This window comes from Streptomyces sp. NRRL WC-3742, assembly GCF_000720635.1.
Lineage (GTDB): Bacteria > Actinomycetota > Actinomycetes > Streptomycetales > Streptomycetaceae > Kitasatospora.
Genome location: NZ_JOCF01000001.1, coordinates 111088 through 167723, shown reverse-complemented (window position 1 = coordinate 167723; position 56636 = coordinate 111088). Strand labels below are relative to the sequence as shown.

The following is a 56636-nucleotide window of genomic DNA, read 5'->3' as shown; positions in this document are numbered from 1 at the left end:
TCGACGGCCCACTCGGCGGTGGTGATCGGCGTCCTGCCCCTGGCCACGGCGGTGGTGGCGGCGCTGCGCACGGGCCGCAGGCCCTCCCGGGCCTTCTGGGCGGCGGCGCTGGCCGGGGCGGGGGCGGTGCTGCTCTTCACGCTGCTCCAGAGCCACGGCCGCCCGAGCCTCGCGGACCTCTACCTGTTCGTCGGGCTGCTGGTCTGCGCCGCCGGGTACGCGGAGGGCGGGCGGCTGTCGCGGGACCTGCCGGGGGCGCAGGTGATCGCCTGGGCGGCGGTGGCCGCGCTGCCGGTGACGGTGCCGGTCGCGGCGCTGGGGCTGGCCGCGGAGCCGGTGCACCTCGGGGTGAAGGCGCTGGCCGGGCTGGCGTACGTGGCGGCGGTCTCGCAGTTCGGCGGCTTCGTGCTCTGGTACCGGGGGATGGCCGCGATCGGGGTGCCGAGGGCGAGCCAACTCCAGCTCGCACAGCCGCTGTTGACGCTGGTCTGGTCGGTGCTGCTGCTGGGCGAGACGCTGCCCGCGGCGGCGCCGGTGACGGCGGTGGTGGTGCTGGTGTGCATCGCCGTCACCCAGCGCTCCAAGGCTTGAGTCCGGGTGCGGCAGGGTCATGACGGCCCCGCGCTCGTTAGGATGAACACGCGCCCGGTCGGTCCGGGGCGGCATCCGGAGGGAGTGGGCCGTCATGGCAGACGAGAGGCACGCCCCGGCGGCAGGGGACGCGCCCGCACGTCGGCGCGGCCAGGGCGAGCTGGAGGCGCAGGTCCTGGCGGTGCTCCAGCAGGCGCCGGGCCCGGCCACCGCGGGGTGGGTCCAGGAGCGGCTGGAGGGCGATCTCGCCTACACCACGGTGATGACCATCCTCTCCCGCCTCCACGCCAAGAACGCCGTCTCCCGCAGCCGCTCCGGCCGCTCCTACCTCTGGCAGGCGTCCTCCGACGCCGCCGGGCTGGCCGCGCTGCGGATGCGCCGGATGCTCGACGGCGAGGCGGACCGGGACGCCGTCCTGGCCAGCTTCGTCACCGCGCTGCTCCCGCACGACGAGGACCTGCTGCGCGCGCTGCTCGACGCCGCGTCCGCCGAGCCGGCGGCGTCCGACAGCGAGAGCTGACACCCGTGGGCTTCTTCGTCTTCCTCCCGCTCGTTCTGCCGCTGACGGCCGTGCCGATCGCGCGGCTGACCGAGCAGCACCTGCACCCGCGCGGCGCGGCCCGGCTGCTGACGGTGATCAGCGCGGTGATGGCGGTGTGCAGCGTGCTCTGCCTCGGGCTGATCGGCGTGGTGGGCACCGCCCAGATCCCCGGCAACCCGCTGCCGGACAGCTGGTCCGACCCGGAGGTGCGGGCCGCGCTGCCGTACCACGAGACGGTCGGCACGGCCGCGATGTGGATGCTGGTCCTGGTGGGCTTCACCAGCGCCCGTACGGTCGTGCGGCACCTGCGGGTGCGCTCCCGGGCCCGGCGGGCGCTGGCCGGGCTGCCGGACGGGCCGGCGGAGGCCGGGGACCTCGCGGTGCTGCCCGACAGCAACCCCTACGCGTACGCCCTGCCGGGCTCGCCGGGGCGGGTGGTGGTCTCCACCGGGATGCTGGACGGGCTCGCCGAGGACGAGCGGGAGGCGCTGCTCGCGCACGAGCGGGCGCACCTGCGCCACCGCCACCACCGGTACCTGCTGACCACCCAACTCGCCGCCTGCGTCAACCCGTTCCTGCGGCCGCTGCAGTACGCGGTGGCGTACAGCGCGGAGCGGTGGGCGGACGAGGAGTCCGCCCAGACGGTGGGGGACCGCCGGCTCACCGCGCGGGCCGTGGCCCGGGCGGCCCTGGTCTCGCACGCGGCCCCGGCGCCCGGCTTCGCGGCCTTCGCCGCGCCGACCCCGGCCCCCGGGCCGGTGCCGCGCCGGGTCGCCGCCCTGCTCGGCCCGGTGCCGACCTCCCGCAACTGGCCGCCGGCCAAGACCCCGGCGGGCCTGGCGGCGATGGTCGCGGCGGCCGGTACGGCGGCGTCGGCGCTGTGCGCGCTCAACGCCGCCGTGGCGCTGCTGTTGGTTCTGAAGGCCGTCACCCCGCTCTAGTGCCGTGTCTTTCGCACTGGTGCCGCGTCAGAGGGTGGCCGCCAGGGCGTCGAGGGTGGCCTCGGCGGCGGCCAGGGACTCGATGGCGAGCGGCCGCAGGTGGTTCAGCGCCGGGATGTCCTCGGCCCGGGTGAGCTCGGCGGTGACCACGTGCAGGTTCTCCGCCGTGACGCCGGAGCGCTCGAAGTACGCCCGCAGGTACGGGACCTGGAAGTCCCAGTGCTCGCGCGGGGAGCCGGGCCCGTACCCGCCGCCGCGTACCGCGACCAGCACCACCCGGGTGTCCCGCAGCAGGGCCTCGTTCGTGGCCGCGTCCTGGTAGACCCCGGGGAAGGTGATCCGGTCGATCCACGCCTTCAGGCCCGTCGGGACGGTGAGGTTGTACATCGGGGCGCCGATCAACAGGACGTCGGCGGCCAGCAGTTGGGCGATCATCGGGCTGCTGAGGGCCCACTCCCGCTCCTCCTCCGGGGTCCGCGCCAGCGAGGCGATCTCCTCCAGCGGGAGCACCCCCTTGCGCTCGGTGCGACGGCCGAGCGCGTCGAAGGCGGCGCCCACCGCGGGCACCGGCTCGGCGGCCAGGTCGAGGTACCGGTGGCGCAGGGCGGCGCCGTGCCGGGCGCGCCAGGCGGAGGCGAATCGGGCGGTCAGGGCGCGGCTGACCGAGCCGTCCGGGCTGATGCTGGAGTCCAGGTGGAGCAGGGTGGTCGTCATGGGTCACCTCGGGGTAGGGCGGAACGTCATGGAGGTGACGGATGGGCCCGAGGAGAGGTGACCGATGAACGCGGACGGATTTCCGGCAGGCGCCGGGGAGGCGACGGCGGCGCGGTTCGAGGCCGAGCGCGGAGGCTGCGGGCGATCGCCCAGCGCATGCTCGGCTCCACCGGCGAGGCCGAGGACGCCGTGCAGGAGGCGTGGCTGCGGCTGGTGCGGACGGACCGGGCGGACCGGGTGGAGATCGAGAACCTGCCCGGGTGGCTGACCACGGTCGTCTCCCGGATCTGCCTGGACGTGCTGCGCGCCCGCGCCGCCCGCCGGGAGGAGCCCACCGACGAGCCCCTGCCCACCGGGGAGGGGGACGACCCCGAGCGGGAGGCGCTGCTGGTCGAGTCGGTCGGCCGGGCGCTGCTGGTGGTGCTGGATCGGCTAGGCCCGGCCGAGCGGGTCGCCTTCGTGCTGCACGACGGCTTCGCGGTGCCCTTCGAGCAGATCGCGCCGATCGTCGACCGCACCCCGGTGGCCGCCAAGAAGCTGGCCAGCCGCGCCCGGCAGCGGGTGCGGGGGACCGCCGCCCTGCCGCCCGAGCCGTTGGCCGGGCATCGGCGGGTGGTGGAGGCGTTCCTCGCGGCCGCCCGGGGCGGGGATCTCACCGAGCTGCTGGCCGTCCTGGCGCCGGACGTGGTGCGCCGGGCCGACCCGGCCGTCCTGGCGCCCGGCCGGGCCCTGGTGGTGCGCGGCGCGCGGACCGTCGCGCAGGAGACGACGGTTTTCGGCCGCCGGGCCCGGTACGGCGCGTTGGCGCTGGTGGACGGCCTGCCCGGGCTGCTGATCGCCCCGGACGGGCGGCTGCGCCTGGTGCTGCGGATGGCGGTCGCGGACGGCCGGGTGGCCGGCTACGAGGTGGTCGCCGACCCGGTGCGGCTGGCGGCGCTGGAGCTGGCCGTACTGCCCTCGTGAGCGTCCACCGCCTCCCGCAGGACGCGGAACTCCTCGGCCAGCGCGTCCAGCGTGTAGTGGGCGTTGAGCCCGCTCGGATTGGGCAGCACCCACACCTCGGTGTCGCCGATGCCCTCCGGCTGGCGCCCGATCGCGGCCTTCCGCCGGCCGAAGGCCGTCCGGTAGGCGCCGATGCCGAGCACGGCCAGGACGCGCGGGCGCAGCCGCAGCACCCGCGCGGTGAGCGCGGCGCCGCCCTCGCGCAGTTCCTCGGCGGTGAGCTCGTCCGCCTTGGCGGTGGTGCGCGGGGCGACGTTGGTGATGCCCAGGCCCAGGGCGGGCAGCTCGCCCTGCTCCTCCGGGCGGAGGAGGCGCGGGGTGAAGCCGGAGCGGTGCAGGGCGGGCCAGAAGCGGTTGCCGGGGCGGGCGAAGTGGTGGCCGGTGGCGCCGGACCACAGGCCCGGGTTGATGCCGCAGAAGAGGACCTTCAGGTTCGGGCCGGTGACGTCCGCGATGGTGGTGTCCTGGGCGGCCCGCAACTGCTCGGGAGTCGGTTTCACCCGGCCAAGTCTGCCGTCGCGGCCTGCCGTCGCGTGCGGCGGGTGCCGCGCAGCCGGCTCAGCCGCCGCAGGCCGAACACGACCACGGCCGCGTACGCCCAGCCGACGAAGACGTCCACGACGAAGTGCTCGGCGCCGTACACCAGGGTGAAGGTCATCGCGAGGGGGTAGGCGACCAGCAGTGCCCGCAGCCGGCGGCTCGCGGTCGGCCAGAAGAAGAACAGCAGCATCGCCGGGTAGGCGGAGTGCAGCGAGGGCATCGCGGCGACGTCGTTGGCGAACTGGCTGCCGTTCTCCAGCAGGGAGTCGGCCTGCGGCAGCCCGCTGACGGAGATGACCTCCCACACCACCCGGGTGAGGTGGGGCAGGTGGCCCTCCTGGGCGACCAGCCACGGCGGGTCGGCCGGGTAGAGCAGGTAGGTGGCGAAGCCGGCGAACGTCAACGTCAGGTAGCAGGCCAGGAGTTGGCGGAAGCGTTGGTGGGCGCGGCGCCACAGCACGGCGAGCAGGACGAAGACCACGAAGAAGTGCGAGAGGTAGACGGCGACGGCCGCGTAGTCGTACCAGTGCGGTGACCCCGGGGTCCAGAGCGCCTGCTGCAGCCGTACCGTCCACGTCTGACCGAAGCCGAGCCACTCGTCGGCGCGCAGCTGCGGCAGCCAGTGCGGGGCCCACGGGGTGTGGGCGCCGTAGCCGCGCAGCAGCGAGTACGCCCAGACGACGGCCATCACCGGCACCCAGTCGCGCAGCACCAGCAGGAAGCCCCGGGCGCCGTGGCCGCTGTGCACGGCGCCGGTGAGCAGCGCGCCGATCAGCCAGAGGAACAGCACGTCGTTGGCGGAGGGCAGACCCTGGCGGCCGATGAACCAGAGCAGCGCGGCCAGGTAGACCGGCCAGGCCAGCAGCCGCAGTCTCGCCGCCCCGGTGCGGGGCCGCCGGGACGGGGTCGCGGGGTGCGGTCGCCCGGCCCGCACCGGGGACGGCGGGGCCGGGCTGAGCAGCTTGGTCATGCTCAGGGAAACTAGCAACGCAAACTTGGAGCACTCTGGGTGAAACATGACCGGTTCGTAAGAAACCCCCGGACGGCCCCGGGGCGAACGTCCCGAATCGGTCGCAATCGGCTACCGGCTCCGAGGGCCGGGCCAACTGTCAGGAGACGACGGCCAGTTCGTGCGGAGTGTTGTTGAGGCGGCGGCCGCCGGTGGCGGTGACGGTGACGATGTCCTCGATCCGCACGCCGAAGCGGCCGGGCAGGTAGATCCCGGGTTCGATCGAGAAGCACATGCCGGGGACGAGCGGGCGCTCCTCGCCCTCGACCAGGTACGGCGGCTCGTGGGTGGTCAGGCCGATGCCGTGGCCGGTGCGGTGGATGAAGTACTCGCCGTAGCCGGCCTCGGTGATCACCCGGCGGGCGATCCGGTCGATCTCCTGGCAGCCGACCCCGGGGCGGACGGCCTCGAAGGCGGTCTGCTGGGCGAGCCTTACGACGTCGTGCACCCGCTGCACCTCGGCGGGGACGTCCGGGCTGACGTGGACCGTACGGGTGGTGTCGGAGCCGTAGCCGTCCTTCAGGCCGCCGAAGTCGAGCACCACCGTGTCGCCCGGCCGGATGACCCGCTCGTCGGCCTCGTGGTGCGGGTCCGCGCCGTTGGGGCCGGAGCCGACCACGGTGAAGTCGACCTGGCTGTGCCCGTACTGGATGAGCAGCGCGCCGAGGTCGGCGGCCACGTCCGTCTCCCGGCGGCCGGCGAACTCGACCTCCAGGATGCCCCGGTACGCCGCGTCGGCGGCGCCCCCGGCGGCGGCCAGGCGCTCCAGCTCCTCGACATCCTTGACGGCGCGCAGCATCGGCAGGGTCTCGGTGAGGGAGGTGAAGCCGACGCCGGGCAGCGCGGCCTGGAGGCCGAGCAGGTGCATCGCCCAGGCGTTGTCGGAGACGCCGTAGCGCCCTGCCGGGTCGAGCAGCGGGGTGACGGCGGCGTACTGGTCCTCGCCGTCCGTCCAGTCGAGCAGGCGCAGGGCCGGGGTGCCGGCCGCCTTCTCGGCGTCCGGGCGCTCCAGCTTGGGGACGACCAGGGCGGGCTCGCGCCCGGCGGTCAGGACGAGGGCGGTGAGGCGCTCGGTGATGGCGGTCGGGGTGTAGCCGCAGAGGTAGGCGAGGTCCGGGCCGGGGGCGATGACGAGGCCGGCCAGTCCGGCGGCGCTCGCCTCGGCGGTGGCCCGGGCCAGCCGGGCGGTGTAGTCCTCGGTGGTGAAGGGGCGGGGCACTGGTCTTCCTCCTCGGTCGTGGCGCGCGTGGGTCCTCCCCGGCACTCCATCACAGGCGGGGGGTGTCGCCGCGCTGATTCCGTGTCCTGGTGGCTCGGTGCTGTGCGGCGGCCGGATCGGTGGCTCAGTGCTCCGCGGCGGCAGGACCGGGCGTGCTGCTGACGGTGGCGGGCCAGGTGGCGCGGCGCAGGTTGCGGCTGAAGGTCGCGGGCAGCAGGGCGACGGCGAACAGGGCGGTGACCGCGACCAGGGTGGCGGCGGGGGAGAAGCGGTCGAGCAGCAGGCCACTGGCGAAGGAGCCGGCCGGCATGCCGGCGGTCAGCAGGGCCACGGTCGCGGCGATCACCCGGCCGCGCAGCTCGTCCGGCACCTGGCGGAAGACCAGCAGGTCGAGCATCACCCGCAGCGCCGGGGTGGCCGCGCCGACCACGAACAGCGCGGCGAAGACGGTGAACGCCCCGCCCGGCAGCAGCGGCGCCAGGGACGCCAGCGCCGACACCCACGCCGCCACCGTCAGCAGCACGCCCGGCCCGGCCGCCCGGTGCAGCCGGGCGACGAGGGTCGTCCCGGCGAGCGCCCCGACCGCCTCGCCGGCCAGCGTCAGGCCGATCCCGGCACTGCCGGCGCCCTGCTCGCGCAGCATCACGATGACGGGCAGCAGCAGCGCCGCCCCGCACAGGTTGATCAGGAACAGGACGCCCAGGGCCGCCCGCAGCAGCGGGGAGGCCGCGATGACGCGGAACCCGGCCAGGGCGCCGTCGCCGCCCTTCGCCTCCTGGGCGGGCGGGCTCGGGAAGCGCACCACCACGGCGGAGGTGAAGGAGAGCGTGGTGGCGAGCGCCGCGCCGAGGAAGGGCACCGCGTGCCCGAGCCCGAACAGGAACCCGGCCAGCGGCGGCCCGGCCAGCGCGGCCCCGCTCATCCGGGCCTCGTCCTGGGCCAGCGCCTGGCGCATCTGCTCCGGCGGGACCACCGAGCGCAGCGCCAGCAGCCGGATCGGCCCGCCGTAGGCGACGGTCGCGCCGACGGCGGCGGCGACCAGCAGCAGGTGGACGAGCGTCAGCCGGTCGAGCCACACGGCCACGGGGACGCTGGCGAGGGCCGTCAGCCGGGCGGCGTCGGTGACGATCAGCACCTTGCGGCGGTCCCGCCGGTCGGCGACCAGGCCGCCGTGGACGCCCAGCAGCAGGGCGACGGCCATCTGTACGGCGCCGAAGGCCCCGGCGGCGCTGGGGGAGTCGGTGAGCGCGAGGACCAGCAGCGGGAAGGCGGTCTCGCCGACCATCATGCCCAGGGTGCCGGACGCCTGGCCGATCCAGAGGGCCTGGAACCGCAGGTTGCGCCGCAGCGGTACGGGCTGTTCCCGCTGCTGAGCTGTTTCCCGCCGCTGAGCTGTTTCCCGCTCCGCCGTCACGTGCTCGTTCATGGTCCACCCCGTTGGTCGCGTTGACGCCCGCTGACAACATTCACGCTTCGATGAATGATGACGCCAATATGATCGATCGCGCAAGGGTGAGTGCTTACCGGGGCGTGATTGCGATCGGCGTGTCCGATCTGCGAGGGTTGGCCCGTGGCCGAGGACGGACGTGAAGTGGGCGAGACGGGCGAGACGGGCGAGACGGGCGAGACGGGTGAACAGCCGGGCGGCTGGGTCGAGCAGCGGGACGTGGCCGACGTCGCCGTGCTCAAGGCGCTGGCCGACCCCCTGCGCCTGGGCATCCTCGACGCCCTGCGCCGCGCCGACGGCGGCCCGCTGACCGCCAAGGAGCTGGCCGCCGCGCTCGGCGAGCCGCAGACCAAGCTCTACCGGCACATCAAGCAGCTGGAGAAGGCCGAACTGATCCTGGTGGCCGGCACCCGCCTGGTCTCCGGCATCGTCGAGAGCCGCTACAGCCTCGCCCAGCGCTCGATCCGCCTCGCCTCCGAGGTGTTCAGCGAGGACTCCCCGGCCCGGGACGAGGCGTACGGCGCGATGCTCGCCGCGATGGACCGCGTCCGCGACGAGTTCCGCGCCCGGGTCGCCGCCGGGCGGCTCGACTTCAGCCGCCCCCGCGACGGCTCGGACAGCTCACCCGCCATGTTCGCCGACGTCCCGCTGCGGCTCACCCCCGAGCGGCTGCGCCGACTGCGGGACCAACTCGGCGACATCTTCGACGAGTTGACGCGCGAGGGTTCGAGCGAGGCCGAGGACGCGGTCGAGGTCACCGTGTTCGCCCTGCTCTACGGTCTCCAGCCGGGCACGGAATCGTAAATCCCGGCGCGACTGTCGGTGCCGTGGGCGACGATGTCCGGCATGTCCTACGAACTCCAGGCGCTGATAGGAACGTTGGAGCTGCTCACGGTGGCGGCGGCGGAAGTCCCGGCCGCCCGGGTGGTGCCGTTGGCCCAGGGCCTGGCCCTGATCCCGCTGACCCCCGCCGTCCTCGCCGCCCTCCACGGCCCCGGCGCCGGCCGGCTCGCGGACGGCTTCGAGCTGCGCCTCGCCGCCTGGTCCAAGGCGGGCCCCATCGCCTGCGTCGAGGCCGAACACCTCGGCGGCACCGGCACCCAGCGCGCCGCCGTCTGGTCCGACGGCCGCCTCGTCCCCGGCGACTCCACCGTCTCCCGGGCCCTGCGCCTGCTCGGCGCCCGCGTCGAGCCGGGCCACGAGGACGAGTTCACCTTCGTCGGCGTCGGCTGACACCGTTCGGAGTACGTGCGGTGGCTGCGCCCGGGCGGCTGCCCCACGGTTGTGAATCAGGCGAATCCGCCTGAAACACAGTGAGAGAAAGCAGTACCCATGCGTGCCACCCGGATGGCCGTCGTGCTGACCGCAGCCCTCGTGCTGACCCCGGTCGCCACGGCGTCCGCCACCACCGCCGCCGGCGAAGCCGCGGCCGCCGCCCGTACCACCGTCTCCGCCCCGGCCGTCCCGCCGCTCCCCTCGCTCCCCTCGCTCCCGTCGCTCCCCTCTCTCCCGTCCCTCCCCGCGACGCCCTCCCTCCCGGCGACGCCCTCCCTCCCGGCCGTCCCCTCAGCGCCGTCCCTCCCCGCGGTCCCGGCCCTCCCGGCCCTCGGCGACATCGTCAAGACGATCACGGGCCTGGTCTCGTCGGTCACCTCCGCGGTCCCCGACCTCGGCGTCGTCCAACAACTCCTCGCCACCCTGCAGTCCACCCTGCAGGGACTCCTCGGCCAACTCCCCGCCCTCCCCCAACTCCCCACCACCGGCTGACCGCCCCCCCGCAACGCCAGCGGCCCCGTTCCCCGGATCACCGGGGAACGGGGCCGCTGCCGTACCGAGTCGGGCCGAACGCCGTCAGCGGTAGTTCACGTACTGGATGGCGAAGTCCAGGTCCTTGTCCTTGAGCAGGGCCTGCACGGCCTGGAGGTCGTCGCGGCTCTTGGAGCTGACGCGCAGTTCGTCACCCTGGACCTGCGCCTTGACGCCCTTCGGGCCCTCATCGCGGATGATCTTCGCGACCTTCTTGGCATCCTCCGTGGTGATGCCCTCCTTGATGTTCGCGAAGATCTTGTACTCCTTGCCGGAGAGCTGCGGCTCGGCGGCGTCCAGAGCCTTCAGCGACAGGCCGCGCTTGACGAACTTGGTCTGCAGCACGTCGAGGATGGCCCGCACGCGCTCCTCGCCGTTGGCCTTCATCTCGATCTTCTCGCCCGACCGGCTGATCTCGCCGCCCACGCCCTTGAAGTCGAACCGGGTGGCGATCTCACGGGAGGTCTGATTGATCGCGTTGTCGACCTCCTGCCACTCGACCTTCGAGACGATGTCGAAACTGGAGTCGGCCATGGGTGTTGGTCTCCTTGATGCTCTGGCTTCACTGACACGGCCCGCCCCACCGGACGTCCGCCGCCACAGCCTATCCAGCGCCACCCCGCCCCCGCCTGCGACAACCGCACCCCGCCACCCGATCCCCACCCCACCAATCGAGTGGCGAACCACCCCCCGGCATCGGGTATGGTTTACCACGTCGAACGGGGCGAACACCCCTGAAGACACCAACCCTGGCTGGTTGCCCGAGCGGCCAAAGGGAGCAGACTGTAAATCTGTCGCGCAAGCTACGCAGGTTCGAACCCTGCACCAGCCACCGGATGGAGAAACGGCCCCCGATCTGCGGAAACGCGGATCGGGGGCCGTTTCGTGTGCCCGGGGGGCGGTGGGGTGGGGTTATTGCGTATGGGTTGCAATTGCGGGAGTGGGGCAGCAGAGTGGGGGGTGTGGGGGTGGGAGTCCTTCGATCGAGCTGGTCGTCTTCCCAACCGGCGTCCGCCGGGACAGCGGCTCGGCCCACCCCCCACCAAGGATCACCCGTCAAGGGCGTGTCAAAGGGGCCCGTGGGGGCGTCAGGATCGCGTAGGGGCGCGGGAGGGGCGTGGGGGCGGGGGCGCAGGATCTGAGCAATCAGTTCACTGCGGAGGTCCCGTCCGATGTCCAGCGCCGCCAGTAGCCCGTCCGTGACCGCCCGCCCGGAGGAGCCGCCGGATGCGGGGGTGATGGGGGAGGAGCGGCACCGGCTGTCGGTGTTCGGGGGGTTGGCGGCGCTGTCGTTGGACGCGATGGCGTCGGTGGCGTACGGGCCGGAGTCGATCGTGCTGGTGCTGGCCGCGGCCGGCGCGTACGGGCTGGGGTTCACCCTGCCGGTGACGGTGGCGATCGCCGTGCTGCTCGCGGTGCTGGTGGCCTCCTACCGGCAGGTGATCGCGGCGTTCCCGGACGGCGGCGGCTCGTACGCGGTGGCCAAGGCGCACCTGGGGCGGCGGACGGCGTTGACGGCGGCGGCCTCGCTGGTGATCGACTACGTCCTGAACGTCGCGGTCTCGGTGACGGCCGGCGTGGCCGCGCTCACCTCCGCGTACCCGGGCCTGTACGGGGACCGGGTCTGGCTCTGCCTCGGCGTGCTCGCCCTGGTGACGGCGGTGAACCTGCGCGGCATCGCCGAGTCGGCCCGCTGGTTCATGGCGCCCACCGCCGTGTTCGTCCTGTCGATCCTGGCAATCATCGTCGTCGGCCTGTTCCGCGACGCCCCCGCCAGCACCGAGGCCGCCGCCGGCCACGCCTCGGTGCTCGCCGAGAACGCGACCACGGTCGGCGCGCTGCTGCTGCTCAAGGCGTTCGCGGCCGGCTGCTCCGCCCTGACCGGCGTCGAGGCGGTGGCCAACGCCGTCCCCTCCTTCCGCACCCCGCGGGTGAAGCGCGCCCAGCACACCGAGGTCGCGCTCGGCGCCCTGCTCGGCGTGATGCTGATCGGACTGGCCGTGCTGATCGGCCGCTTCCACCTCCAGCCGGTGGAGGGCGTGACCGTCCTCGCCCAGCTCGCCGACGCCTCGCTCGGCCACGGGGCCGGCTTCTACGTCGTCCAGTTCGCCACCGTCGTCCTGCTCGGCCTGGCCGCGAACACCTCTTTCGGGGGCCTGCCCGTCCTGCTGGACCTGCTCGCCCGGGACAACCACCTGCCGCACGTGTTCGCGCTGCGCGCCGACCGCCAGGTGTACCGCTACGGCGTGCTGTTCCTGGCCGCCGTCTCGGCGGCGCTGCTGGTCGGCTCCGGCGGGGACGTCAACGACCTGGTGCCGCTGTTCTCGATCGGCGTCTTCGTCGGCTTCACCATCTGCCAGGTCGGCATGGTCCGGCACTGGTACCTGCTGCGCCCGCCCGGCTGGCGGGGAAAGGCGGTGCTCAACGGCTTCGGGGCCCTGCTCACCGGCGTCGCGACCGTCGTGGTGACCGGCACCAAGTTCACCGAGGGCGCCTGGGGCATCGTCGTGGCCCTGCCGCTGCTGGTGGTGCTGTTCGAGGCCGTGCACCGCAGCTACGCCCGCATCGGCGAGCGGCTGGAGCTGGGCCGGGTGCCCGGTGCGGTGACCCGCCAGCGCAGCCTGGTCGTCGTCCCGGTGACGGCGATCACCAGGCTCACCCGGGACGGCCTGTCGGCCGCGCTCTCGCTCGGCGACGAGGTGATGGCGGTGACGGTCGTGTACGAGCCCGCGCAGGCCGAAGCGCTGCGCAGGGACTGGGAGTTGTGGCAGCCCGGCGTGCCGCTGGTGGAGATCCCGGACGGCCACCGCAGGCTGGGCCAGCCGATCGCGGACTTCGTCAACGAGCTCGGCCAGGAGCACGCGTACGACCGGCTGACCGTCCTGATCCCCGAGGTGGAGCCCGCGCACTGGTGGCAGCGGGCCCTGCAGAACCGACGCGGCGCCGTGATCGACCGCGCCCTGCGCCGCAAGACGGACGCGGTGGTCTGCCGCCTGCGGATGAGGATGTAGGGGATGTAGGGGATCTGGAAGAGGCGCCCCGCGAACGGGCCCGGGACGGCGACCTGCCGTCCCGGGCCCGTTCGCGTGCGCGGGCAGGCGGGCAGGCGGGCAGGCGGGCAGGCAGGCCAGCGGGCCGGCAGGCGGGCGGAACCGGCGGCCCCGATGATCTCGGCCGGATCACGACGGTCTCGGCCCGGTGAACCGGGCGTCAAAGTCGCGTCAACGCGACGCTGTCACCCGTATGGAGGGCGTCAGGGCCCCATAACGCGCCCAAGATGGCTGGTTTGCTGCATCTGCCGGTCGTCCGCCGGCGCCGTGTGAGGCCCGAAACCGGTACGCGGCAGTCTCCCGAACCACGCTGGTGGAGCCCATGTCCGATCTCATCTACGTCGGTGTCACGGTCGCCGTGTTCGCCGTCATCGCCCTGATCGCGCGGGGGGTGGAGAAGCTGTGAGTGCGGAGAACATCGCTGGTCTGATCGTGGCCGTCGCGCTCGTCGGCTATCTCGTCGTCGCGCTGATCTTCCCGGAGAAGTTCTGACATGGGAAACACTCTCGCGGGCTGGCTTCAGGCCCTCGCCCTGGTCGGGGCGCTGGCTCTGTGCTACCGCCCCCTTGGCGACTACATCGCCAGGGTCCTCACCACGCCCAAGCACCTCAGAGTCGAGCGTGGCATCTACAAGGTGATCGGCGTCGACGGTGACGCCGATCAGCGTTGGTCGGTGTACCTGCGCTCGGTGCTCGCCTTCTCGGCGGTGTCCGTCCTCTTCCTGTACGGCCTGATCCGCCTGCAGACCTTCCTGCTGCTGAACCTGGGCGTTCAGCAGATGGACGGCCACCAGGCGTGGAACACCGCGATCTCGTTCGTCACCAACACCAACTGGCAGTCCTACAGCGGCGAGTCCGCGATGGGCCACCTGGTGCAGATGGCGGGCCTGGCGGTGCAGAACTTCGTCTCCGCCGCCGTCGGCATCGCCGTCGTGGCCGCGCTGATCCGGGGCTTCACCCGTAACAGGACCGACCGGGTCGGCAACTTCTGGGTGGACCTGGTCCGCATCAACCTGCGACTGCTGCTGCCGCTCGCGATCGTGTTCGCGCTGGTCCTGGCCGCCAACGGCGTCATCCAGAACTTCCACGGCTTCCACGAGGTCACCGGCCTCGCCGGGGACGTGCAGAAGATCCCGGGCGGCCCGGTGGCCTCCCAGGAGGTCATCAAGGAGCTCGGCACCAACGGCGGCGGCTTCTTCAACGCCAACTCGGCGCACCCGTTCGAGAACCCGAACGGGTTCACCAACTGGCTGGAGATCTTCCTCCTCCTGGTGATCCCGTTCGCGCTGCCGCGCACCTTCGGCCGGATGGTGGGGGACAACCGCCAGGGCTACGCGATCGTCGCGGTGATGGGCCTGTTCTGGGTGGCCTCGGTCGCTCTGCTGACCTTCGCCGAGTCGCAGCACCACGGCACCGCCCTGCAGGCCGCGGGCGGCGCGATGGAGGGCAAGGAGCAGCGCTTCGGCATCGCGGCGAGCTCGCTGTTCGCCGCCTCGACGACGCTGACGTCGACCGGTGCGGTGAACTCCTTCCACGACTCGTTCACGCCGTTCGGCGGCGGGATCACGATCTTCAACATGATGCTGGGCGAGATCGCGCCCGGCGGTACGGGTTCCGGCCTGTACGGCATGCTGGTCCTGGCCATCGTCGCGGTGTTCGTCGCGGGCCTGATGGTCGGGCGCACCCCCGAGTACCTGGGCAAGAAGCTCGGCGGCCGCGAGATGAAGTTCGCCTCGCTGTACATCCTCACCACCCCGACCATCGTGCTGGTCGGCACCGGTGTGGCGATGGCCCTGCCGGGTGAGCGCGCCGGGATGCTCAACTCGGGTGCCCACGGCTTCTCCGAGGTGCTGTACGCCTTCACCTCGGCCGCCAACAACAACGGCTCGGCCTTCGGCGGTATCACCGTCAACACCGACTGGTACGACACGGCGCTCGGCCTGGCGATGGTCTTCGGCCGGTTCCTGCCGATCGTCTTCGTCCTCGCGCTGGCCGGCTCGCTCGCGCAGCAGCAGCCGGTTCCGGCCACACCGGGCACCCTGCCCACCCACAAGCCGCTGTTCGTGGGCCTGCTGTCGGGCGTGATCCTGATCGTCGTCGGCCTCACCTACTTCCCGGCCCTGGCCCTCGGGCCGCTCGCGGAAGGTCTCTCCTGATGTCCACCCCCACCCTGAACCCCGTACCGGCGGACCAGGCCGATCACGCCGCGCCGCACAGAGTGCAGAGCGGCCTCCTCGACCCGAAGCTGATCGTCGCCTCCCTGCCGGACGCGGTGAAGAAGCTCGACCCCCGGGTGATGGTCAAGAACCCGGTCATGTTCGTGGTCGAGGTCGGCTCGGTGGTCACCACCGTCTCCGCGATCGTCAACCCGTCCGTCTTCGCCTGGGCGATCACCGTCTGGCTCTGGCTGACCACCGTCTTCGCCAACCTGGCGGAGGCCGTCGCCGAGGGCCGCGGCAAGGCCCAGGCCGACACCCTGCGCAAGACCAAGACCGACAGCGTCGCCCGCCGGCTCACCAACTGGCCCGCCTCGCAGGCCGAGGAGGAGGTGCCCGGCACCGCGCTCCAGCTCGGTGACCACGTGGTGGTCGAGGCCGGGCAGGTCATCCCCGGCGACGGCGACGTCGTCGAGGGTGTCGCCAGCGTCGACGAGTCGGCGATCACCGGCGAGTCCGCGCCCGTCATCCGCGAGTCCGGCGGTGACCGCTCCGCGGTGACCGGCGGGACGAAGGTGCTGTCCGACCGGATCGTGGTGAAGATCGCCTCGGAGCCCGGCAAGTCGTTCATCGACCGGATGATCGCCCTGGTCGAGGGCGCCGCCCGGCAGAAGACGCCCAACGAGATCGCGCTCAACATCCTGCTGGCCTCGCTGACCATCGTCTTCCTGGTCGCGGTCGTCACGCTCCAGCCGATGGCCACCTTCGCGGGCGCCCCGCAGTCGATGATCGTCCTGGTCGCCCTGATCGTGGCGCTCATCCCGACCACCATCGGCGCGCTGCTCTCCGCGATCGGCATCGCCGGCATGGACCGCCTCGTCCAGCGCAACGTGCTGGCGATGTCCGGCCGCGCCGTCGAGGCCGCCGGTGACGTCAACACCCTGCTGCTCGACAAGACCGGCACCATCACCCTGGGCAACCGCCAGGCCGCCGAGTTCCTGCCCGCCCCCGGGGTGGAGCAGGGCGAGCTGGCCGGCGCCGCCCAGCTGTCCTCCCTCGCGGACGAGACCCCCGAGGGCCGCTCGATCGTCGTGCTCGCCAAGACCGAGTACGGTCTGCGGGCCCGCGCCCAGGGCGAGCTGACGCACGCCACCTGGGTGCCGTTCACCGCCCAGACCCGCATGTCGGGTGTGGACCTGGACGAGTCCGACGGCGTGCACCAGGTCCGCAAGGGAGCCGCCGGTGCGGTCTCCAACTGGGTGAAGGAGAACGGCGGCTCGGTCGGCGACGAGGTCGCCACCCTGGTCGACGGCATCTCCGCGGCCGGTGGCACCCCGCTGGTCGTGGCCATCCGGGTCGGCAGCGAGCCCGCCCGCGTCCTCGGGGTCATCCACCTCAAGGACGTGGTCAAGGAGGGCATGCGGGAGCGTTTCGACGAACTGCGCCGCATGGGCATCAAGACCATCATGATCACGGGCGACAACCCGCTGACCGCCAAGGCGATCGCGGAGGAGGCCGGCGTGGACGACTTCCTCGCCGAGGCCACGCCCGAGGACAAGATGGCCCTGATCAAGAAGGAGCAGGAGGGCGGCAAGCTGGTCGCGATGACCGGCGACGGCACCAACGACGCCCCCGCGCTGGCCCAGGCCGACGTCGGCGTCGCGATGAACACCGGGACCATGGCGGCCAAGGAGGCCGGCAACATGGTCGACCTCGACTCCAACCCGACCAAGCTCATCGAGATCGTGGAGATCGGCAAGCAGCTGCTGATCACCCGAGGCGCGCTGACCACCTTCTCGATCGCCAACGACGTGGCCAAGTACTTCGCGATCATCCCCGCGATGTTCGCCGGGGTCTACCCGGGCCTGAGCCACCTCAACATCATGGGCCTGCACAGCCCCCAGTCCGCGATCACCTCGGCGATCATCTTCAACGCCCTGGTCATCATCGGCCTCATCCCGCTCGCTCTGCGCGGCGTGAAGTACCGCCCGTCGGACGCCAGTTCGCTGCTGCGCCGCAACATCGCGGTCTACGGCTTCGGCGGCCTGGTGGTGCCGTTCGTCGGCATCAAGCTGATCGACCTGATCGTCCAGTTCATCCCCGGCCTCAGCTGACGCAGGGAAGGAGAGAAACCATGTCCAAGCCCCTGCCGACGACCGTCCGCACCCACTTCACCGCGCTGCGCGTCCTCCTGGTGCTCACCGTGATCCTCGGAATCGCGTACCCGCTTCTCGTCACCGGGATCAGCCAGGTCGCGTTCAGCGACAAGGCCAACGGGTCGATCGTGAAGTCCGACGGCAAGGAGGTCGGTTCCAGCCTCCTCGGCCAGAACTACAACCTGCCGAAGAAGGACCCCAACGACAAGAACGAGGAGGCGCAGCCGGACCCGGCGTTCTTCCAGCCCCGGCCCTCCGCCAACAGCTACGCCGGGGACAACTCCGGTGCCAGCAACCTCGGTCCGAACAGCGACGACCTGCTGAAGGCCGTCGAGGAGCGCCGCAAGTCCGTGGCCGAGTTCGACGGCGTCGACCCGGCGAGCGTGCCGGTCGACGCGCTGACCGCCTCCGGCTCCAGCCTCGACCCGCACATCTCGGTGGCCTACGCCAAGGAGCAGGTCAAGCGGGTCGCCCACGAGCGCAAGCTGCCGGAGGAGGCCGTCTCCAAGCTGGTCGAGAAGTACACCGAGGGGCGGTCCCTCGGCTTCCTCGGCGGCGAGGGCGTCAACGTCGTCCTGCTGAACAAGGCGATCAGCGAGCAGAAGTGACACCGGATCTGATGAAGTGTTAGCTGGCCGACCCGGGCCCGGAGCTTGCTCCCGGCCCGGGTCGGCCAGCCGCATGTCCGGCCGGTTCCACCGCACACCCCGACCGTCCCGCGATGACGAAAGAGCAGCGCCCATGGCCCGCGACCTCACCCCCGGCACCGGCACCCGCGGCGGCCGGCTGAGGGTGTACCTCGGTTCCGCCCCGGGGGTCGGCAAGACCTACCGGATGCTGGACGAGGCCCGGCGCAGACAGGAGCGCGGGGTCGACGTCGTGGTCGGGTACATCGAGTGCCACGGCCGCCGCCACACCGAGGCCATGCTGGAGGGCCTGGAGGTGGTTCCCCGCGTCCACCGCTCCTACCGGGACGCCGAGTTCGAGGAGATGGACCTCGACGGGCTGCTCGCCCGCCGCCCCTCCGTCGTGCTCGTGGACGAGCTGGCGCACACCAACATCCCCGGCGGCCGCCACGCCAAGCGCTGGCAGGACGTCGAGGAGATCCTCGCCGCCGGGATCGACGTCATCACCACCGTCAACATCCAGCACCTGGAATCACTGAACGACGTCGTCCAGAAGATCACCGGCATCCCCCAGCGCGAGACCGTCCCGGACGAGGTGGTCCGCCGGGCCGACCAGATCGAACTCGTCGACATGGCCCCGCAGGCGCTGCGCCGCCGGATGGCCCACGGCAACGTCTACAAGGCGGAGAAGGTGGACGCCGCGCTCTCCAACTACTTCCGCGTCGGCAACCTCACGGCCCTGCGCGAACTCGCCCTGCTCTGGGTCGCCGGCCGGGTGGACGAGGGCCTGCGCGACTACCGCGCCGCCCACCGCATCGACCGGGTCTGGGAGACCCGCGAGCGGGTCGTGGTCGCCCTGACCGGCGGCCCCGAGGGCGAGACCCTGATCCGCCGCGCCGCCCGGATCGCCGACCGGACGGCCGGCGGGGACCTCCTGGCCGTCCACGTCTCCCGCAGCGACGGCCTCGCCGGCGCCTCCTCCGGCGCGCTCGCCCAGCAGCGGCTGCTGGTCGAGACCCTCGGCGGCAGCTACCACGTGGTGGTCGGCGACGACATCCCCACCGCGCTGCTCGCCTTCGCCCGCGCCCACGACGCCACCCAGCTGGTGCTCGGCACCAGCCGCCGCGGCCGGATCAACCGCTTCCTCACCGGCCCCGGAATCGGCGAGACCACCGTGGACGCCTCCGAGGACATCGACGTCCACATGGTCACCCACGAGTTCACCGGCCGCGGCCGGCTGCCCTCCCTGGGCCGACGCCACTCCAAGCGCCGCACCGTCCTCGGCTACGCCGCCGGACTGACGCTGCCCTGGCTGCTCACCGCCGTGCTCTCCCAGGCGCACGACACCATCAACCTCACCACCGACGCCCTGATCTTCCAGCTCGGCGTGGTCATCGTCGCCCTGCTCGGCGGCGCCGTCTCCGCCCTGCTGGCCGCCTTCATCGCCTCGGTGCTGCTGAACTACTACTTCATCCCGCCCGTCCACAGCCTGACCATCGGCGAGACCAACAACATCGTCGCCCTGGTGGTCTTCGCGGCCATCGCGCTGGCCGTCTCCACCGTGGTCGACCACGCCGGCCGCCTCACCAGCCGCGCCGCCCGCGCCACCGCCGAGGCCGAGACCCTCTCCACCCTGGCCGGCAGCGTGCTGCGCGGCGCGGACGCCCTGCCCGCCCTGCTGGAGAAGTCCCGGACGGCCTTCGGCATGCAGACCGTCGCCCTGCTCTCCCGCGTGGGCGAGGTGCTCGCCCACTCCGAGGCCGAGCATCCGGACGAGGGCGACGGGCAGAACGAGACCACCGAGGTCCCGGTCGGCGCGGACGCCCTGCTCGTGCTCACCGGCCGCCGGCTGCCCGCCGCCGACCAGCGGGTGCTGACCGCCTTCGCCGCCCACGTCGGCGCCGCCCTGGAACGCGACCGGCTGGCCGTGGTCGCCGCCGAGGTGGAGCCCATCAAGGCCGCCGACCGGATGCGTACCGCCCTGCTCGCCGCCGTCAGCCACGACCTGCGCACCCCGCTCGCCGCGGCCCTCGCCTCGGTCGGCTCGCTGCGCAGCCCCGACGTCGAGTTCTCGCCCGAGGACCAGGCCGAGCTCCTCGCCACCGCCGACGAATCGCTGGTCAAACTCACCCGTCTGGTGGACAACCTGCTCGACATGAGCCGCCTCCAGGCCGGCGCCCTCACCCTGCACCTCACCGAGACCCACCTGGACGAGATCCTGCCCCGGGCCCTCGACAGCCTGCCCGACCCGTACGCCCCCATCCAGCCGCTCGACCTCGACACCGCCCCGCCGGTGCTCGCGGACCCGCCGCTGCTGGAACGCGTCCTCGCCAACGTGATCACCAACGCGCTGCGCTACAACGCCCCCGGCGCACCCGTCCTGGTCACCGCCAGCCACCACGCCGACCTGGTCGAGATCCGGGTGATCGACCGCGGCCCCGGCATCGCCCCCGAGGACCGCGACAGCGTCTTCCTGCCGTTCCAGCGCCTCGGCGACACCGACAACACCACCGGCGTCGGCCTGGGCCTCGCCCTCTCCCGGGGCCTCGCCGAGGCCATGGGCGGCAGCCTGGAGGTCGAGGACACCCCCGGCGGCGGCACCACCATGCTGCTCACCCTGCCCGCCGCCCGGCCCACCGTGCCGCCCGCCGTCCCAGGGGAGGGACCCGAAGCGTGAGTGAACGAAGTGAACGAACCGCCGAGAGGTGCGTGTCCCGCGAAGCGCCCGGCGAGCGAAGCGAGGCGGGCGCATGAGCGAGATCCTGATCGTCGACGACGAACCCGCCCTCCTACGGACCCTGCGGATCAACCTCAGCGCCCGCCGGTACGCCGTCCGCACCGCCGCCACCGGCGGTGAAGCCCTGGACCGCGCCGCGCACACCCTCCCGGACGCCGTCCTGCTCGACCTCGGCCTACCGGACCTCGACGGCATGGACGTACTGCGCGGCCTGCGCACCCGCAGCGCCATGCCGATCATCGTGCTCTCCGGCCGGGCCGACTCCGCCGACAAGGTGAGCGCCCTCGACGCCGGCGCCGACGACTACCTCACCAAGCCGTTCCAGATGGACGAACTCCTCGCCCGGCTCAGGGCGGTGCTGCGCCGCCCCCTCGGCGGCCCCCCGCCCGGCCGGCCCGTCATCGGCGCGCACACCGTCGACCTCGCCGCCACCACCGTCACCGGCCCCGAAGGCCCGGTGCGGCTCACCCCGACGGAGTGGCGCATCCTCGCCCTGCTGCTCGCCAATCCCGGCCGCCTGGTGCCCGGACGGCAGATCCTGCGGGAGGTGTGGGGCCCGGCCCAGGAGGCCCGCGGCAACTACCTGCGGGTCTACCTGGCCGGGCTGCGCCGCAAGCTGGAGCCGGACCCGGCCCGGCCGCGCCACCTGATCACCGAGCCCGGGATCGGGTACCGGTACGAGCCGTAGGGCGGCCTTCGGCCGTACGGGCCGTCAGAGGCCCGTCAAGAGCGGCTCTCCGCGCGACAGGAGAGCGTCAGGGCCGGTCAGCGGTGGTGCTGCACGGGCGTAGCGTCAGTGCTGAAGCGAGCGGGTCCTGCTCCAAGTGGGGGAAGCCTGGGTCCGCTCCGAGCCGCCGAGAGGCGGCCAGTAGGTGGGGGAGGGGCGCGCGACATCACGTCGCGCGCCCCTTTTAACTCTCGGACCAGGACGGCCCCATCGCCCGAACTCGGCCTAGCCGTCCACGCCGCCCGACTGCCGGGGCAGCGCCAGCGCCACCGTGTCCGCGAACTCCCGTACGGCGCTGGTCCGGCTGACCACCCGGCCGCTGTGCACCACCAGCCGGCTGTGCCCGCCGGAGAGCGCCCCGGCCAGGCTGTCCCCGCGCACCGCCAGCAGCTCCGCCGGGAACCCGGCGTCCACCCGCACCGGCGCCAGCCCGAGCACCGCCCGCGCCTGGTTCGCCACCGCGTCGTACGCGGCCTCCACGTCCAACTCCCGGCCCGCCGCCAGCAGATGGGCGGCCTCCAGCGGATCCGCCCGGCCGACGGGGTTGGACGGGTCGCGCAGCGCCCCGCTCCCGGCCGCCAGCGGCACCCGCGCCTCGGCCAACTCCCGCAGCAGGCCCGGGCGCAGGCCCGTCGCCGCGCCCTCCAGCCCGGTGCAGCAGGCGTTCTGCGGCAGGCAGACGACCCGGACCCCGGCGCTGGCCAGCACGGTGGACGCGCCCCGGGCCAGCGCCCCGCAGGGCCCCAGCGTCACCCTCGGCCGCAGCGGCGCCAACGCGCCGACCAGCCGGGCCAGTTGGGGTGCGTCCGCACCGGTGGTGTGCAGGTCCACCGGGCAGTCCGCCTCCCGGGCGGCCTCCAGCAGCAGCTGCACGTACCCGGCCGGGTCCGGGTCCAGCTCCGGGCAGCCGCCCGCCGCCGTGGCGCCCAGCTTGAGCGCCTCGCGCAGCTGCGCCCGCCCGTCCGCGCCGGCCCGGCCGGTGAGCAGCCGGGGCATCGCCACCGCCTGGAGGTCGGCCAGCCCGCGCAGCGCCTGCTGGGCGGTGAGCACCGCCTCCAGTCGGCGCAGCCCGTGGACGTCGCCGATGCGGACGTGGGTGCGCTGCGCGGTGGCGCCGTAGCCGAGCGAGGTGAGCGCGGCCTCGGTGACGCGGCGGGTGAGGTCGTCCGGGGTCTCCGGCGGAGGGGTGGCGAGCGCGGCGGAGAAGGCGGCGTCGTAGTGGGCGTGCGGCTCCGCGGGGGCGGGCAGCAGGAGGTAGCCCTTGAGGTCGATCCGGGCGCCGGTGGTGACGGTGGGGGCGCCGGGCAGGGCGGGCAGCGGGCCGAGGCTGCCGACCGTGCCGACGGCCTGGATGCGGTCGCCGCTGATCCGGACGTCCACCACCCGCCCGTCCATCAGCCGGGCGCCGGTGAGCAGCAGGACCGGGCCGTGCCCGAGCGGGTTGGCCGCAGGGCCGGGCCCGGAGTGCGACCCGTCCGCGGCTGCGCTGTCCATCGCGGGCTCCCTCGTCGCGCCGTACGGCCGCCCCGGTTCGGTGCGGTCGGCCTCCCGGTCAATGAGGGTCGAGCCTATGGCGGACGGGGGCGGGGCGCCGGGAGGCGGGCAATAGTCGTATCGGTCCGGGCCGTGGGTTCGCGGGGTGCTCGAACGCCAGACCTCGGATCGTCTGCCCGTTGCAAGCCGTTGGCCTGCGGTCTCGCCCCCGGATACGGATTTCACCTCTGGGCGCGGAACGTGTAATCTCTTCCTCGTTCGCCCCTATAGCTCAGTCGGTAGAGCGTCTCCATGGTAAGGAGAAGGTCTGCGGTTCGATTCCGCATGGGGGCTCTGGTGAGAAACGGTCAGCTCCGGCTGTGCCGAGGATCACTGTGGCGGTGTAGCTCAGTTGGTAGAGCAAGCGGCTCATAATCGCTGTGTCACCGGTTCAAGTCCGGTCACCGCTACCCCGCGTAGTCGGTCGGGAGATCGCACTCCCGGTCGGCTACTCTTGTCGTGTTCTTATTCGTTGTCCAAGGAAGGCACTCCCGTGGCTGCCACCGATGTCCGCCCGAAGATCACGCTGGCCTGCGTGGAGTGCAAGGAGCGGAACTACATCACCAAGAAGAACCGGCGTAACGACCCGGACCGTCTTGAGATGAAGAAGCACTGCCCCCGCTGCAACTCGCACACCGCGCACCGCGAGACCCGCTGACCCCTTCGCGGGGAATCATCGGGCCTGTGTGAAATCAGGTCTTCGACTCCGGGCCGTATCCCTCACGAGGGGTGCGGCCCGGAGTCATTTCCACATCCGTCCCCGTACCGTCCATCAGTGTTCCGAGGAGCTGTCATGGCGCTCGACCCCTCCTTCATCGGGCGTGGTTACCCGCCCACCGAGCCGTACGAGGTCGGCCGGGAGAAGATCCGCGAGTTCGCGATCGCGATCGGGGACGCCAACCCCGCGTACACCGACGCGGAGGCGGCCAAGGCGCTCGGCCACCCGGACGTGATCGCCCCCCCGACCTTCCCGTTCGTGATCGCCTTCACGGCGACCGGCCAGGTCGTGAACGACCCGGAGCTGGGCCTGGACTACAGCCGGGTGGTGCACGGCGACCAGAAGTTCGCCTACACCCGCCCGGTGCGGGCCGGTGACCGGCTCTCCGTCGAGGTCTTCATCGACAACATCAAGTCGCTGGCGGGCAACGACGTGCTCACCGTGCGCGGTGAGGTGACGGACGCCACGGGCGAGCACGTGGTGACGTCGGTCATGACGCTGGTGGCCCGGGCCGCCGACGAGACGGGGAAGTGAGCGCGATGACGATCGGCTACGACGAGGTCGAGGTCGGCACCGAGCTGCCGGCGCAGTCCTTCCCGGTGACGCGCGCCACGCTGGTGCAGTACGCGGGCGCCTCGGGGGACTTCAACCCGATCCACTGGAACGAGAAGTTCGCGCTGGAGGTCGGCCTGCCCGACGTCATCGCGCACGGCATGTTCACCATGGCCCAGGCGATCCGGGTGGTCACCGACTGGACGGGCGACCCGGCCGCGGTGCTCGAGTACGGCGTGCGCTTCACCCGGCCGGTGCCGGTGCCCAACGACGGGGTCGGCGCGGTGATCGAGGTCTCGGCCAAGGTCGCCAAGAAGCTGGACGACCACAAGGTGCAGGTCGACCTGGTCGCCACCACGGGCGGCCAGAAGGTGCTCGGGATGTCGCGGGCGGTCGTCCGCCTGTCCTGAGGCACGGACTCCAGGTCGCGACGGGGCCCGTACGGCGGCCCCGTCGCGGTCGTTGCGGCCGTCGCGACCTGGGGTCTTGCGAAGATAGTGATTGGCCACTAACTTGAAGGCCATGGCGAAGTCGAGCATGCGGATGAGTGCGGAGGAGCGGCGCGAGAGCGTCGTCCGGGCCGCGATGATCGAGTTCGCCCGCAGTGGTTACAGGGGAACGTCGACGGAGTCGATCGCCCGCCGCGTCGGGGTCTCGCAGCCGTACCTGTTCCGGCTGTTCCCCGGCAAGCAGGCGATGTTCACGGCGGCCGCCGAGCGCTGCATCGAGGAGACCTGGCAGGTCTTCGACGAGGTTTCGGCCGGGCTGACGGGCGAGGACGCGGCCCGGGCCATGTCCGACGCGTACATGGGCCTGGTCGAGGACCGCGATCGACTGATGATGCAGATGCAGCTGTACGTCTCGGTGTTCGCCGCCAGGACCGCGGGCGAGGACGAGATCGGGGCGACGGCCCGGGAGCTCTGGGAGGAGCTGTTCAACCGGGTCAAGGAGCGGATCGGCGGGGACGCGAAGAACGCCACGGAGTTCTTCGCGCACGGAATGCTGATCAACACCCTGGTGGCACTGGGCTATCCCCAGGACCACTGGGTCTGGGCCGGCTTCGAGGAAGCCGGGGGCGGTACGCCCGAAGGCGTCGAGTAGGCGGGCCGCGCGGGGGTGATCGCGCGGCCTTTTTTTCGGCCCTTCAAAGTTATTGATCGCTAACTACCTGAGAGGTTCCGGGGGTTTCACCATGACCGAGAGCAAGGAACAGGAGGCGCGGGAGGAGTCGCCCGCCCTCGGCAGGACCGGTGTCTGGACCCTGGTCATCACCAGCGTCGCCGGCTTCATGGCCAGCCTGGACAACCTGGTCGTCACCACCGCCCTGCCCTCCATCCGCGAGGAGCTCGGCGGCGGCCTCTCCGACCTGGAGTGGACGGTCAGCGCCTACACCCTGTCCTTCGCCGTGCTGCTGATGTTCGGCGCGGCCCTCGGCGACCGGTTCGGGCGGCGCAAGATCTTCCTGGCCGGCCTCACGCTCTTCACCGTCGGCTCCGCCGCCGCCGCGCTCTCGCCCGGCATCGGCGCGCTGATCGCCGCCCGCGCCGTCCAGGGCGCCGGCGCCGCGGTGTCGATGCCGCTCACCCTCACCCTGCTGACCGCGGTCGTCCCCGCCGCCAAGCGCGGCATGGCCTTCGGCATCTGGTCCGGCGTCAACGGCCTCGCCGTCGCCACCGGCCCGCTGGTCGGCGGCTCCCTGACCGAGCACTTCTCCTGGCAGTGGATCTTCTGGGTCAACGTCCCCGTCGGCCTCGTCCTGATCCCGCTCGCCGCCCTGCACCTGCGCGAGAGCCGCGGCGCCAGCCCGTCCCTGGACGTGGTCGGCACCCTGCTCGTCAGCGGCGGCATGTTCGGCGTCGTCCTCGGCCTGATCCGCGGCAACCCGGACGGCTGGACCAGCCCGCTGGTCCTGTCCTCGCTGACCGCCGGCGCGGTGCTGCTGGTCGGCTTCGTCCTGTACGAGCAGTACGGCGCCAAGCACCCGATGCTGCCGATGCGGCTCTTCCGCAGCCGGTCGTTCTCGATGGTCAACGCCTCCGGCCTGCTGATGTTCCTCGGCATGTTCGGCTCGATCTTCCTGATCAGCCAGCACCTCCAGACCGTCGGCGGCTACTCCCCGCAGGAGGCCGGCATCCGGATGCTCCCGTGGACGGGCATGCCCCTGCTGGTCTCCCCGTTCGCCGGCGCGCTGGCCGACAGGATCGGCGGCCGGCGGATCGTCTTCGCGGGCCTGGTGGTCCAGAGCCTCGGCCTGGGCCTGTACGCGCTGATCAACGACAACCTCGAGCACTTCGAGTACGGCCCGGTGGTCCCCGCCGTCGTGCTCTGCGGTGTCGGGATGTCGCTGTACTTCGCGCCGATGGCCACCCTGGTGATGGACAGCGTCCGCCCGGAGGAGCAGGGCATCGCCTCCGGCGCCAACAACGCGCTGCGCGAGGTCGGCGGGGCGCTCGGCGTGGCCGTCCTCTCCGCGGTGTTCTCCGCGCAGGGCGGGTTCGGCACCGAGAAGTCCTACGTCGACGGGATGATCCCGGCGCTGTACGTCGGCGCCGGCGTGGTGCTGCTGGGCGCGGTCTGCGCCTTCCTCCTGCCGCAGCGGCCGGCGCCCGCGCCGGCCGGGCCCAAGGCGGCGGGCGAGCCCGTGGACGCCGCGGCGGAGCCCGTGCGGATCTGAACGGATCTGAACGGATCCGGATGAATCCGGACGGATCCGGACGGCGGGCCCGGAAGGGCCGGGCGGGGGCGTGGTCCTGGGACCGCGCCCGCGCCCCCGTACGCTGGTGGGCGTGCTGGTAGAAAACGACGCCCCCCTCGCCCCGCTCACCACGCTGCGGCTCGGCGGCCCGGCCCGCCGCCTCGTCACCGCCCACACCGACGACGAGGTGATCGCCGCCGTCCGCGAGGCCGACACGGCGGGCGAGCCGCTGCTCGTCCTCGGCGGCGGCTCCAACCTGGTGATCGGCGACGCGGGCTTCCCCGGCACCGTCCTGCGGATCGCCACCACCGGCTTCGCCCTGGACGGCACCGTCCTGGAGCTGGCGGCCGGCGAGGTGTGGGCCGACGCCGTGACCGCCACCGTGCTGGAGCACGGCCTGGCCGGCATCGAGTTCCTGGCCGGCATCCCCGGCTCGGCCGGCGCCACCCCGGTGCAGAACGTCGGCGCCTACGGCCAGGAGGTGTCGCAGTCGATCACCGAGGTGGTCGCCTACGACCGCCGCTGCGGCGAGGTGGTCACCCTCACCAACGCCGAGTGCGGGTTCTCCTACCGCCACAGCCGCTTCAAGGCCGACCCGGAGCGCTACGTCGTCCTGCGGGTGCGCTTCGCGCTCCAGGACGCGGAGGGGCTCTCCACCCCCGTCGCCTACGCCGAGACGGCCCGGCACCTGGGAGTCGAGCAGGGCGAGCGCGTGGACGTCCGCACCGCCTGGAACGCCGTGCTGCTGCTGCGCGCGGGCAAGGGCATGGTGCTGGACCCGCAGGACCACGACACCTGGTCGGCCGGCTCCTTCTTCACCAACCCGGTGCTCACCGCCGCGCAGTACGAGTCCTTCCGGACCCGCCCGGGCACCGAGAACGCCCCCGCCTACCCGGCCCCGGAGGGCCGCACCAAGACCTCGGCGGCCTGGCTGATCGACCGGGCGGGCTTCGGCAAGGGCTACGGCAGCGGCCCGGCGACCCTCTCCACCAAGCACACCCTGGCGCTCACCAACCGCGGCGCGGCCACCGCCGAGGACCTGCTGGCGCTGGCCCGGGAGATCCGGGACGGCGTCCGCGAGGTCTTCGGGGTGGAGCTGGTCAACGAGCCCGTGATGGTGGGCGTCAAGCTCTAGGAGCTCTGGCCGTCTAGAGCCGACCAGAGCTCTAGACGGCCACCGGCTGGCCCACCAGCCAGGCGTCGACGTCCGCCAGGATCTCCCGGCGGACCGACTCCGGCGCGCAGGAGCCGCGCACCGACTGCCGTGCCAGCTCGGCGAGTTCGGCGTCGGAGAAGCCCAGCACCTCGCGCGCCAGCTCGTACTGCGAGGCCAGCCGGCTGCCGAAGAGCAGCGGGTCGTCCGCGCCGAGTGCCAGCGGCACCCCGGCGTCGAACAGCCGGCGCAGCGGGACGTCCTCGGGCCGCTCGTAGACGCCGAGCGAGACGTTGGAGGACGGGCAGACCTCGCAGGTGATCTGCCGGGCGGCGAGGCGCTCCATCAGCCGAGGGTCCTCGGCGGCCCGCACGCCGTGGCCGATCCGGCCGGCGCCCAGGTCGTCCAGGCAGTCCCGGACGGACTCGGGCCCGGCCAGCTCGCCGCCGTGCGGGGCCGCCAGCAGCCCGCCCTTGCGGGCGATCTCGAAGGCGCGGTCGAAGTCGCGGGCCAGGCCCCGGCGCTCGTCGTTGGAGAGGCCGAAGCCGACCACGCCCCGGTCGGTGTACCGGACAGCCAGGCGAGCCAGTGTCCTGGCGTCCATCGGGGACTTCATCCGGTTCGCGGCGACCAGCACCCGGATGCCCACCCCGGTGGCCAGGGAAGCCTGCTCCACCGCGTCGAGGATCAGCTCCAGCGCGGGGATCAGCCCGCCGAGCCGGGGTGCGTAGGAGGTCGGGTCGACCTGGATCTCCAGCCAGCGGGAGCCGTCGCGCCGCTCGTCCTCGGCCGTCTCCAGGACCAGCCGGCGGATGTCCTCCTCGTCCCGCAGGACGGAGCGGGCGGTGTCGTACAGGCGCTGGAAGCGGAACCAGCCGCGTTCGTCGGTGGCGCGCAGGCTCGGCGGTTCGCCGGAGCTGAGCGCCTCCGGCAGCCGGACCCCGTGCTTGTCGGCCAGTTCCAGCAGGGTGGCCGGGCGCATCGAGCCGGTGAAGTGCAGGTGCAGGTGGGCCTTCGGGAGGTCCCTCACGTCGTGCGGGTTCAACAGGCGTTCCATTGGCGAATACTGCCGCATCCGGCCCCCGAACGGGAACCGCCCTCTCACCGTCCCCCGAAGGGGTGAAAGAGGGCGGTTCCGCGGGTGAATCCCGCGCGTCGCTCCGACGTCGGGCGTCAGCGCTCGGGTTCAGCGCTCACCCGGACCCGGAGCTCGGCTGTCGCGGCTCAGTCGCGGGCCTCGCCCAGCAGCTTCTGCAGGCGGCTGACGCCCTCGATCAGGTCGGCGTCGCCCAGCGCGTAGGACAGGCGCAGGTAGCCGGGGGTGCCGAAAGCCTCGCCCGGGACGACCGCGACCTCGGCCTCGTCCAGGATCAGCGCGGCCAGCTCGGCGGAGGTCTGCGGGCGCTGACCGCGGATCTCCTTGCCCAGCAGGGCCTTGACCGACGGGTACGCGTAGAAGGCGCCCTCGGGCTCGGGGCAGACGACGCCCTCGATCTCGTTGAGCATCCGCACGATGGTCCGGCGGCGGCGGTCGAACGCCTCGCGCATCTCGGCGACGGCGTCCAGGTCGCCGGCGACGGCGGCCAGGGCCGCGCGCTGGGCGACGTTGGAGACGTTGGAGGTGGCGTGCGACTGCAGGTTGGTCGCGGCCTTGATCACGTCCTTGGGGCCGATCACCCAGCCCACGCGCCAGCCCGTCATCGCGTAGGTCTTGGCGACGCCGTTGACCACGACGCACTTGTCGGCCAGCTCGGGCAGCAGGGCCGGCAGCGAGGTGAAGGTCGCGTCGCCGTAGACCAGGTGCTCGTAGATCTCGTCGGTGAGCACCCACAGGCCGTGCTCCAGGGCCCAGCGGCCGATCGCCTCGGCCTCGGCCTCGGTGTACACCGCGCCGGTCGGGTTGGACGGCGAGACGAAGAGCACCACCTTGGTGTTCTCGGTGCGGGCGGCCTCCAGCTGCTCGACCGAGACCTTGTAGCCGGTGGTCTCGTCGGCGACGACCTCCACCGGGACACCGCCGGCGAGCTGGATCGACTCCGGGTAGGTGGTCCAGTACGGCGCCGGGACGATGACCTCGTCGCCCGGGTCGAGGATCGCGGCGAAGGCTTCGTAGATGGCCTGCTTGCCGCCGTTGGTGACCAGCACCTGGGAGGCGTCCACGCGGTAGCCGGAGTCGCGCAGCGTCTTGGCCGCGATCGCCTCCTTGAGCTCGGGCAGCCCGCCCGCCGGGGTGTAGCGGTGGTTCTTCGGGTCGCGGCAAGCCTCGACGGCCGCCTCGACGATGTAGTCCGGGGTCGGGAAGTCGGGCTCGCCGGCGCCGAAGCCGATCACCGGACGGCCGGCCGCCTTGAGGGCCTTGGCCTTGGCGTCCACGGCGAGGGTCGCGGACTCGGCGATCGCGCCGATCCGGGCGGAGACCCGGCGGTCGGCGGGGCGGATGGACTGGTCGGGCTGCGGGGTGGAAGCGCTCATGCCTGCATCGTCGCAGAACCCGGACGGACCGGGCATCGTGGTTCCAGTATCCGTACGGGACCGTCCGTATCCCGGTCCCAGACGATCCGTCGGTGATCGCCGGGCGACGCAGGACGATCGCCGCCGGGCCCCCGGTCGCGGAAGAAGAGGTTCGACCAAACACCCCTCGACCACGTACACTCGCTGCTCGACGGCCCGCCGAAAAAGACCGCAGCTTTCACCGTCTGTACAGACAACGTGGTCGAATGCGGTAGGTTGGTCGCCACGGCGCCGCGAGGTTCCGTAGGGCAATAGCTCAATTGGTAGAGCACCGGTCTCCAAAACCGGCGGTTGGGGGTTCGAGTCCCTCTTGCCCTGCTGTTCGATCCTCATCTCAGCCCGTTCGCTCCACAGAGCGAGCGGGCTTGATGCGGAGAGGGCACCATCAGCACCGCTTAGCCGGCCGTCCGTGCCCCTCACCGGGTGCGGGTAAGAGGTCCGGCAGGACCCGGATTCAGGTGAGGACGAGTGACGGAGACCACGGGCTCCACCGCAACGCCTGAGAGCGGCAACCCCGAGGGGGCCGACGGCGCTGCCGAGACCACGCCCGTCGACGGCGAGGAGAAGGCGCTCTCTCGCCGCGACCGCAAGCGGGCCAACCGCTCCGGCGAGAAGAAGGCCGGCAAGCGGGCCAAGAAGGGCCCGTTCGCCCGCATGGGCCTCTTCTACCGCCAGATCATCGCCGAGCTGCGCAAGGTCGTCTGGCCGAGCAAGGGCGAGCTGACCAGCTACACCGCCGTCGTGGTCACCTTCGTGGTGGTCGTGATGGCCTTCGTGGCCGGCCTCGACTACGGCTTCTCCAAGCTGAGCCTCTGGGTCTTCGGCTGATCCTGCCGCCCCACCTTCGAAACGTCTCCCGACCCGGGCCGATCCTTCGGTCCGGGTCGAGCTGTCGGCGGCGGACGTACGCGCGGCTACCGTTGACTCGGTACTGTTGAAGTCTCCGAGACCACGTCCGACGCTCCCGCGTTCGCTCGTGCGACGGGCCGGCTTCGGAGCGCGCCACCTTCACCATCTCCAGGAAAGAAGCAGCCACCGTGTCTGAGTCCCCCCTGTACGACGCCGACGAGACCGTCCGCGAGGCGGATGTCGCCGCCGAGCTGGACGCGGCCGAGCTGGCTGTCGAAGCCGAGCCCGCCGAGCAGATCGTCGACGCCGTGGACGGCGACGAGGACGAGGTCGAGGCGTTCGACGAGGCCGAGGCGGGCGAGCCGGCCGAGGAGGCCGCGCTGCACGTGGAGGGCGACGAGGACGCCGTCGAGGTCGCCGACCCCAGCGAGCTCGACGAGGTCGACGAGGCTGCCCAGGACGCCGAGGCCGTCGAGGAGGACGCCGAGGAGGCCGAGGAGGAGGTCGACCCGGTCGCCAAGTTCCGCGAGGACCTGCGCTTCATGCCCGGCGAGTGGTACGTGATCCACACCTACGCCGGCTACGAGAACCGGGTGAAGCAGAACCTGGAGCAGCGCGCCGTCTCGCTGAACGTCGAGGAGTACATCTTCCAGGCCGAGGTGCCGCAGGAGGAGGTCGTCCAGATCAAGAACGGCGACCGCAAGACCATCCGCCAGAACAAGCTCCCCGGCTACGTCCTGGTGCGCATGGACCTCACCCCCGAGTCCTGGGGCGTCGTGCGCAACACCCCCGGCGTCACCGGCTTCGTGGGCAACGCCTACGACCCGTACCCGCTGACCCTGGACGAGGTCGTCAAGATGCTCGCCCCCGACGTCGAGCGCCAGGCCGCCAAGGAGGCCGGCAAGCCGTCGCCGGTCAAGCCGAGCGAGATCCAGGTCCTGGACTTCGAGGTCGGCGACTCGGTCACCGTCACCGACGGCCCGTTCGCGACCCTCCAGGCCACCATCAACGAGATCAACCCGGACTCGAAGAAGGTCAAGGGCCTCGTGGAGATCTTCGGCCGCGAGACCCCGGTCGAGCTGTCCTTCGACCAGATCCAGAAGAACTAGTCGTACGGTCTTCGGACTTCGGGGCGGGGCCGACGGCCCCGCCCCGAATCCGTTTTGGTCCAGCGGCGCATACGCGTTAGCCTGGTCCGATGTGTGTGCTGGCGACCGGGTGTCGCCCCGGTTCCGCACGCACCAGCAATCACCTCTCGGAAGGACCCGGAGAGACATGCCTCCCAAGAAGAAGAAGGTCACGGGGCTTATCAAGCTCCAGATCAACGCCGGTGCGGCCAACCCGGCGCCGCCGGTCGGCCCCGCGCTCGGCCAGCACGGCGTCAACATCATGGAGTTCTGCAAGGCGTACAACGCCGCGACCGAGTCGCAGCGCGGCATGATCGTGCCGGTGGAGATCACGGTCTACGAGGACCGTTCCTTCACCTTCATCACGAAGACGCCGCCGGCCGCCCGCCTGATCCTGAAGGCCGCCGGTATCGACAAGGGCTCCAGCGAGCCGCACAAGACCAAGGTCGCCAAGCTCACGAGCGCCCAGGTCCGCGAGATCGCCACCACCAAGATGCCCGACCTGAACGCCAACGACCTGGACGCGGCGGCGAAGATCATCGCCGGCACCGCCCGGTCGATGGGCATCACCGTCGAGGGCTGATCCTCCCCATCCCGCCAGGGATAAATCGGCTCAGCCGTTCCCTGTGGTAGGGCCTGCGCAGGCCCGTGACACCACAACTCCATTCACCATTCAGGAGCAGCTATGAAGCGCAGCAAGGCCCTGAAGGCCGCGGACGCCCAGGTCGACCGCGAGCGCCTTTACGCCCCCCTCGAGGCCGTCCGCCTCGCCAAGGCGACCAGCACCACCAAGTTCGACGGCACCGTCGAGGTCGCCATGCGTCTGGGCGTCGACCCGCGCAAGGCCGACCAGATGGTCCGCAGCACCGTGATCCTCCCGCACGGCACCGGTAAGACCGCTCGGGTCCTGGTCTTCGCGACCGGCGAGCGTGCCGAGGCCGCGCGTGCTGCTGGCGCCGACATCGTCGGCTCCGACGAGCTGATCGACGAGGTCGCCAAGGGTCGTCTGGACTTCGACGCCGTCGTCGCCACCCCGGACCTCATGGGCAAGGTCGGCCGCCTCGGCCGCGTGCTCGGTCCCCGTGGTCTGATGCCGAACCCGAAGACCGGCACCGTGACCCCGGACGTCGCCAAGGCCGTCAACGAGATCAAGGGCGGCAAGATCGAGTTCCGCGTCGACAAGCACTCGAACCTGCACTTCATCATCGGTAAGGCTTCCTTCACCGACGAGCAGCTGGTCGAGAACTACGCCGCCGCGCTGGACGAGGTGCTCCGCGCCAAGCCGTCCGCCGCCAAGGGCCGCTACATCAAGAAGACCGCGTTCTCGACCACCATGGGCCCCGGCATCCTGGTGGACCCGAACCGCACCCGTAACCTCCTCACCGAGGAGGACCCGGCCGCGGTCTGAGCCCCAGCGCTCTAGAGCAGTCCGTACGGCGGGCCCGTACCCCCTTCACCGGGGGGGCGGGCCCGCCGTCGTTCGCCGTGGCCGTTCTCCGCGGCCTCTCCGCTCGCGTTCTCTGTTGTGGGCGACGGGCCGTGGCCTGCGCGGATGGGAACGTACGCCCGAGTCGTCGTACGCTTCGCCGGTCAGATCATGTGGAGAACCCGTGACCGCCGGAGTGAACCGTGCCGCCCGCCCCTCTTCCCCGCACCGTTCGGGCGGCGGCAGCGGCCCTGCTGCTGCTCGGCGCCACCACCGGCTGCAGCCTCCTGGCCGCCCCGAACGCCGAGCCCCCCGGCAGGCCCGCCTCGGTGCCGCCCCGGCAGGTGGTGCTCACCGCGGCCCAGGCGCTGGACGACTCCGGCGGCGCCCGGATCACGGTGCTCCAGGAGGGCCCGGCCGGCCGGCGCACGGCGGGCGGCACGCTCACCTGGGGAGCCCGGGACGAGGGCGCGTTGACCGTCACCGATGAACTGGGCACCGGGCGGCTGACCGTCCGCGACGGCGTGCTCGACCTCGCCTACCAGGGCGGAGCGGCCAAGCACGGCGACCGGGCGGCCGCCGAGTCCCTGGACCCGGCCGCCGCCGTGGGGGCCGCCCCGGCGCCCTGGGCGGGCGGCTGGATGACCGCCCTGGTCACCAACCCCGGCAGCCGGGCGTACGCCGTCGCGCAGACCGCCAAGCTCTCCTCCCTGGGCGGCGAGGAGCTGGGCGGCGCGACCGTCGCGCACTACCGGGGCACCGTGGAGGTGGCCGAACTCTTCGGCGCGGGCGGCGAGTTGAGCCCGCAGCAGGTGGCCGCCACGGTCGGCTGGTACCAGGGGCGCGGGGTCGCGACGCTCGGGTACGACCTCTGGGTCGGGCCGGGGGACAAGCTGCTGAGGATGCGTGAGACGGCCGCCGGCACCGCCGGGACGACGGTCACCACGACGGACATCGGCCCCGCCGAGGAGAGCACGGCCCCGGCGCCCGGTGCCACCGGCTGACGGAGGAAACCGTTCCGGTGCGGGCGGGCGTCGTTGATCGGTAGAGTCCGCACGGGAATCGGCCCGACGCGGGCCGCCGAGGTCTCTGGGGGATCTTCATGCGCGTTGTGCGCATCGCTTCGGCCGTCGTGGCCGCCACCGTCCTGTTCGGCACCGCCACCGCCTGCGGCAGCAGCAAGAGCAACGACCAGAAGACGGCCTCCGTCGGTGACGCCGCTTCCGCGGCTCCCGCCGCGGCCAAGCCCGACGGGGATCCGAAGGCCCAGCTGACGGCCAGCGCACTGGTGATGCAGAAGGCCGGCAACAGCAAGGTCGAGGTCGACGAGGCCGGCGATCCGGACCCCTCGACCGGGGACGCCCACTGGAACAACCCGTCCAAGCCGGCGGTCGACCTCACCAGCAAGACCGACGGCAAGCCCCTCCACCTCCGCGTGGTCGGGGCCGACGCGTACCTGGGCACCGAGGCGCTCGGAGCCAAGGCGCCGAGCGGCAAGACCTGGATGCGGATGCCCGCCACGAGCGCGCTGGGCGGGGGCCTCCAGGTCGCGGCCCTGATGGTCAACCCGGTGGTCCAGCTGACCGTCGCCGCCCAGAGCGGGAAGCTGACCAAGCTCGACCCGGAGGACGTGGGCGGCGCCAAGGCCACCCACATCCGCGCCACCGAGGACAGCAGCGTGCTGATCGCCGGAATGACGGGCCTCTCGGCGGAGCAGCACGCGGCCGTCCAGAGGGTGGTGGAACTGGAGGGCAAGACCCTCACCGTCGACTTCTGGATCAACGACAAGCTGGAGCTGGTCAAGCTCCAGGAGCACGGCGACGCCAAGGGGAGCCAGGACCCCACCACCGTCAAGTACTCGGGCCTCGGCAAGGCGGCGCCGGTCGAGGCCCCCGCCGCCAAGGACGTCGCCGACGGCGACCTGAGCAAGCTGCTCGGCTGACCGGCGGGGGTCGGCACCTGCCGGCCCGGCCCGGGATGGCAAGGTAGGCCCGAGGGCGGGGCGAGGGAGGAACGGACGATGGCGGCACGGCGGCGGTTGGCGGCCCTGGCCGTCGTCGTGCTGCTCGCGGGCGGGGCGCTGACCGGCTGTGACGGGGGAGGGGACGCGGCGGCGGCCGGGGGGAGCACCAGCCCCAGCCCCACCCGCGCCCCGGCGACCAGCTCCACCCCGACCGGCCCGGCCAAGCCGACGGACCGCTCCCCGCACGGCGTCCTGCTCTCCGCGGAGCTGGCCATGCAGACCGCCCGCCGGGCCAAGGTCAGCTACCGGCTGGGCGCGGACGCCGGCTCGGGGCCGCTGTTCTGGGCACCCAAGACCGCGATGCAGCTCAAGCGCTCCACCGCGGCCGGCCCCCAGGAGCTGATCGTCGTGGACACCGTCGCCTACCAGGGCGGCGACGCGGCCACCGCGGCCCGCCAGGGCGGCCGGCACTGGGAGCGCTTCACCGTCCCGCCCGGCCCGGACGGCCGCAAGGAGGTCCCGTACGCGGCGTTGATCGACCTGCTGAACCCCGTCGAGGCGCTCGCCGCCGCCACCGCGGACGGCGTGGAGGCGACCCTCCTCGGCGAGGAGAAGCTGGACGACTCGACCGTCGAGCACTACCGGGTCACCACCACCGCGGAGAAGTACGCGGCCGCCCAGACCCAGCTGTCCCAGGCCCGCCGGGACGGCCTGCGGGCGGCGCTCGCCCCCGGCGGCTCCCGGACGCTCACGCTGGACCTCTGGCTCAGCGACAGGGACCAGCTGGTCAAGCTCCAGCGCACCGGCACCGGGGACACCGGCCGGGCGGACGACTCGGTGCTCTACTCCGACCACGCCGGCGCCCTGCTCTCCGCCCAGGCCCCGGCCGAGACGGACACCGTGGACACCGGTGTGCGAACGGTCCCGCCCACGGCCCGCTGAGTCGCGCCGGGCCGGGCCGCGCTACTCCGTCCGAGGGCGATTTGCTTCGTCCGGGCGCGTCGGTCTACTCTGGCGGAAGCCAAAGACCGCTGGTTGTCGCCGTGCACCCGACAGGGAGCCGGTGGCCGAAGGATCTGCGATTCGTCGCAGGCAGCCCGCGCAGGTGTGTCTGGAGCTTTCGACTTCCGGGTGCCGCGTCCGCGTGGAGCCCGTCGAGGTCACTGCGAGCCCCGTGCGCCTGCGCACCGGGGCTCATTGCTTTTTGCAGGAGCTTTCCTTCCCCGCCGGTCCGAGGTGCTGATGGTCGACTTTCACGGTCGGCCGGACTTCGACATCACGGAAGGAGGCGTAAGCCTATGGCCAGGCCCGACAAGGCTGCTGCCGTCGCCGAGGCCACGGAGAAGTTCCGTGGCTCCTCTGCGGTGCTGCTCACCGAGTACCGCGGTCTCTCGGTGAAGCAGGTCAAGACCCTGCGTCGCTCGCTCGGCGACAACGCCGAGTACGCCGTGGTGAAGAACACGCTGACCAAGATCGCGGCCAACGAGGCCGGGATCTCCGCGCTCGACGACCTGTTCAACGGTCCGACGGCTGCTGCCTTCGTCACCGGTGACCCGGTGGAGTCGGCGAAGGCTCTGCGTGACTTCGCCAAGGAGAACCCCGCTCTCATCATCAAGGGCGGTGTCCTTGACGGTAAGGCGCTGTCCGCCGATGAGATCAAGAAGCTCGCGGACCTCGAGTCCCGCGAGGTGCTGCTCGCCAAGCTGGCGGGTGCCCTGAAGGCCAAGCAGTCCCAGGCTGCCGCGCTCTTCCAGGCCCTGCCGTCGAAGCTCGTCCGCACTGTGGACGCGCTGCGCGACAAGGTCGAGCAGGGCGGTGCCGGTACGCCGGCTCCCGCCGCCGAGGACGCCGCCGCCGAGTAATCGGCAGGCTCACGCCTCGCTGCGGGCCCGTGCCCGCCCAACCCGTACATACGGCACCACCTGCCGATTTAGTGGAAGGACGCCATCATGGCGAAGCTGACCCAGGACGAGCTGCTCGCGCAGTTCGAGGAGCTCACCCTCATCGAGCTCGCTGCCTTCGTGAAGGCTTTCGAGGAGAAGTTCGACGTCACCGCTGCCGCCCCGGTCGCCGTTGCCGCCGCCGGTGCTGCCGCCCCGGTTGAGGCCGAGGCCGAGCAGGACGAGTTCGACGTCATCCTCGAGGGTGCCGGCGACAAGAAGATCCAGGTCATCAAGGAGGTGCGCACCCTGACCTCCCTCGGCCTGAAGGAGGCCAAGGACCTCGTTGACACCGCTGGTGCCAAGGTTCTGGAGAAGGTTGCCAAGGACGTTGCCGAGAAGGCCAAGGCCGCTCTCGAGGGCGCCGGCGCCAAGGTCACCGTCAAGTGACTTCTCGCTCTCTCTGAGAGAGCCTGAGGCCGGGCCGATCACCCCTGTGGTGGTCGGCCCGGCCTTTTCGCGTACCCGGCCCGGCGCGGGCGCTCTTTCGGCTCAGCGGGCCACCGGTGTGGCCGATCGCCCACTCGGCACTGTCGGTGGCGAGGAGTAAGGTGATCACCGTCATCGAGGTGGCTCCCACCACGGCTTCTGTAACGCCGGAGGGGTCTGGAGCGATGGTGGAGGCAAGGCCCGCCGAGCAGGCGGGCCCTTGACGAACCCGACGCGGCGCGCGATTCTCGAGGCGCGAGTCCACCGGGTTGGTCGGCCGCCGGATGCATAACCGGCGGCCCGGGCGGGAAAGTGACTCGTCGTGAGTTAGAGCAGTACCCGGCGGGCCCCGAGTCCGCCGGCTACCGGGAGGAGTCTCCGATTCGGTTTCCGAATCAGAGCTGGACAGCAGTGCAGCCTTTGGCTACACTGTCCCTTTGCGCTGCCTGTTAGCTTCTCCGTGACTCGTCGCCCGGAGTTTGCGTTGCCCTGATGGGGTCTGGCACCGCCTCCGCAAAGCGGCTCTGACCTGGGGTTTCGACCCCGGCGGAGGCCAGTGGCGAGGGAGGCGGCACCAAGCCCGACCAGGCCCGGCCGGTACGCGCGTAGTGAGCTCCGAGCCCTCGGAAGGACCCCCCTCTTGGCCGCGCCGCGCAACGCCTCGAACAATTCCGCCGCATCCACCGCCCCTCTCCGCGTCTCGTTCGCGAAGATCAAGGAGCCCCTCGAGGTCCCGAACCTCCTGGCCCTGCAGACCGAGAGCTTTGACTGGCTGCTCGGCAACGCGGCCTGGAAGTCCCGGGTCGAGGCGGCCCTGGAGAGTGGTCAGGACGTCCCCACCAAGTCCGGTCTGGAGGAGATCTTCGAGGAGATCTCGCCGATCGAGGACTTCAGTGGGTCGATGTCGCTGACCTTCCGCGACCACCGTTTCGAGCCGCCGAAGAACTCCATTGACGAGTGCAAGGACCGCGACTTCACGTACGCGGCCCCGCTCTTCGTCACGGCCGAGTTCACCAACAACGAGACCGGTGAGATCAAGTCTCAGACGGTCTTCATGGGCGATTTCCCGCTCATGACCCACAAGGGCACGTTCGTGATCAACGGCACCGAGCGTGTCGTCGTCTCGCAGCTTGTCCGCTCCCCGGGTGTGTACTTCGACTCCACCCTGGACAAGGTGTCCGACAAGGACATCTTCTCCTGCAAGGTCATCCCCTCGCGTGGTGCCTGGCTGGAGATGGAGATCGACAAGCGCGACATGGTCGGTGTCCGCATCGACCGCAAGCGCAAGCAGTCCGTCACCGTGCTGCTGAAGGCTCTCGGCTGGACCAACGAGATGATTCTCGAGGAGTTCGGCGAGTACGAGTCCATGCGCAACACCCTGGAGAAGGACCACACCCAGGGCCAGGACGACGCGCTGCTGGACATCTACCGCAAGCTGCGTCCGGGCGAGCCGCCGACGCGCGAGGCCGCGCAGACGCTTCTGGAGAACCTGTACTTCAACCCGAAGCGCTACGACCTCGCGAAGGTCGGCCGGTACAAGCTCAACCGCAAGCTGGGCAACGCCGAGTCCCTGGACTCCGGCGTGCTCACCGAGCCCGACATCATCGGTGCGATCAAGTACCTGGTGAAGCTGCACGCGGGCGAGACCGAGTGGCGTGACGAGACCGGCCGCGACATCGTGGTCGAGGTCGACGACATCGACCACTTCGGCAACCGCCGCCTGCGCAACGTCGGCGAGCTCATCCAGAACCAGGTCCGTACGGGTCTCGCCCGTATGGAGCGCGTCGTGCGCGAGCGCATGACCACCCAGGACGTCGAGGCGATCACGCCGCAGACCCTGATCAACATCCGGCCGGTCGTCGCCTCCATCAAGGAGTTCTTCGGCACCAGCCAGCTGTCGCAGTTCATGGACCAGACGAACCCGCTGTCGGGCCTGACCCACAAGCGCCGTCTGTCCGCCCTCGGCCCCGGCGGTCTCTCCCGTGAGCGCGCCGGCTTCGAGGTCCGTGACGTGCACCCCTCGCACTACGGCCGCATGTGTCCGATCGAGACCCCCGAAGGCCCGAACATCGGTCTGATCGGGTCGCTGGCCTCGTACGGCCGGGTCAACGCGTTCGGCTTCATCGAGACCCCGTACCGCAAGGTCATCGAGGGTGTCGTCACCGAGCAGGTCGACTACCTGACGGCCGACGAGGAGGACCGCTACGTCATCGCGCAGGCCAACGCCCCGCTGACGGCGGAGCTGACCTTCGCGGAGCCGCGCGTCCTGGTCCGCCGCCGTGGCGGCGAGATCGACTACATCCCCGGCACCGAGATCGACTACATGGACGTCTCGCCGCGCCAGATGGTGTCGGTCGCGACCGCCATGATCCCCTTCCTCGAGCACGATGACGCCAACCGCGCGCTCATGGGCTCGAACATGATGCGCCAGGCCGTCCCGCTGCTGCGCAGCGAGGCGCCGCTCGTCGGCACCGGCATGGAGTACCGCTGCGCCGTCGACGCCGCCGACGTGATCACCGCCGAGAAGTCGGGCGTGGTCCAGGAGGTCTCGGCCGACTACGTCACCGTGGCGAACGACGACGGCACGTACACCACGTACCGCGCCGCCAAGTTCACCCGCTCCAACCAGGGCACCGCCTTCAACCAGAAGGTGCTCGTGGACGAGGGCGCCCGGGTCGAGGTCAACCAGGTGCTGGCCGACGGCCCCTGCACCGACGAGGGCGAGATGGCCCTCGGCAAGAACCTGCTCGTGGCGTTCATGTCGTGGGAGGGTCACAACTACGAGGACGCGATCATCCTGTCGCAGCGCCTCGTGCAGGACGACGTCCTCTCCTCGATCCACATCGAGGAGCACGAGGTCGACGCCCGTGACACCAAGCTCGGCCCCGAGGAGATCACCCGGGACATCCCGAACGTCTCCGAGGAGGTCCTCGCGGACCTCGACGAGCGCGGCATCATCCGCATCGGCGCCGACGTCGTCACCGGCGACATCCTCGTCGGCAAGGTCACCCCGAAGGGTGAGACCGAGCTGACCCCCGAGGAGCGCCTGCTCCGCGCGATCTTCGGCGAGAAGGCCCGTGAGGTCCGCGACACCTCGCTGAAGGTCCCGCACGGTGAGTCCGGCAAGGTCATCGGCGTGCGCGTCTTCGACCGCGAGGAGGGGGACGAGCTTCCCCCGGGCGTGAACCAGCTGGTCCGCGTCTACGTCGCCCAGAAGCGCAAGATCACCAACGGTGACAAGCTCGCCGGCCGTCACGGCAACAAGGGTGTCATCTCCAAGATCCTTCCGGTCGAGGACATGCCCTTCCTCGAGGACGGCACCCCGGTCGACATCATCCTCAACCCGCTGGGTGTCCCGTCCCGAATGAACCCGGGACAGGTCCTGGAGATCCACCTCGGGTGGCTCGCCAAGCAGGGCTGGGACGTCTCCGGCCTCGCCGACGAGTGGGCCCAGCGCCTCCAGGCGATCGGCGCCGACCAGGTCACGGGTGGCACCAACCTCGCCACCCCGGTCTTCGACGGCGCCCGCGAGGACGAGATCACCGGTCTGCTGGACAACACCACCCTCACCCGTGACGGTGAGCGCCTGGTGAACTCCACCGGCAAGGCCCGGCTGTTCGACGGCCGCTCCGGCGAGCCGTTCCCGATGCCGGTCTCGGTCGGCTACATGTACATCCTCAAGCTGCACCACCTGGTCGACGACAAGCTGCACGCCCGTTCGACCGGCCCGTACTCGATGATCACCCAGCAGCCGCTCGGTGGTAAGGCGCAGTTCGGTGGTCAGCGCTTCGGTGAGATGGAGGTGTGGGCCCTCGAGGCGTACGGCGCTGCGTACGCCCTGCAGGAGCTGCTCACCATCAAGTCCGACGACGTCCTCGGCCGAGTCAAGGTCTACGAGGCCATCGTCAAGGGCGAGAACATCCCCGAGCCCGGCATTCCCGAGTCCTTCAAGGTGCTCATCAAGGAAATGCAGTCGCTCTGCCTCAACGTGGAGGTGCTGTCCTCGGACGGCTCCAACATCGAGCTGCGGGACTCCGACGAGGACGTGTTCCGCGCCGCCGAGGAGCTCGGCATCGACCTGTCCCGGCGCGAGCCGAGCAGCGTCGAAGAGGTCTGACGGAGGCCGGGCCGGCTGCCCCGCGCAGCCGGCCCGTCCCCCAGGCCCCCCTCAGACCACAGATAAGAACCTCGAATCACGAAAGAGGGCTTGACGACCAGTGCTTGACGTCAACTTCTTCGACGAGCTCCGCATCGGCCTGGCCACCGCCGACGACATCCGCCAGTGGTCCCACGGCGAGGTCAAGAAGCCGGAGACCATCAACTACCGCACCCTGAAGCCGGAAAAGGACGGGCTCTTCTGCGAGAAGATCTTCGGCCCCACCCGGGACTGGGAGTGCTACTGCGGCAAGTACAAGCGCGTCCGCTTCAAGGGCATCATCTGTGAGCGCTGCGGCGTCGAGGTGACCCGCGCCAAGGTGCGTCGTGAGCGGATGGGCCACATCGAGCTGGCCGCCCCCGTCACCCACATCTGGTACTTCAAGGGCGTGCCGTCCCGCCTGGGCTACCTGCTGGACCTGGCGCCGAAGGACCTCGAGAAGGTCATCTACTTCGCCGCCTACATGATCACCTGGGTCGACGACGAGCGCCGTCAGCGCGACCTGCCGTCGCTGGAGGCGCACGTCTCCGTCGAGCGCCAGCAGATCGAGAACCGCCGCGACTCCGACCTCGAGGCCCGTGCCAAGAAGGCCGAGACCGACCTGGCCGAGCTGGAGGCCGAGGGCGCCAAGGCCGACGTGCGCCGCAAGGTGCGCGAGGGTGCCGAGCGCGAGATGAAGCAGCTGCGCGACCGCGCGCAGCGCGAGCTCGACCGCCTCGACGAGGTGTGGGCCCGCTTCAAGAACCTCAAGGTCCAGGACCTCGAGGGCGACGAGCTGCTCTACCGCGAGCTGCGCGACCGCTTCGGCACCTACTTCTCCGGCTCGATGGGCGCCGCGGCGCTCAAGGACCGCCTGGAGAGCTTCGACCTCGCCGCCGAGGCCGAGCGCCTGCGCGAGATCATCCGCACCGGCAAGGGCCAGAAGAAGACCCGTGCGCTCAAGCGCCTCAAGGTCGTCTCCGCGTTCCTGCAGACCAGCAACAAGCCCAACGGCATGGTGCTCGACTGCGTCCCGGTCATCCCGCCGGACCTGCGTCCGATGGTGCAGCTGGACGGTGGCCGCTTCGCGACCTCCGACCTGAACGACCTGTACCGCCGCGTCATCAACCGCAACAACCGCCTGAAGCGCCTCCTCGACCTCGGTGCCCCCGAGATCATCGTGAACAACGAGAAGCGCATGCTGCAGGAGGCCGTCGACGCGCTGTTCGACAACGGCCGCCGCGGCCGTCCGGTCACCGGCCCGGGCAACCGCCCGCTGAAGTCCCTGAGCGACATGCTCAAGGGCAAGCAGGGTCGTTTCCGTCAGAACCTGCTCGGTAAGCGCGTCGACTACTCGGCCCGTTCGGTCATCGTCGTCGGCCCGCAGCTCAAGCTGCACCAGTGCGGTCTGCCGAAGGCCATGGCGCTGGAGCTCTTCAAGCCGTTCGTGATGAAGCGCCTGGTCGACCTGAACCACGCGCAGAACATCAAGTCGGCCAAGCGCATGGTCGAGCGCGCCCGCCCGGTCGTGTGGGACGTCCTCGAAGAGGTCATCGCCGAGCACCCGGTCCTGCTGAACCGTGCGCCCACCCTGCACCGCCTCGGCATCCAGGCGTTCGAGCCGCAGCTCGTCGAGGGCAAGGCCATCCAGATCCACCCGCTCGTCTGCACCGCGTTCAACGCGGACTTCGACGGTGACCAGATGGCCGTCCACCTGCCGCTCTCCGCGGAGGCGCAGGCCGAGGCCCGCATCCTGATGCTGTCCTCGAACAACATCCTGAAGCCGGCCGACGGTCGCCCCGTCACCATGCCGACCCAGGACATGGTGCTCGGTCTGTTCTTCCTGACCTCGGACCGCGACAACGTGAAGGGCGAGGGCCGCTCCTTCTCGTCGACCGCCGAGGCGATCATGGCCTTCGACGCCCGCGAGCTGGACGTCCAGGCCCCGATCCACCTGCGCCTCGGCGCCGGTGTCGTCCCGCCGCGCGGCTGGACCGCCCCGGTGGACGAGGACGGCCAGCCGACCTGGTTCGACGGCGAGCCCTTCCGCCTGACCACCACCCTGGGCCGCGCGCTCTTCAACGAGCTGCTGCCCGAGGACTACCCGTTCGTCGACTACGAGGTGGGCAAGAAGCAGCTCTCCGCGATCGTCAACGACCTGGCGGAGCGCTACCCCAAGGTCACCGTCGCGGCGACCCTGGACAACCTGAAGGCGGCCGGCTTCCACTGGTCGACCCGTTCCGGTGTCACCGTCTCGATCTCGGACGTCATCGTCCCGCCGAGCAAGCCCCAGATCCTGGAGGGCTTCGAGGCCAAGGCGGAGAAGGTCCAGAAGCAGTACGAGCGCGGTCTGATCACCAACGACGAGCGCAAGCAGGAGCTCGTCGGCATCTGGACCCAGGCGACCAACGAGGTCGCGGACGCCATGGCCGCGAACTTCCCGAAGACGAACCCCATCTTCATGATGGTCGACTCGGGTGCTCGTGGAAACATGATGCAGATGCGTCAGATCGCCGGTATGCGTGGTCTGGTGTCCAACGCCAAGAACGAGACCATCCCGCGACCCATCAAGGCGTCGTTCCGTGAGGGTCTCACCGTGCTGGAGTACTTCATCTCCACCCACGGTGCCCGTAAGGGTCTGGCCGACACCGCCCTTCGTACCGCCGACTCCGGCTACCTCACCCGTCGTCTGGTCGACGTCTCCCAGGACGTCATCATTCGCGAGGAGGACTGCGGCACCGAGCGCGGCCTGAAGCTGTCGATCGGCTCCGTGGGCGCGGACGGCGTGCTGCGTAAGGCCGACGACGTCGAGACCAGCGTCTACGCCCGCATGCTCGCCGAGGACATCACCGTCGACGGCAAGCTGCTGGCCACCGCCAACACGGACCTCGGCGACGTCCTCATCGACGAGCTGATCCGTCACGGCATCGGCGAGGTCAAGACCCGCTCGATCCTCACCTGTGAGTCGGCGGTCGGCACCTGTGCCATGTGCTACGGCCGCTCGCTGGCCACCGGCAAGCTGGTCGACATCGGTGAGGCGGTCGGCATCATCGCCGCCCAGTCCATCGGTGAGCCCGGTACCCAGCTGACGATGCGTACCTTCCACACCGGTGGTGTGGCCGGTGACGACATCACCCAGGGTCTGCCCCGTGTCGTCGAGCTCTTCGAGGCCCGTACCCCGAAGGGTGTGGCCCCGATCTCCGAGGCCACCGGCCGGGCGCGGATCGAGGACACCGAGAAGACCCGCAAGATCGTCATCACGCCGGACGATGGCACCGACGAGATCGCCTACCCGGTCTCGAAGCGTGTGAAGCTGCTCGTCAGCGAGGGCGAGGCGGTCGAGGTCGGCCAGAAGCTGACCATGGGTGCTACCAACCCGCACGACGTCCTGCGCATCATGGGCCAGCGTGCCGTCCAGATCCACCTGGTCGCCGAGGTCCAGAAGGTCTACAACTCGCAGGGTGTGTCGATCCACGACAAGCACATCGAGATCATCATCCGGCAGATGCTCCGCCGCGTGACGATCATCGAGTCGGGCGACGCCGAGCTGCTCCCGGGCGAGCTCGTCGAGCGAGGCCGCTTCGAGACCGAGAACCGTCGTGTGGTCGCCGAGGGCGGTCACCCCGCCTCCGGCCGTCCGCAGCTGATGGGTATCACCAAGGCTTCGCTGGCCACCGAGTCCTGGCTGTCGGCCGCCTCCTTCCAGGAGACGACCCGGGTCCTCACCGACGCGGCGATCCACGCCAAGTCGGACCCGCTGCTGGGCCTCAAGGAGAACGTCATCCTCGGTAAGCTCATCCCGGCCGGTACGGGTCTTCCCCGCTACCGCAACATCCGGGTCGAGCCGACCGAGGAGGCCAAGGCCGCCATGTACTCGGCCGTCGGCTACGACGACTACGACCTGTCGCCCTTCGGCGCCGGCTCCGGCCAGGCGGTTCCGCTGGACGACTACGACTACGGCCCGTACAGCGGCTGAGTCGCGCGTCACTGATCGCAGGGCGGTCACCCCTCACGGGGTGGCCGCCCTGCGGCGTTTGCGCGTCGTGTCTCCGTCGTGCGGGGGAGGCCGGGGAACCGCTCGGGGGAGGGAGGTGGGGGAGGGGCTCGGCGCGGGAGGGTCATCGGTGTCGGGTTGTCGAGGCTTTTCGAACGGGGGCCGGGGATGAAGCGGGTGCTGGGTGCGGTGGCGATCACCGCGGGGGTCGTGCTGGGGATGCAGGGGTGCCTGCCGTTCGGCGGCGACCAGGAGGAGCGGACGGTCGAGTACGGGGTGTCCGAGCAGGTGAAGGAGCTGGTCGTCGAGACGGAGAACGGCGGGGCGGTGGTCACCGGCGGCGGCGACTCCGTGCGGGTGAGCGAGAAGCGGCGGTGGAAGGGGAGCGAGCCGACGGCCACCCACGAGGTGAAGGACGGCGTGCTCACCCTGCGCTACTCCTGCGACTCCTGCGGGATCGGGTACACGGTGCAGGTGCCCTCCTCCGTCAAGGTGCGGGTGAAGGCCGAGAACGGCGGGGCGCGGCTGTCCGGGCTGGCGGGGGAGGTGGACGCCTCGGTGGAGAACGGCGGGGTGGAGGCGACCGGGCTGACCGGTCCGAAGGTCCGGATGCACGCCGGCAACGGCGGGGTGAAGGCCGGCTTCACGGCGGCGCCGGCCCAGGTGGAGGCGACGGTCGGCAACGGCGGGGTGGAGCTGAAGGTGCCCGCCGGTGAGGCGTACGCGGTGGACGCGAAGGCGAAGGTCGGGGGGACGGCGGTGGGCATCCCCTCGCAGGCGGGTGCGGCGCACCGGCTGACGGCGCGGGCGGAGACCGGCGGGGTGAGCGTCAGTGGGGTCTGAGGGGGTGGCGGCAGGCCGGGCGGTGCCCGAGGACCTGCCGGTAGGGCATGATCTTCTCCGCGGGGACGGCGTCCCCGGCTACGGGGGAGGTACGGGGGTGGAGCACGTCGCGCGCTGGCGGGCACGGACGAGCGGGCTGAGCCCGTACGGCCTGGACACGTTCCTGGCGGTCTGCTCGGCCGCGGTGTCGCTCTGGTCGGTCTACAACGACAACGTGGACTGGCCCTGGTGGGTGTACCTGCTGGCGGTGTCCACCTCGGCGTTCCTGCCCTGGCGGCGCAGGCTGGGGCTGTGGGGGCTGGTGCTGTGCAGCGTGCCCTCGCTGGTGATGTCGGGGGTCGCGCACTCGGCGAATCCGCAGGTGCCGCTGTACGTGGTGATCGGGATGTACACCGTCGCGGACCGCTTCCCGGACCGGCAGCGCTGGCCGGTGCTGGCGGTGGTGGTGGTCGCCAACGTGTTCGGCACCCACTCGCCGGACGGCGCGCTGTTCAGCGTGCTCGTCTCCGGGGGCAGCTTCGTCTTCGGCGTGCTGGTGCGCGCCCAGCGGGTGCTGGCGGCCCTCCAGGCCGAGCGGGCTCGGGAGGCCGGGGACCGGGCGGCCAGCGAGGCGGCCCGCGCGGTGGCCGAGGAGCGCTCCAGGATCGCCCGGGAGATGCACGACATCCTGGCGCACGCCGTCTCGCTGATGGTGATCCAGGCCGAGGCCGGGCCGGTGGTGGTGCACAGCGATCCGGACCGGGCGGTGCGCGCCTTCGACACGATCGCCGATGCCGGCCGCGACGCGATGGTCCAACTGCGGCGGGTGCTGGGCGTGCTGAAGGAGGACGGGGCGGCTCAGGCGCTGGCGCCGCAGCCCCGGCTGGCCGAGCTCGCCGAGGTGGCGGAGCGGGTGCGCGGCGCCGGGCTGAGCGTGGACCTCGAACTCGCCGAGGCGCCGGCCGGGTTGACGGCCGACGTGGAGGCGGCGGCGTACCGGATCGTGCAGGAGGCGCTGACCAACACCGTCAAGCACTCCGGGGCGGACCGGGCCGCGATCAGGGTCCGGTGCGTCGGCGAGGTGCTGGAGGTCGTGGTCTCCGACAACGGGCGCGGCGTGCCGATGGCCGCCGACCGTAAGGTGGCCGGCTGGTCCGGCGGCCGGGGGCTGGTCGGCGTCCGGGAGCGGGCGGCGGCCTGCGGCGGGCGGGCCGAGGCCGGTCCGGGGCCGCAGGGCAGGGGTTTCGTGGTGAGCGCCCGGCTGCCGCTGGGGGCCGGGGTGGTGAGGGAGAAGGTGGGCGGATGACGCCGATTCGGGTGGTCGTCGCGGACGACCAGGAGCTGGTGCGGGCCGGGTTCGGGATGATCCTGGACGCCCAGCCGGACATCGAGGTCGTGGCCGAGGCGTGCGACGGCGCCGAGGCGGTCGAGGCGGTGCGCGCCCACACCCCGGACGTGCTGCTGCTGGACGTCCGGATGCCGGTGATGGACGGGCTGGAGGCGGCCCGCCGGGTGTGCGCGGAGTTCCCCGCCACCAAGGTGATCATGCTGACCACCTTCGACATCGACGACTACGTCTTCGACGCGCTGTACGCGGGCGCGAGCGGCTTCCTGCTCAAGGACGTCCGGCGGGACGACCTCGCGCACGGGGTGCGGATGGTCGCCTCGGGGGAGGCGCTGCTCGCGCCGTCCGTCACCCGGCGGCTGATCGGCGAGTTCGCCGCGCGCCGGCCGGGCACGCCGGACCGGGCGGTGCGCCCGCCGTCCAAGCTGCTCGAGCAGCTCACCCTGCGCGAGCACGAGACGCTGCGGCTGCTCGCGCGCGGGCTGTCCAACGCGGAGATCGCGGCGGAGCTGGTGGTCAGCGAGCACACCGTGAAGACCCATGTCAGCAACGTGCTGAGCAAGCTGGGGCTGCGCGACCGGGTGCACGCGGTGGTGTTCGCGTACGAGGCCGGGGCGGTCGTGGCGGGCGAGGGCTGAGGCCCTGCGCGCCCTCCGTCGCACGGGGGAGGGCCGGGGTTCGCCGGTACGGGCGATCCGCGACGAGGGCCCCGGCCGGGAGGCTCTGGGGTGTCGGAACGGACCACGGACACCGCTGGAGCTCCTCGGATGAATGCCAACCGCAACAGCCGCCTCACCACCTACGCCGTCGTCGGCGCCCCCGCGCTGATGGCCCTCTACGGGGCCGTCCGCCTGGTGCCCGGCTCCCGTGAACCGGGCCTCGGCTGGACGGCCGGGCACACCGCGATGTTCGCCGGCCTGCTGCTGTTCGCCCCGGTGTTCCTGGCCCTGCGCCGGCTGCTCGCCCCGCGCGGCACCATGGCCGGGCGGCTGGCCGCGAACGCCGCGCTGGGGACGGCGTTCGCGGGCCTGGCGGCCTCGCTGGTGCAGATCGGGATCGACCTGGTGGTCGGGCTGGCGGCGGCGGACAAGGCGGACCAGTCGCGGATGTTCGAGCGCGTCCAGTCCGTCCCGGGGGTGCTGCCCGTCGTGTACCAGGTCGTCCCGCTGCTGTTCTACGTCGGCCTGCTGGCGATGCTGGTCGCCGCCTCGGTGGGCGCGCACCGGGCGCTGGGCTGGTGGAGCCCGGTGCTGGTGCTGGTCGGCACGGTCGCCTCGGGGGCGGATCTGGCCTTCATCCCGCTCGCCGCCGCCTGCTACCTGGTGGCCCTGTTCCCGCTGGCCGGCTTCGGCGCCCGGCCCACCGCGGCACTGGCCTAACTCACCCGGAAGACCGGCCCGCGCGGGGTGAACGGCAGCCCGGCCCCGCGCGGCACGAGGTAGGCGTGCTCGCGGCGCACCCGCAGCACGTCGCAGGCGCCGTCGGTGATGATCAGGACGGGCGCCCCGGGCGGGAAGTCCTCGGCCCGCTCCAGCAGGTCGACGCCCGGCTGGAGGACGGTGCCGCCGCGGCCGTGCACCCGCACCCGCCCGGCGATCTCCTCCACCGCGACGTACCCGACGTCGTGCGGGGCGGCGTCGCAGTGCACCACCCGGGCGGCGGGGACGTCCCGGGCGGCGGCGTAGGAGGCGATCGCGCCCAGCGCCTTGCCGAGCAGCGTGCGGTCCATCGAGCCCGAGGTGTCCAGCACCACCCCGAAGGTGCAGCGCGGCACCTCCTCCTCGGGGTGGTGGCGCCCGGCCCGGGGGATGTCCGGGGTGGCGGACTGCCGGCGGGAGGGGCGGGAGTAGCTGCGGACGGGCTGCGGGCTCGGCACGAACTCGTCGAACCAGCGGGCCAGTTTGGCGTCCCAGGACAGCGGCGGGTGGGCGAGCGCCCTGATCTCCTCGACCAGCCCGGCCGGGAGCAGGCCGCGTTCGCGCCCGTGCAGCTCGAAGCCCTGCTGGAGGCCGCGCCGGTAGAAGTCGTCGAGGTCGACGAAGTCGCGCGGGCCCCGGTCGAGCGGGGCGTCCAGGACGTCCGGGCGGTTCCTGCCGGCCAGGGTGGCGAGCCGGCGGATGCGGCGCTGGTCCTGGACGATGCGGTCGTACACCTCCTCGGCCGACATGCCCTTCAGCTGAGGGTCGTGCAACAGGCCGTCGGGCATGTCGCCGACGCCCATCTCCAGCAGCCAGCCGTTGATGACGTAGTCCGCGGCCACGTTGAACAGGAACGGGTCGCGCCCGCCCCGGCGCTCGCCGTGCCGCAGGGCGGCGTGCAGCATCTCGTGGCCGAGGATGAAGCGCCACTCCTCGTCGGTGTGGCGGCGCAGCGGGTTGACGTAGATCTCGCCGGCGGAGGCGTCGACCGCGGCCACCGAGATGTCGTACGCGCGGGCGAGTTCGGCGTCGGCGACGACGGTGAGGCCGGCCGCGATCCCGCCGAGCAGCGGGTAGCTGGAGACGAACCAGTTCAGCGCCCTGGTCCACGGCCGTTCGGGCAGGCGCACGCCGGCCTCGTCGACCCGGCCGCCGGCCTGGTCCATCGCGACGGACATGGCGCGGGTGAGCGCCGCGGCGAAGACCGTCTCCCAGTCGTCCGGGGCGTGCGCGTTGTCGCGCCACTCGACCAGCAGCTGGTCGCAGGCGCCGGCGCCCGCGGTGCCGGCCGTCCCAGCCTCCTCGGCGGGCGGCAGCCCGTCGCGGCGCCAGCGGGCGGCCAGCTCCTCCTCGTCCCCGCCGGGGAAGTTCTGGGGGAGTGCGACGGGCGCCCGGCCGACCTTGAAGGTGGCGAGGAAGCGGTTGACCACCGCGCAGCGGGCGGCGGCCAGTTCGGCGTCCGGCTGGGTCCGGGCGCCCCGGGCGGCCGGGACGTGCCCGAAGCCCAGGTGCAGCAGGCAGTGCGCCAGGGCCCAGGCCCACTCCTCGGGCTCGGAGCGGCGGTGCGGGTTGACGTGCAGGGTGCCGCTGGAGCTGACGGTCACCCAGCCGTCGGGCGGGTAGTGGGCACAGTCCCGGTCCCGGCAGTAGTTGGCCTTCAGCGCGGCCAGCGCCGGGTTGCCGAGCAGCAGCCGGACGCCGTCGGTGAAGGCTTCGAGGTTGGGGTCCTTGGCCGGGGCGTCCTTCGAGCCCTGCTTCTTCGTGCCCTTCGCGTTCTTCGTGCCCTGTGCGGACTTCACCGGCGGGCCTCGACCAGCCGGGGCATGTCCCGGGCGGCCTCGATCAGGAACCAGGACGGCAGCACCGGGTTCCCGTCCGCGCCGTCCGCGATCACCGTCTGGGCCACCTCGACCGAGATCTCGGCCAGCTGCACCAGCAGTGACTTGGCCCGGAAGGCCGTCTGCCGCTGCGCCCCGGAGGCGTGCTCCTTGCGGGCGGGCAGCTCCTTGACGAGCCGGCCGCGGAAGGCGTCGGCCAGGTAGTAGAGCAGGTCGCGGTCCTCCAGCCGGTGCGGCCAGCGGGCGTCGCCCTTGAGGATCGCCTCCAGGCCGTAGGAGTTGCGGACGATCTTCGCGTAGCCGCAGAAGGCCACCGCGTGGTTCGGGGAGAGCAGGCCGTGGGCGACCACCTTGAGGGTGGCCTCGTCCAGGGTGGGCCCGAAGGAGTGCAGCGCGTCGGAGAGCATGTGCCAGGCGCGCGGGGTGGAGAACGGCTCCTCGGACTTCGGCGGGGCGGACCACAGGTGGTCGGGCCGGTCGGTGAGGTGGTCGACGATCCAGGGGTGGATGCCGGCCCCGGCCGCCCACAGCAGCCAGTCCTGGGCGCTGGCCCGCAGGTGGACGTGGACCAGGCGGTTGACCAGGGCGGAGGCCATCGGGCGGGCGAGCGCGCCGTCGGTGGCGCGGTTCCCGGCGCCGATCACGATCGATCCGGGCGGCAGCTCGTAGGAGCCGATCCGGCGGTCCAGGATCAGCGAGTAGAACGCCTTCTGGACGTCGGGCGAGGCGGCGTTGAGCTCGTCCAGGAACAGGCAGTACGGCTCGTCGCGGGCGATCTGCTCGGGCGGGCAGAACCGCGAGCGGCCCTCGGGGGTGAGCTGTGGGACACCGATCAGGTCCTCCGGGGCCAGCTGGGTGCCGACCAGGCTCACGCACTCCAGGCCGAGCGATTCGGCGAACGCCCTGACCAGGGAGGACTTGCCGATACCGGGCGCGCCCCAGAGGAACACGGGGCGGACGGTGGCGAGACCGAGCAGCAGCTCGGGGATCTGGGCGGGCGAGACGCTGACTGCACCCTGCAAGGGGGCTCCTCCGGAATTCTTCGTCGAGTGACCGGGCCAGTGTGCTGTGGGAGTTGACGGTCGCGCACCCGGATTTCCGGTGGCCGCCGCAGTCGTGGAGGCCGTACCGTCCCGGGTATGAACGCGAAGCGCCCGCTGATCGCCGTCCTGACCGGCGCGGGCATCTCCACCGACTCCGGAATCCCCGACTACCGTGGCCCGCAAGGGGTTTGGCGCAAGGACCCGGGCGCCGAGGAACTCGTCACCATCGGCCCGTACCGGGGCGACCCGGAGGTGCGCAGGCGCGCCTGGCGGATGCGCCTGGAGATCGGCGCCCTGGCCGCCGAGCCGAACGCGGGGCACCGGGCGCTGGTGGACCTGGAGCGCTCCGGGCTGCCGCTGCGGGTGCTGACCCAGAACATCGACGGGCTGCACCAGAAGGCCGGGTCGTCCGAACGCAAGGTGCTCGAACTGCACGGCAACACGCGGCAGACGCAGTGCCTGAGTTGCCGGGCGGTCGGGCCGATGGCCGAGGCGCTGGCGCGGGTCGAGGCGGGGGAGGAGGACCCGGACTGCCGCGAGTGCGGCGGCGTCCTCAAGCCGCGCATCGTGATGTTCGGCGAGAACCTCGACCCGGAGGTGCTCGGGAAGGCCGACGACATCGCCCGGGCCTGCGACGTGTTCATCGCGATCGGCACCAGCCTCCAGGTGTTCCCGGTGGCCGGGCTGCCGTACAACGCGGTGCGGACGGGGGCGAAGCTGATCATCGTCAACGCCGAGGAGACCCCGTACGACGTGGCCGCGAGCGAGGTCATCCGGGAGCCGATCTCCACCGCGCTGCCCGATCTGGTGCGACGGCTGGTCAGGGAAGGGGCCTGAACGCGAAGGTGCCGTCTGCGTACGATGATCCTTCCGGCTACCCCCTCACGGCCTGGAGTGATCGAGCGATGACGACGGCGAAGTTCGACCCCTGGTCGGCGGCGTTCGTGGCCCACCCGTACGACGCGTACGCCGACCTGCGCGCCGCCGCGCCGGTGACGTACTTCGAGCCGACGAACCAGTGGCTCGTCCCGCGCTACGAGGACGTCAGCGCGCTGCTGCGCGACCGCCGCCTCGGGCGCACCTACACCCACCGGTTCAGCCACGAGGAGTTCGGCCGGCCCGCGCCCGACCCGGCGCACGAGCCCTTCCACACCCTCAACGACCACGGGCTGCTCGACCTGGAGGCGCCCGACCACACCCGCATCCGCCGGCTGGTCTCCAAGGCGTTCACCCCGCGCATGGTCGAGGGCCTGCGGCCGACCGTACGGCGCCTGGCGGGCGAACTGGTCGACGCCCTGGTCGCGGACGGCGGCGGCGACCTCATCGCCGCCGTCGCCGAGCCGCTGCCCGTCGCCGTGATCGCCGAGATGCTCGGCGTCCCGGAGGGGGACCGGCACCTGCTGCGGCCCTGGTCCGCCGACATCACCGGGATGTTCGAACTCAACCCGAGCGAGGAGACCGCCCGCCGGGCCGTCGCCGCGAGCATCGAGTTCTCCGACTACCTGCGCGCCCTGATCCGCGAGCGCCGCTCCGCCCCCGGCGAGGACCTGATCAGCGCGCTGATCCAGGCCCAGGAGGGCTCCGACGCGCTCAGCGAGCAGGAGATGGTCTCCACCTGCGTCCTGCTGCTCAACGCCGGCCACGAGGCGACCGTCAACACCACCGGCAACGGCTGGTGGGCGCTGTTCCGCCACCCCGGGGAGCTGGCCAGGCTGCGCGCCTCCGTGGACGAGCTGTTGCCCACCGCCGTCGAGGAGCTGATGCGCTGGGACACCCCGCTGCAGATGTTCGAGCGGTGGGTGCTGGAGGACGTCGAGATCGGCGGCGTCACCGTGCCGCGCGGCGCCGAGATCGCCCTGCTCTTCGGCTCCGCCAACCGCGACCCGCAGCGCTTCGCCGACCCGGACCGGCTCGACCTCGGCCGCGCCGACAACCCGCACATCACCTTCGGCGCGGGAATCCACTTCTGCCTGGGCGCGCCGCTTGCGAGACTGGAACTCACCGAGTCCTACGGCACGCTGCTGCGCCGGGCCCCGGGGCTGCGGCTCGTCCGCGAGCCCGCGTGGAACCCCGGGTACGTGATCCGGGGGCTCGAGGAACTGCTGGTCGAGCTGTAGTCGAGCTGTAGCGGAAGAGGGGGGTACGGCCATGGGCAAGGCGACGGGGGCACTGCTGGGGCTGGCGATCGGGGACGCGCTGGGCAAGCACACCGAGTTCCAGGAGGTCGAGGAGATCGCCTGGAACTGTCCGGACTGGCGTCAACTCCCGCTGCCCAAGCCGGCGCTGGTCACCGACGACACCCAGATGACCCTTGCCCTGGCCCGTGGCCTGCGCACCGCCCTGGAGCGCGGGCCACTGACCCCGCTGCGGCTGGAGCGGCCCGTCCGCGAGGAGTTCGTCGAGTGGTGGCGCTCCCCGGAGAACAACCGCGCCCCCGGCATGACCTGCATGCGCTCCTGCTGGCGGCTCAGCGTCCCCGAGAAGCGCTGGCAGGACGCCAGCGACGCCAACTCCAAGGGCTGCGGCGCCAACATGCGCGTCGCCCCGATCGGGCTGGTCCGCGACCTGGACGCCCGCCAGCTCTCCGGCGCCGCCCAGCTGCAGTCCGCGCTCACCCACGGCCACCCCACCGCGCTCGCCGCCAGCGACCTCACCGCGTACGCCGTCCGCCGCCTCGCCGAGGGCGTCGCCCCGGCCGCGCTGCCCGCCGTGCTGCGCTCCTACGCGCTGGCGAGCCGGCACCGGTACGACGAGTTCTGGCTCGGCGACCTCGCCGCGCACTGGCAGGACCCCTCCCCACAGGCGGCCGTCGAGCGCGGCTGGGACGAGTGCCTCGCGGTCCTCGACCGCCTGGACGCCGCCCTCGCCGCCCCCGACGTCGAGGCCGACCCCTGCCTGGCCACCGGCGAGGGCTGGATCGCCGAGGAGGCGTTCGGTACGGGCCTGCTCTGCTTCCTGCTGCTGCCCGACGACCCGGTGGCCGCCGTCCGCCGGGCCGCCTACTCCAGCGGCGACTCCGACTCCCTGGCCTGCCTCACCGGCGCCTTCGCGGGCGCCCACCACGGGGAGTCGGTCTGGCCGCAGGAGTGGGTGGAGCGCATCGAGCACCGCGACGAACTGCTGGAGCTCGGCACGCTCTGGGACTGACCCGTCATGCCTCGCCGCGCAGGCGGCGTGCCACGGTCTCGACCAGCGTGCGGAACGCCGGCACCGGTGCCATCGCCGAGCCGCCGAGCCCGAGCGCGCCCTCGGGCAGGAAAGCGACATGGCAGCGCCGGCACAGGTAGGTGGCGCTCCAGGCCGTGGCCAGCGACGGCTGGACCACCGAGTACTCCTGGAACTCCCGGCGGAGGCGACGCCGCTCCTTGGCGCGCTTGAGGGTCAGGGCCACGGCCGCGATGAGGAACGGGCCGCCCAGGAGGCCGAAGACCAGCAGCGAGCTGCGGAGGGCATCGGGCTCGTTGGATGTCAGCAGCGCCGGCAGCACGATCACCGCGGCCCCCAGTACGAACGCGACCAGAATGGCGAGGCCGCACCCTCCGCCGGGTCTCGCCAGCCGCGGCACCGGCGGCGGGGCGATCTGGTCCGCCAGCCGGCTGCTGGTAGAGCCGGAGGTGTAGACGGTCGACCTGCCGAAGGTCGAGACGGGACCGACCCCGCGCGCGTACCCGACCCCGGAGCTGAAGCCCGTGCTCTGCCCCGAGTAGGTGCTGGTCTGTGACTCGTAGACGCTCGGAACGCTGCTCACCTGATCAAGCGTCCCGCACTGCGGGCAGTCGATTCGGCTCATGATTCCTCCCCCGGGGCCGGTCCTGCGGCAGTTGATCATGGCACAGCCCGGCGGCGGGGGAACCTCCTGGGCATCCGTCACGTCGAAGGGCCAT

At 71.8% G+C, this 56636-nt stretch carries 51 protein-coding genes and 4 tRNA genes (2 of these 55 only partly in view); 43 read left to right on the top strand and 12 right to left on the bottom strand.

Features of this window, described 5'->3' with window-relative positions:
• The 3 genes from IH61_RS0100825 to IH61_RS0100815 all read left to right on the top strand — a co-directional run.
• Positions 1 to 591 carry the 3' portion of a DMT family transporter gene (locus IH61_RS0100825; protein WP_031063247.1) on the top strand. Its footprint begins 342 nt before the window's first position, so 591 of the gene's 933 nt are visible here — the last part of the coding sequence; its start codon lies beyond the left edge, outside the window; it ends in the stop codon at positions 589 to 591.
• Positions 592 to 685: 94 nt separating this feature from the next.
• Positions 686 to 1111 carry a BlaI/MecI/CopY family transcriptional regulator gene (locus IH61_RS0100820; RefSeq protein WP_031063244.1) on the top strand — a complete coding sequence of 142 codons (426 nt, stop codon included), beginning with the start codon at positions 686 to 688 and terminating at the stop codon, positions 1109 to 1111.
• A 5-nt stretch (positions 1112 to 1116) separates the two neighbouring features.
• On the top strand, positions 1117 to 2073 hold the full coding sequence (locus tag IH61_RS0100815; RefSeq protein ID WP_031063243.1) for a M48 family metalloprotease: 957 nt from the start codon (positions 1117 to 1119) through the stop codon (positions 2071 to 2073).
• 27 nt (positions 2074 to 2100) lie between these two features.
• Here the strand turns inward: IH61_RS0100815 and IH61_RS0100810 are convergent, their stop codons facing one another.
• Positions 2101 to 2787 carry an FMN-dependent NADH-azoreductase gene (locus IH61_RS0100810; RefSeq protein WP_031063238.1) on the bottom strand — a complete coding sequence of 229 codons (687 nt, stop codon included), beginning with the start codon at positions 2785 to 2787 and terminating at the stop codon, positions 2101 to 2103.
• Positions 2788 to 2943: 156 nt separating this feature from the next.
• Between IH61_RS0100810 and IH61_RS40195 the strand changes: the two genes are divergently transcribed.
• A complete protein-coding gene (locus tag IH61_RS40195; RefSeq protein ID WP_078910730.1) occupies positions 2944 to 3750 on the top strand; it encodes a sigma-70 family RNA polymerase sigma factor in 807 nt (268 codons plus the stop codon).
• On the opposite strand, the gene mug is transcribed toward IH61_RS40195, so the two are convergent.
• The 4 genes from mug to IH61_RS0100785 all read right to left on the bottom strand — a co-directional run bounded on the left by mug (position 3687) and on the right by IH61_RS0100785 (position 7983).
• Positions 3687 to 4289 (bottom strand): G/U mismatch-specific DNA glycosylase, encoded by a 603-nt coding sequence (gene mug, locus IH61_RS0100800; RefSeq protein ID WP_051836053.1) that lies wholly within the window; start codon positions 4287 to 4289, stop codon positions 3687 to 3689. The two genes, IH61_RS40195 and mug, sit on opposite strands and share 64 nt — an antisense overlap.
• Positions 4286 to 5299, bottom strand: a complete 1014-nt coding sequence (locus tag IH61_RS0100795; RefSeq protein ID WP_051836052.1) for a phosphatase PAP2 family protein — start codon at positions 5297 to 5299, stop codon at positions 4286 to 4288. Before IH61_RS0100795 ends, mug begins: the two co-directional genes overlap by 4 nt.
• A gap of 139 nt (positions 5300 to 5438) precedes the next feature.
• A complete protein-coding gene (locus tag IH61_RS0100790; protein WP_031063228.1) occupies positions 5439 to 6557 on the bottom strand; it encodes an aminopeptidase P family protein in 1119 nt (372 codons plus the stop codon).
• Positions 6558 to 6681: 124 nt separating this feature from the next.
• Positions 6682 to 7983: an MFS transporter gene (locus tag IH61_RS0100785; RefSeq protein WP_063763110.1), complete on the bottom strand. Its 1302-nt coding sequence runs from the start codon at positions 7981 to 7983 to the stop codon at positions 6682 to 6684.
• A 144-nt stretch (positions 7984 to 8127) separates the two neighbouring features.
• On the opposite strand from IH61_RS0100785, the gene IH61_RS42365 reads away from it, so the two are divergent.
• From IH61_RS42365 to IH61_RS48040, 3 genes are all read left to right on the top strand, one after another.
• Positions 8128 to 8808 (top strand): ArsR/SmtB family transcription factor, encoded by a 681-nt coding sequence (locus IH61_RS42365; RefSeq protein ID WP_158844503.1) that lies wholly within the window; start codon positions 8128 to 8130, stop codon positions 8806 to 8808.
• Between the two features lie 42 nt (positions 8809 to 8850).
• On the top strand, positions 8851 to 9237 hold the full coding sequence (locus IH61_RS0100775; protein ID WP_037971250.1) for a hypothetical protein: 387 nt from the start codon (positions 8851 to 8853) through the stop codon (positions 9235 to 9237).
• Between the two features lie 99 nt (positions 9238 to 9336).
• Positions 9337 to 9771 (top strand): hypothetical protein, encoded by a 435-nt coding sequence (locus tag IH61_RS48040; RefSeq protein WP_037971203.1) that lies wholly within the window; start codon positions 9337 to 9339, stop codon positions 9769 to 9771.
• An 84-nt stretch (positions 9772 to 9855) separates the two neighbouring features.
• Here the strand turns inward: IH61_RS48040 and IH61_RS0100765 are convergent, their stop codons facing one another.
• Positions 9856 to 10344: a YajQ family cyclic di-GMP-binding protein gene (locus IH61_RS0100765; protein WP_031063219.1), complete on the bottom strand. Its 489-nt coding sequence runs from the start codon at positions 10342 to 10344 to the stop codon at positions 9856 to 9858.
• Between the two features lie 217 nt (positions 10345 to 10561).
• Here IH61_RS0100765 and IH61_RS0100760 point away from each other — a divergent pair.
• The 8 genes from IH61_RS0100760 (at position 10562) to IH61_RS0100720 (ending at position 21222) form a co-directional block, all read left to right on the top strand.
• A tRNA-Tyr gene (locus IH61_RS0100760) sits at positions 10562 to 10642 on the top strand.
• A 340-nt stretch (positions 10643 to 10982) separates the two neighbouring features.
• Positions 10983 to 12821 carry an APC family permease gene (locus tag IH61_RS0100755; RefSeq protein ID WP_031063216.1) on the top strand — a complete coding sequence of 613 codons (1839 nt, stop codon included), beginning with the start codon at positions 10983 to 10985 and terminating at the stop codon, positions 12819 to 12821.
• Between the two features lie 441 nt (positions 12822 to 13262).
• Positions 13263 to 13352: a K(+)-transporting ATPase subunit F gene (gene kdpF / locus IH61_RS43835; protein WP_037971201.1), complete on the top strand. Its 90-nt coding sequence runs from the start codon at positions 13263 to 13265 to the stop codon at positions 13350 to 13352.
• Position 13353: 1 nt separating this feature from the next.
• Positions 13354 to 15015: a potassium-transporting ATPase subunit KdpA gene (gene kdpA / locus IH61_RS0100740; RefSeq protein ID WP_031063214.1), complete on the top strand. Its 1662-nt coding sequence runs from the start codon at positions 13354 to 13356 to the stop codon at positions 15013 to 15015.
• Complete coding sequence (gene kdpB / locus IH61_RS0100735; protein WP_031063211.1) at positions 15015 to 17129, top strand: potassium-transporting ATPase subunit KdpB; 2115 nt, start codon at positions 15015 to 15017, stop codon at positions 17127 to 17129. The genes kdpA and kdpB overlap by 1 nt, the downstream gene beginning before the upstream one ends.
• A 20-nt stretch (positions 17130 to 17149) precedes the next feature.
• Positions 17150 to 17779 (top strand): potassium-transporting ATPase subunit KdpC, encoded by a 630-nt coding sequence (kdpC, locus tag IH61_RS0100730; protein ID WP_031063210.1) that lies wholly within the window; start codon positions 17150 to 17152, stop codon positions 17777 to 17779.
• A 133-nt stretch (positions 17780 to 17912) separates the two neighbouring features.
• Entirely contained in the window at positions 17913 to 20474 is a 2562-nt protein-coding gene (locus IH61_RS0100725) for a sensor histidine kinase (RefSeq protein WP_031063208.1), read from the top strand.
• 73 nt (positions 20475 to 20547) lie between these two features.
• Positions 20548 to 21222: a response regulator gene (locus IH61_RS0100720; protein WP_031063206.1), complete on the top strand. Its 675-nt coding sequence runs from the start codon at positions 20548 to 20550 to the stop codon at positions 21220 to 21222.
• 264 nt (positions 21223 to 21486) lie between these two features.
• Here IH61_RS0100720 and IH61_RS0100715 read toward each other — a convergent pair whose 3' ends face one another.
• A complete protein-coding gene (locus tag IH61_RS0100715) occupies positions 21487 to 22755 on the bottom strand; it encodes a hydrolase (protein WP_031063203.1) in 1269 nt (422 codons plus the stop codon).
• 260 nt (positions 22756 to 23015) lie between these two features.
• On the opposite strand from IH61_RS0100715, the gene IH61_RS0100710 reads away from it, so the two are divergent.
• The 8 genes from IH61_RS0100710 to IH61_RS0100675 all read left to right on the top strand — a co-directional run bounded on the left by IH61_RS0100710 (position 23016) and on the right by IH61_RS0100675 (position 27894).
• A tRNA-Thr gene (locus IH61_RS0100710) sits at positions 23016 to 23088 on the top strand.
• Positions 23089 to 23131: 43 nt separating this feature from the next.
• A tRNA-Met gene (locus tag IH61_RS0100705) sits at positions 23132 to 23204 on the top strand.
• An 83-nt stretch (positions 23205 to 23287) separates the two neighbouring features.
• On the top strand, positions 23288 to 23452 hold the full coding sequence (rpmG, locus tag IH61_RS0100700; protein ID WP_006604855.1) for a 50S ribosomal protein L33: 165 nt from the start codon (positions 23288 to 23290) through the stop codon (positions 23450 to 23452).
• Positions 23453 to 23587: 135 nt separating this feature from the next.
• A complete protein-coding gene (locus IH61_RS0100695) occupies positions 23588 to 24046 on the top strand; it encodes a MaoC family dehydratase N-terminal domain-containing protein (RefSeq protein ID WP_031063200.1) in 459 nt (152 codons plus the stop codon).
• Positions 24047 to 24051: 5 nt separating this feature from the next.
• Positions 24052 to 24474: a MaoC family dehydratase gene (locus tag IH61_RS0100690; RefSeq protein ID WP_031063196.1), complete on the top strand. Its 423-nt coding sequence runs from the start codon at positions 24052 to 24054 to the stop codon at positions 24472 to 24474.
• 112 nt (positions 24475 to 24586) lie between these two features.
• Positions 24587 to 25165 (top strand): TetR/AcrR family transcriptional regulator, encoded by a 579-nt coding sequence (locus IH61_RS0100685; protein WP_234326967.1) that lies wholly within the window; start codon positions 24587 to 24589, stop codon positions 25163 to 25165.
• Positions 25166 to 25256: 91 nt separating this feature from the next.
• Positions 25257 to 26738 (top strand): MFS transporter, encoded by a 1482-nt coding sequence (locus IH61_RS0100680; protein WP_037971197.1) that lies wholly within the window; start codon positions 25257 to 25259, stop codon positions 26736 to 26738.
• Positions 26739 to 26850: 112 nt separating this feature from the next.
• Entirely contained in the window at positions 26851 to 27894 is a 1044-nt protein-coding gene (locus IH61_RS0100675) for a UDP-N-acetylmuramate dehydrogenase (RefSeq protein ID WP_031063188.1), read from the top strand.
• 31 nt (positions 27895 to 27925) lie between these two features.
• On the opposite strand, the gene IH61_RS0100670 is transcribed toward IH61_RS0100675, so the two are convergent.
• Both IH61_RS0100670 and IH61_RS0100665 read right to left on the bottom strand, forming a co-directional pair.
• Positions 27926 to 28969, bottom strand: a complete 1044-nt coding sequence (locus IH61_RS0100670; RefSeq protein WP_199823248.1) for an adenosine deaminase — start codon at positions 28967 to 28969, stop codon at positions 27926 to 27928.
• Positions 28970 to 29136: 167 nt separating this feature from the next.
• The gene (locus tag IH61_RS0100665; protein WP_031063183.1) at positions 29137 to 30384 is read right to left on the bottom strand and encodes a pyridoxal phosphate-dependent aminotransferase; all 1248 of its coding nucleotides are present in this window, start codon (positions 30382 to 30384) and stop codon (positions 29137 to 29139) included.
• A 284-nt stretch (positions 30385 to 30668) separates the two neighbouring features.
• On the opposite strand from IH61_RS0100665, the gene IH61_RS0100660 reads away from it, so the two are divergent.
• From IH61_RS0100660 to IH61_RS0100585, 16 genes are all read left to right on the top strand, one after another.
• Positions 30669 to 30741 (top strand) — tRNA-Trp (locus IH61_RS0100660).
• A gap of 150 nt (positions 30742 to 30891) precedes the next feature.
• Entirely contained in the window at positions 30892 to 31251 is a 360-nt protein-coding gene (gene secE / locus IH61_RS0100655) for a preprotein translocase subunit SecE (protein WP_031063180.1), read from the top strand.
• Positions 31252 to 31460: 209 nt separating this feature from the next.
• On the top strand, positions 31461 to 32381 hold the full coding sequence (nusG, locus tag IH61_RS0100650) for a transcription termination/antitermination protein NusG (protein WP_078910726.1): 921 nt from the start codon (positions 31461 to 31463) through the stop codon (positions 32379 to 32381).
• Positions 32382 to 32547: 166 nt separating this feature from the next.
• Positions 32548 to 32982 carry a 50S ribosomal protein L11 gene (gene rplK, locus IH61_RS0100645; RefSeq protein WP_031063174.1) on the top strand — a complete coding sequence of 145 codons (435 nt, stop codon included), beginning with the start codon at positions 32548 to 32550 and terminating at the stop codon, positions 32980 to 32982.
• A gap of 102 nt (positions 32983 to 33084) precedes the next feature.
• Positions 33085 to 33807, top strand: a complete 723-nt coding sequence (gene rplA, locus IH61_RS0100640; protein ID WP_031063169.1) for a 50S ribosomal protein L1 — start codon at positions 33085 to 33087, stop codon at positions 33805 to 33807.
• Positions 33808 to 34028: 221 nt separating this feature from the next.
• Positions 34029 to 34829: a hypothetical protein gene (locus IH61_RS0100635; protein WP_031063166.1), complete on the top strand. Its 801-nt coding sequence runs from the start codon at positions 34029 to 34031 to the stop codon at positions 34827 to 34829.
• 107 nt (positions 34830 to 34936) lie between these two features.
• Positions 34937 to 35767: a hypothetical protein gene (locus IH61_RS0100630; protein ID WP_031063161.1), complete on the top strand. Its 831-nt coding sequence runs from the start codon at positions 34937 to 34939 to the stop codon at positions 35765 to 35767.
• Positions 35768 to 35845: 78 nt separating this feature from the next.
• Complete coding sequence (locus IH61_RS0100625) at positions 35846 to 36730, top strand: hypothetical protein (RefSeq protein WP_031063159.1); 885 nt, start codon at positions 35846 to 35848, stop codon at positions 36728 to 36730.
• A 356-nt stretch (positions 36731 to 37086) separates the two neighbouring features.
• On the top strand, positions 37087 to 37650 hold the full coding sequence (rplJ, locus tag IH61_RS0100620; RefSeq protein ID WP_031063155.1) for a 50S ribosomal protein L10: 564 nt from the start codon (positions 37087 to 37089) through the stop codon (positions 37648 to 37650).
• Between the two features lie 87 nt (positions 37651 to 37737).
• Positions 37738 to 38118, top strand: a complete 381-nt coding sequence (gene rplL / locus IH61_RS0100615) for a 50S ribosomal protein L7/L12 (protein ID WP_031063152.1) — start codon at positions 37738 to 37740, stop codon at positions 38116 to 38118.
• Positions 38119 to 38797: 679 nt separating this feature from the next.
• Positions 38798 to 42274 (top strand): DNA-directed RNA polymerase subunit beta, encoded by a 3477-nt coding sequence (rpoB, locus tag IH61_RS0100610; RefSeq protein ID WP_031063149.1) that lies wholly within the window; start codon positions 38798 to 38800, stop codon positions 42272 to 42274.
• Positions 42275 to 42374: 100 nt separating this feature from the next.
• Positions 42375 to 46268, top strand: coding sequence for a DNA-directed RNA polymerase subunit beta' (locus tag IH61_RS0100605; RefSeq protein ID WP_031063146.1), 3894 nt, complete (start codon positions 42375 to 42377; stop codon positions 46266 to 46268).
• 186 nt (positions 46269 to 46454) lie between these two features.
• Positions 46455 to 47129: a hypothetical protein gene (locus IH61_RS0100600; RefSeq protein WP_051836049.1), complete on the top strand. Its 675-nt coding sequence runs from the start codon at positions 46455 to 46457 to the stop codon at positions 47127 to 47129.
• A 97-nt stretch (positions 47130 to 47226) separates the two neighbouring features.
• Positions 47227 to 48414, top strand: a complete 1188-nt coding sequence (locus IH61_RS0100595) for a sensor histidine kinase (RefSeq protein ID WP_037971194.1) — start codon at positions 47227 to 47229, stop codon at positions 48412 to 48414.
• The gene (locus IH61_RS0100590; RefSeq protein WP_031063135.1) at positions 48411 to 49091 is read left to right on the top strand and encodes a response regulator; all 681 of its coding nucleotides are present in this window, start codon (positions 48411 to 48413) and stop codon (positions 49089 to 49091) included. Before IH61_RS0100595 ends, IH61_RS0100590 begins: the two co-directional genes overlap by 4 nt.
• Positions 49092 to 49220: 129 nt before the next feature.
• Positions 49221 to 49832: a hypothetical protein gene (locus IH61_RS0100585; protein ID WP_031063133.1), complete on the top strand. Its 612-nt coding sequence runs from the start codon at positions 49221 to 49223 to the stop codon at positions 49830 to 49832.
• On the opposite strand, the gene IH61_RS0100580 is transcribed toward IH61_RS0100585, so the two are convergent.
• Both IH61_RS0100580 and IH61_RS0100575 read right to left on the bottom strand, forming a co-directional pair.
• Positions 49829 to 51670 carry a DUF2201 family putative metallopeptidase gene (locus tag IH61_RS0100580; RefSeq protein WP_031063131.1) on the bottom strand — a complete coding sequence of 614 codons (1842 nt, stop codon included), beginning with the start codon at positions 51668 to 51670 and terminating at the stop codon, positions 49829 to 49831. The two genes, IH61_RS0100585 and IH61_RS0100580, sit on opposite strands and share 4 nt — an antisense overlap.
• Complete coding sequence (locus IH61_RS0100575) at positions 51667 to 52731, bottom strand: ATP-binding protein (protein WP_031063128.1); 1065 nt, start codon at positions 52729 to 52731, stop codon at positions 51667 to 51669. Before IH61_RS0100575 ends, IH61_RS0100580 begins: the two co-directional genes overlap by 4 nt.
• Positions 52732 to 52848: 117 nt before the next feature.
• Between IH61_RS0100575 and IH61_RS0100570 the strand changes: the two genes are divergently transcribed.
• The 3 genes from IH61_RS0100570 (at position 52849) to IH61_RS0100560 (ending at position 55899) form a co-directional block, all read left to right on the top strand.
• Positions 52849 to 53589 (top strand): SIR2 family NAD-dependent protein deacylase, encoded by a 741-nt coding sequence (locus IH61_RS0100570; protein ID WP_031063125.1) that lies wholly within the window; start codon positions 52849 to 52851, stop codon positions 53587 to 53589.
• Between the two features lie 68 nt (positions 53590 to 53657).
• Positions 53658 to 54869 (top strand): cytochrome P450, encoded by a 1212-nt coding sequence (locus IH61_RS0100565; protein ID WP_031063122.1) that lies wholly within the window; start codon positions 53658 to 53660, stop codon positions 54867 to 54869.
• A gap of 31 nt (positions 54870 to 54900) precedes the next feature.
• Positions 54901 to 55899, top strand: coding sequence for an ADP-ribosylglycohydrolase family protein (locus IH61_RS0100560; RefSeq protein ID WP_031063119.1), 999 nt, complete (start codon positions 54901 to 54903; stop codon positions 55897 to 55899).
• A gap of 4 nt (positions 55900 to 55903) precedes the next feature.
• Here IH61_RS0100560 and IH61_RS0100555 read toward each other — a convergent pair whose 3' ends face one another.
• Positions 55904 to 56542 carry a hypothetical protein gene (locus tag IH61_RS0100555; protein ID WP_158844497.1) on the bottom strand — a complete coding sequence of 213 codons (639 nt, stop codon included), beginning with the start codon at positions 56540 to 56542 and terminating at the stop codon, positions 55904 to 55906.
• Between the two features lie 92 nt (positions 56543 to 56634).
• Between IH61_RS0100555 and IH61_RS0100550 the strand changes: the two genes are divergently transcribed.
• A protein-coding gene (locus IH61_RS0100550; protein WP_031063115.1) for a serpin family protein crosses the window boundary here: on the top strand, positions 56635 to 56636 show a 2-nt sliver of it. The gene runs 1321 nt beyond the window's last position; just 2 of its 1323 coding nucleotides fall inside the window; its start codon straddles the right edge of the window (only 2 of its three bases are visible, at positions 56635 to 56636); its stop codon lies off the right edge, out of view.

Coding starts and splice junctions, on each gene's coding strand:
- IH61_RS0100560 (WP_031063119.1), top strand. CDS start 54,901: ATGGGCAAGGCGACGGGGGCACTGCTGGGGCTGGCGATCGGGGACGCG.
- IH61_RS0100570 (WP_031063125.1), top strand. CDS start 52,849: ATGAACGCGAAGCGCCCGCTGATCGCCGTCCTGACCGGCGCGGGCATC.
- IH61_RS0100810 (WP_031063238.1), bottom strand. CDS start 2,787: ATGACGACCACCCTGCTCCACCTGGACTCCAGCATCAGCCCGGACGGC.
- IH61_RS40195 (WP_078910730.1), top strand. CDS start 2,944: ATGCTCGGCTCCACCGGCGAGGCCGAGGACGCCGTGCAGGAGGCGTGG.
- IH61_RS0100685 (WP_234326967.1), top strand. CDS start 24,587: ATGGCGAAGTCGAGCATGCGGATGAGTGCGGAGGAGCGGCGCGAGAGC.
- IH61_RS0100680 (WP_037971197.1), top strand. CDS start 25,257: ATGACCGAGAGCAAGGAACAGGAGGCGCGGGAGGAGTCGCCCGCCCTC.
- IH61_RS48040 (WP_037971203.1), top strand. CDS start 9,337: ATGCGTGCCACCCGGATGGCCGTCGTGCTGACCGCAGCCCTCGTGCTG.
- rplA (WP_031063169.1), top strand. CDS start 33,085: ATGAAGCGCAGCAAGGCCCTGAAGGCCGCGGACGCCCAGGTCGACCGC.
- IH61_RS0100590 (WP_031063135.1), top strand. CDS start 48,411: ATGACGCCGATTCGGGTGGTCGTCGCGGACGACCAGGAGCTGGTGCGG.
- IH61_RS0100765 (WP_031063219.1), bottom strand. CDS start 10,344: ATGGCCGACTCCAGTTTCGACATCGTCTCGAAGGTCGAGTGGCAGGAG.
- rplL (WP_031063152.1), top strand. CDS start 37,738: ATGGCGAAGCTGACCCAGGACGAGCTGCTCGCGCAGTTCGAGGAGCTC.
- rplK (WP_031063174.1), top strand. CDS start 32,548: ATGCCTCCCAAGAAGAAGAAGGTCACGGGGCTTATCAAGCTCCAGATC.
- IH61_RS0100565 (WP_031063122.1), top strand. CDS start 53,658: ATGACGACGGCGAAGTTCGACCCCTGGTCGGCGGCGTTCGTGGCCCAC.
- IH61_RS0100585 (WP_031063133.1), top strand. CDS start 49,221: ATGAATGCCAACCGCAACAGCCGCCTCACCACCTACGCCGTCGTCGGC.
- rplJ (WP_031063155.1), top strand. CDS start 37,087: ATGGCCAGGCCCGACAAGGCTGCTGCCGTCGCCGAGGCCACGGAGAAG.
- kdpB (WP_031063211.1), top strand. CDS start 15,015: ATGTCCACCCCCACCCTGAACCCCGTACCGGCGGACCAGGCCGATCAC.
- kdpA (WP_031063214.1), top strand. CDS start 13,354: ATGGGAAACACTCTCGCGGGCTGGCTTCAGGCCCTCGCCCTGGTCGGG.
- IH61_RS0100695 (WP_031063200.1), top strand. CDS start 23,588: ATGGCGCTCGACCCCTCCTTCATCGGGCGTGGTTACCCGCCCACCGAG.
- IH61_RS0100690 (WP_031063196.1), top strand. CDS start 24,052: ATGACGATCGGCTACGACGAGGTCGAGGTCGGCACCGAGCTGCCGGCG.
- IH61_RS0100625 (WP_031063159.1), top strand. CDS start 35,846: ATGGCGGCACGGCGGCGGTTGGCGGCCCTGGCCGTCGTCGTGCTGCTC.
- IH61_RS0100555 (WP_158844497.1), bottom strand. CDS start 56,542: ATGAGCCGAATCGACTGCCCGCAGTGCGGGACGCTTGATCAGGTGAGC.
- IH61_RS0100775 (WP_037971250.1), top strand. CDS start 8,851: ATGTCCTACGAACTCCAGGCGCTGATAGGAACGTTGGAGCTGCTCACG.
- IH61_RS0100715 (WP_031063203.1), bottom strand. CDS start 22,755: ATGGACAGCGCAGCCGCGGACGGGTCGCACTCCGGGCCCGGCCCTGCG.
- IH61_RS0100755 (WP_031063216.1), top strand. CDS start 10,983: ATGTCCAGCGCCGCCAGTAGCCCGTCCGTGACCGCCCGCCCGGAGGAG.
- IH61_RS0100720 (WP_031063206.1), top strand. CDS start 20,548: ATGAGCGAGATCCTGATCGTCGACGACGAACCCGCCCTCCTACGGACC.
- IH61_RS0100795 (WP_051836052.1), bottom strand. CDS start 5,299: ATGACCAAGCTGCTCAGCCCGGCCCCGCCGTCCCCGGTGCGGGCCGGG.
- IH61_RS0100725 (WP_031063208.1), top strand. CDS start 17,913: ATGGCCCGCGACCTCACCCCCGGCACCGGCACCCGCGGCGGCCGGCTG.
- kdpC (WP_031063210.1), top strand. CDS start 17,150: ATGTCCAAGCCCCTGCCGACGACCGTCCGCACCCACTTCACCGCGCTG.
- IH61_RS0100670 (WP_199823248.1), bottom strand. CDS start 28,969: ATGGAACGCCTGTTGAACCCGCACGACGTGAGGGACCTCCCGAAGGCC.
- IH61_RS0100665 (WP_031063183.1), bottom strand. CDS start 30,384: ATGAGCGCTTCCACCCCGCAGCCCGACCAGTCCATCCGCCCCGCCGAC.
- IH61_RS0100600 (WP_051836049.1), top strand. CDS start 46,455: ATGAAGCGGGTGCTGGGTGCGGTGGCGATCACCGCGGGGGTCGTGCTG.
- IH61_RS0100785 (WP_063763110.1), bottom strand. CDS start 7,983: ATGAACGAGCACGTGACGGCGGAGCGGGAAACAGCTCAGCGGCGGGAA.
- IH61_RS0100820 (WP_031063244.1), top strand. CDS start 686: ATGGCAGACGAGAGGCACGCCCCGGCGGCAGGGGACGCGCCCGCACGT.